The sequence below is a fragment of the Massilia sp. CCM 8734 genome (assembly GCF_011682155.1).
Classification (GTDB): domain Bacteria; phylum Pseudomonadota; class Gammaproteobacteria; order Burkholderiales; family Burkholderiaceae_D; genus Telluria_A; species Telluria_A rubra.
The window spans coordinates 1-47,046 of sequence record NZ_WHJI01000050.1; the positions used below are offsets into that span (position 1 = coordinate 1).

General features: G+C 62.4%; 54 protein-coding genes and 1 tRNA gene. 36 read left to right on the forward strand and 19 right to left on the reverse strand.

What is annotated here, in order from left to right:
• Positions 1-118: 118 nt before the first annotated feature.
• Positions 119-655 (reverse strand): hypothetical protein, encoded by a 537-nt coding sequence (locus tag F2P46_RS30795; RefSeq protein ID WP_166897597.1) that lies wholly within the window; start codon positions 653-655, stop codon positions 119-121.
• Positions 656-680: 25 nt separating this feature from the next.
• The gene (locus tag F2P46_RS30800; RefSeq protein WP_166897600.1) at positions 681-1,328 is read right to left on the reverse strand and encodes a triacylglycerol lipase; all 648 of its coding nucleotides are present in this window, start codon (positions 1,326-1,328) and stop codon (positions 681-683) included.
• 238 nt (positions 1,329-1,566) lie between these two features.
• Between F2P46_RS30800 and F2P46_RS30805 the strand changes: the two genes are divergently transcribed.
• The gene (locus F2P46_RS30805) at positions 1,567-2,586 is read left to right on the forward strand and encodes an AraC family transcriptional regulator (RefSeq protein ID WP_166897602.1); all 1,020 of its coding nucleotides are present in this window, start codon (positions 1,567-1,569) and stop codon (positions 2,584-2,586) included.
• Positions 2,587-2,600: 14 nt separating this feature from the next.
• On the opposite strand, the gene F2P46_RS30810 is transcribed toward F2P46_RS30805, so the two are convergent.
• From F2P46_RS30810 to F2P46_RS30830, 5 genes are all read right to left on the reverse strand, one after another.
• Positions 2,601-3,008 carry a hypothetical protein gene (locus F2P46_RS30810; RefSeq protein WP_208296838.1) on the reverse strand — a complete coding sequence of 136 codons (408 nt, stop codon included), beginning with the start codon at positions 3,006-3,008 and terminating at the stop codon, positions 2,601-2,603.
• Complete coding sequence (locus F2P46_RS30815) at positions 2,998-6,279, reverse strand: AAA family ATPase (protein WP_166897607.1); 3,282 nt, start codon at positions 6,277-6,279, stop codon at positions 2,998-3,000. The genes F2P46_RS30810 and F2P46_RS30815 overlap by 11 nt, the downstream gene beginning before the upstream one ends.
• Positions 6,280-6,389: 110 nt before the next feature.
• The gene (locus tag F2P46_RS30820; RefSeq protein ID WP_166897610.1) at positions 6,390-8,201 is read right to left on the reverse strand and encodes a PhoH family protein; all 1,812 of its coding nucleotides are present in this window, start codon (positions 8,199-8,201) and stop codon (positions 6,390-6,392) included.
• Between the two features lie 248 nt (positions 8,202-8,449).
• The gene (locus F2P46_RS30825) at positions 8,450-8,929 is read right to left on the reverse strand and encodes a peroxiredoxin (protein ID WP_166897613.1); all 480 of its coding nucleotides are present in this window, start codon (positions 8,927-8,929) and stop codon (positions 8,450-8,452) included.
• Between the two features lie 540 nt (positions 8,930-9,469).
• Positions 9,470-9,877: an Mth938-like domain-containing protein gene (locus F2P46_RS30830; RefSeq protein WP_166897615.1), complete on the reverse strand. Its 408-nt coding sequence runs from the start codon at positions 9,875-9,877 to the stop codon at positions 9,470-9,472.
• Positions 9,878-10,116: 239 nt separating this feature from the next.
• On the opposite strand from F2P46_RS30830, the gene F2P46_RS30835 reads away from it, so the two are divergent.
• Both F2P46_RS30835 and F2P46_RS30840 read left to right on the forward strand, forming a co-directional pair.
• A complete protein-coding gene (locus F2P46_RS30835; RefSeq protein WP_166897618.1) occupies positions 10,117-11,346 on the forward strand; it encodes a pyridoxal phosphate-dependent aminotransferase in 1,230 nt (409 codons plus the stop codon).
• A gap of 22 nt (positions 11,347-11,368) precedes the next feature.
• Positions 11,369-12,691, forward strand: a complete 1,323-nt coding sequence (locus tag F2P46_RS30840; RefSeq protein ID WP_166897621.1) for a homoserine dehydrogenase — start codon at positions 11,369-11,371, stop codon at positions 12,689-12,691.
• Here F2P46_RS30840 and F2P46_RS30845 read toward each other — a convergent pair.
• On the reverse strand, positions 12,688-14,166 hold the full coding sequence (locus F2P46_RS30845) for a sensor histidine kinase (RefSeq protein ID WP_166897624.1): 1,479 nt from the start codon (positions 14,164-14,166) through the stop codon (positions 12,688-12,690). The two genes, F2P46_RS30840 and F2P46_RS30845, sit on opposite strands and share 4 nt — an antisense overlap.
• Before the next feature lie 7 nt (positions 14,167-14,173).
• Positions 14,174-14,869 (reverse strand): response regulator, encoded by a 696-nt coding sequence (locus F2P46_RS30850; protein WP_166897627.1) that lies wholly within the window; start codon positions 14,867-14,869, stop codon positions 14,174-14,176.
• Between the two features lie 152 nt (positions 14,870-15,021).
• Here F2P46_RS30850 and F2P46_RS30855 point away from each other — a divergent pair, with 152 nt between their 5' ends.
• The 5 genes from F2P46_RS30855 (at position 15,022) to F2P46_RS30875 (ending at position 21,141) form a co-directional block, all read left to right on the forward strand.
• Positions 15,022-16,098 carry a porin gene (locus F2P46_RS30855; RefSeq protein ID WP_166897629.1) on the forward strand — a complete coding sequence of 359 codons (1,077 nt, stop codon included), beginning with the start codon at positions 15,022-15,024 and terminating at the stop codon, positions 16,096-16,098.
• Positions 16,099-16,168: 70 nt separating this feature from the next.
• Complete coding sequence (locus tag F2P46_RS30860; protein ID WP_166897632.1) at positions 16,169-17,113, forward strand: tripartite tricarboxylate transporter substrate binding protein; 945 nt, start codon at positions 16,169-16,171, stop codon at positions 17,111-17,113.
• Between the two features lie 26 nt (positions 17,114-17,139).
• Positions 17,140-18,231 (forward strand): ABC transporter substrate-binding protein, encoded by a 1,092-nt coding sequence (locus F2P46_RS30865; protein ID WP_166897635.1) that lies wholly within the window; start codon positions 17,140-17,142, stop codon positions 18,229-18,231.
• A 54-nt stretch (positions 18,232-18,285) separates the two neighbouring features.
• Positions 18,286-20,052, forward strand: a complete 1,767-nt coding sequence (locus tag F2P46_RS30870; protein WP_166897637.1) for an iron ABC transporter permease — start codon at positions 18,286-18,288, stop codon at positions 20,050-20,052.
• Between the two features lie 24 nt (positions 20,053-20,076).
• Positions 20,077-21,141 (forward strand): ABC transporter ATP-binding protein, encoded by a 1,065-nt coding sequence (locus F2P46_RS30875; RefSeq protein WP_166897640.1) that lies wholly within the window; start codon positions 20,077-20,079, stop codon positions 21,139-21,141.
• A 7-nt stretch (positions 21,142-21,148) separates the two neighbouring features.
• Here the strand turns inward: F2P46_RS30875 and F2P46_RS30880 are convergent, their stop codons facing one another.
• Both F2P46_RS30880 and F2P46_RS30885 read right to left on the reverse strand, forming a co-directional pair.
• Positions 21,149-21,943, reverse strand: a complete 795-nt coding sequence (locus F2P46_RS30880; RefSeq protein ID WP_166897643.1) for a DUF2145 domain-containing protein — start codon at positions 21,941-21,943, stop codon at positions 21,149-21,151.
• A 2-nt stretch (positions 21,944-21,945) separates the two neighbouring features.
• Complete coding sequence (locus F2P46_RS30885; RefSeq protein ID WP_166897646.1) at positions 21,946-22,359, reverse strand: hypothetical protein; 414 nt, start codon at positions 22,357-22,359, stop codon at positions 21,946-21,948.
• Between the two features lie 140 nt (positions 22,360-22,499).
• Between F2P46_RS30885 and F2P46_RS30890 the strand changes: the two genes are divergently transcribed.
• From F2P46_RS30890 to F2P46_RS30900, 3 genes are all read left to right on the forward strand, one after another.
• The gene (locus F2P46_RS30890; RefSeq protein ID WP_229509524.1) at positions 22,500-23,234 is read left to right on the forward strand and encodes a helix-turn-helix transcriptional regulator; all 735 of its coding nucleotides are present in this window, start codon (positions 22,500-22,502) and stop codon (positions 23,232-23,234) included.
• Between the two features lie 63 nt (positions 23,235-23,297).
• Entirely contained in the window at positions 23,298-25,184 is a 1,887-nt protein-coding gene (locus F2P46_RS30895) for an MFS transporter (RefSeq protein WP_166897649.1), read from the forward strand.
• Between the two features lie 128 nt (positions 25,185-25,312).
• Positions 25,313-27,529 (forward strand): ATP-binding protein, encoded by a 2,217-nt coding sequence (locus F2P46_RS30900; protein ID WP_166897653.1) that lies wholly within the window; start codon positions 25,313-25,315, stop codon positions 27,527-27,529.
• A gap of 38 nt (positions 27,530-27,567) precedes the next feature.
• On the opposite strand, the gene F2P46_RS30905 is transcribed toward F2P46_RS30900, so the two are convergent.
• Both F2P46_RS30905 and F2P46_RS30910 read right to left on the reverse strand, forming a co-directional pair.
• Positions 27,568-29,100: a response regulator gene (locus F2P46_RS30905; protein ID WP_166897657.1), complete on the reverse strand. Its 1,533-nt coding sequence runs from the start codon at positions 29,098-29,100 to the stop codon at positions 27,568-27,570.
• Between the two features lie 14 nt (positions 29,101-29,114).
• Entirely contained in the window at positions 29,115-30,617 is a 1,503-nt protein-coding gene (locus tag F2P46_RS30910) for an ATPase domain-containing protein (protein ID WP_166897659.1), read from the reverse strand.
• Between the two features lie 242 nt (positions 30,618-30,859).
• On the opposite strand from F2P46_RS30910, the gene F2P46_RS30915 reads away from it, so the two are divergent.
• A tRNA-Pro gene (locus F2P46_RS30915) sits at positions 30,860-30,936 on the forward strand.
• Positions 30,937-31,162: 226 nt separating this feature from the next.
• Here the strand turns inward: F2P46_RS30915 and F2P46_RS30920 are convergent.
• From F2P46_RS30920 to F2P46_RS30940, 6 genes are all read right to left on the reverse strand, one after another.
• Positions 31,163-31,993, reverse strand: coding sequence for a HEPN domain-containing protein (locus F2P46_RS30920; protein WP_166897662.1), 831 nt, complete (start codon positions 31,991-31,993; stop codon positions 31,163-31,165).
• 97 nt (positions 31,994-32,090) lie between these two features.
• The gene (locus F2P46_RS30925; protein WP_166897664.1) at positions 32,091-32,327 is read right to left on the reverse strand and encodes a DUF4224 domain-containing protein; all 237 of its coding nucleotides are present in this window, start codon (positions 32,325-32,327) and stop codon (positions 32,091-32,093) included.
• 78 nt (positions 32,328-32,405) lie between these two features.
• On the reverse strand, positions 32,406-33,008 hold the full coding sequence (locus tag F2P46_RS37165; RefSeq protein ID WP_208296839.1) for a hypothetical protein: 603 nt from the start codon (positions 33,006-33,008) through the stop codon (positions 32,406-32,408).
• A gap of 9 nt (positions 33,009-33,017) precedes the next feature.
• Positions 33,018-33,140 (reverse strand): hypothetical protein, encoded by a 123-nt coding sequence (locus F2P46_RS38345; protein WP_267875900.1) that lies wholly within the window; start codon positions 33,138-33,140, stop codon positions 33,018-33,020.
• 46 nt (positions 33,141-33,186) lie between these two features.
• Positions 33,187-33,768, reverse strand: coding sequence for an AlpA family transcriptional regulator (locus F2P46_RS30935; RefSeq protein WP_166897667.1), 582 nt, complete (start codon positions 33,766-33,768; stop codon positions 33,187-33,189).
• Positions 33,752-34,045 carry an Arc family DNA-binding protein gene (locus tag F2P46_RS30940; protein ID WP_166897670.1) on the reverse strand — a complete coding sequence of 98 codons (294 nt, stop codon included), beginning with the start codon at positions 34,043-34,045 and terminating at the stop codon, positions 33,752-33,754. The genes F2P46_RS30935 and F2P46_RS30940 overlap by 17 nt, the downstream gene beginning before the upstream one ends.
• A 469-nt stretch (positions 34,046-34,514) precedes the next feature.
• Here F2P46_RS30940 and F2P46_RS30945 point away from each other — a divergent pair, with 469 nt between their 5' ends.
• The 24 genes from F2P46_RS30945 to F2P46_RS31060 form a co-directional block, all read left to right on the forward strand.
• Entirely contained in the window at positions 34,515-34,994 is a 480-nt protein-coding gene (locus F2P46_RS30945; protein WP_166897672.1) for a hypothetical protein, read from the forward strand.
• Positions 34,991-35,236, forward strand: a complete 246-nt coding sequence (locus F2P46_RS30950; protein ID WP_166897675.1) for a hypothetical protein — start codon at positions 34,991-34,993, stop codon at positions 35,234-35,236. The genes F2P46_RS30945 and F2P46_RS30950 overlap by 4 nt, the downstream gene beginning before the upstream one ends.
• Entirely contained in the window at positions 35,233-35,625 is a 393-nt protein-coding gene (locus F2P46_RS30955; protein WP_166897678.1) for a hypothetical protein, read from the forward strand. Before F2P46_RS30950 ends, F2P46_RS30955 begins: the two co-directional genes overlap by 4 nt.
• Entirely contained in the window at positions 35,622-35,840 is a 219-nt protein-coding gene (locus F2P46_RS30960) for a hypothetical protein (protein ID WP_166897680.1), read from the forward strand. The genes F2P46_RS30955 and F2P46_RS30960 overlap by 4 nt, the downstream gene beginning before the upstream one ends.
• Entirely contained in the window at positions 35,837-36,166 is a 330-nt protein-coding gene (locus tag F2P46_RS30965) for a hypothetical protein (protein ID WP_166897683.1), read from the forward strand. The genes F2P46_RS30960 and F2P46_RS30965 overlap by 4 nt, the downstream gene beginning before the upstream one ends.
• Before the next feature lies 1 nt (position 36,167).
• A complete protein-coding gene (locus F2P46_RS30970; RefSeq protein WP_166897686.1) occupies positions 36,168-36,590 on the forward strand; it encodes an AlpA family transcriptional regulator in 423 nt (140 codons plus the stop codon).
• A gap of 153 nt (positions 36,591-36,743) precedes the next feature.
• Positions 36,744-37,610, forward strand: a complete 867-nt coding sequence (locus F2P46_RS30975) for a hypothetical protein (RefSeq protein ID WP_166897688.1) — start codon at positions 36,744-36,746, stop codon at positions 37,608-37,610.
• A 147-nt stretch (positions 37,611-37,757) separates the two neighbouring features.
• Positions 37,758-38,000, forward strand: a complete 243-nt coding sequence (locus F2P46_RS30980; protein ID WP_166897690.1) for an AlpA family transcriptional regulator — start codon at positions 37,758-37,760, stop codon at positions 37,998-38,000.
• Positions 38,001-38,009: 9 nt separating this feature from the next.
• Positions 38,010-38,732 carry a hypothetical protein gene (locus tag F2P46_RS30985; RefSeq protein ID WP_166897694.1) on the forward strand — a complete coding sequence of 241 codons (723 nt, stop codon included), beginning with the start codon at positions 38,010-38,012 and terminating at the stop codon, positions 38,730-38,732.
• Between the two features lie 11 nt (positions 38,733-38,743).
• Positions 38,744-39,115 (forward strand): hypothetical protein, encoded by a 372-nt coding sequence (locus F2P46_RS30990; RefSeq protein WP_166897696.1) that lies wholly within the window; start codon positions 38,744-38,746, stop codon positions 39,113-39,115.
• Entirely contained in the window at positions 39,108-39,413 is a 306-nt protein-coding gene (locus F2P46_RS30995) for a hypothetical protein (RefSeq protein ID WP_208296840.1), read from the forward strand. Before F2P46_RS30990 ends, F2P46_RS30995 begins: the two co-directional genes overlap by 8 nt.
• The gene (locus F2P46_RS31000) at positions 39,410-40,528 is read left to right on the forward strand and encodes a replication protein (RefSeq protein WP_267875901.1); all 1,119 of its coding nucleotides are present in this window, start codon (positions 39,410-39,412) and stop codon (positions 40,526-40,528) included. The genes F2P46_RS30995 and F2P46_RS31000 overlap by 4 nt, the downstream gene beginning before the upstream one ends.
• Entirely contained in the window at positions 40,525-41,901 is a 1,377-nt protein-coding gene (locus tag F2P46_RS31005; protein WP_166897704.1) for a replicative DNA helicase, read from the forward strand. The genes F2P46_RS31000 and F2P46_RS31005 overlap by 4 nt, the downstream gene beginning before the upstream one ends.
• A gap of 87 nt (positions 41,902-41,988) precedes the next feature.
• The gene (locus F2P46_RS31010; protein ID WP_166897707.1) at positions 41,989-42,855 is read left to right on the forward strand and encodes a hypothetical protein; all 867 of its coding nucleotides are present in this window, start codon (positions 41,989-41,991) and stop codon (positions 42,853-42,855) included.
• A complete protein-coding gene (locus F2P46_RS31015; protein ID WP_166897710.1) occupies positions 42,852-43,280 on the forward strand; it encodes a hypothetical protein in 429 nt (142 codons plus the stop codon). The genes F2P46_RS31010 and F2P46_RS31015 overlap by 4 nt, the downstream gene beginning before the upstream one ends.
• Positions 43,281-43,419: 139 nt before the next feature.
• Positions 43,420-43,863: a hypothetical protein gene (locus F2P46_RS31020; protein ID WP_166897713.1), complete on the forward strand. Its 444-nt coding sequence runs from the start codon at positions 43,420-43,422 to the stop codon at positions 43,861-43,863.
• 139 nt (positions 43,864-44,002) lie between these two features.
• The gene (locus tag F2P46_RS31025; RefSeq protein WP_166897716.1) at positions 44,003-44,224 is read left to right on the forward strand and encodes a DUF2158 domain-containing protein; all 222 of its coding nucleotides are present in this window, start codon (positions 44,003-44,005) and stop codon (positions 44,222-44,224) included.
• 145 nt (positions 44,225-44,369) lie between these two features.
• Entirely contained in the window at positions 44,370-44,510 is a 141-nt protein-coding gene (locus tag F2P46_RS38895; protein WP_368737977.1) for a DUF2158 domain-containing protein, read from the forward strand.
• Positions 44,511-44,567: 57 nt separating this feature from the next.
• Positions 44,568-44,726 carry a hypothetical protein gene (locus F2P46_RS31035; protein ID WP_166897723.1) on the forward strand — a complete coding sequence of 53 codons (159 nt, stop codon included), beginning with the start codon at positions 44,568-44,570 and terminating at the stop codon, positions 44,724-44,726.
• The gene (locus F2P46_RS31040) at positions 44,723-44,887 is read left to right on the forward strand and encodes a hypothetical protein (protein WP_166897725.1); all 165 of its coding nucleotides are present in this window, start codon (positions 44,723-44,725) and stop codon (positions 44,885-44,887) included. The genes F2P46_RS31035 and F2P46_RS31040 overlap by 4 nt, the downstream gene beginning before the upstream one ends.
• A gap of 153 nt (positions 44,888-45,040) precedes the next feature.
• Positions 45,041-45,367, forward strand: coding sequence for a hypothetical protein (locus tag F2P46_RS31045; protein WP_166897728.1), 327 nt, complete (start codon positions 45,041-45,043; stop codon positions 45,365-45,367).
• 2 nt (positions 45,368-45,369) lie between these two features.
• Positions 45,370-45,696 carry an HNH endonuclease signature motif containing protein gene (locus F2P46_RS31050; RefSeq protein WP_166897731.1) on the forward strand — a complete coding sequence of 109 codons (327 nt, stop codon included), beginning with the start codon at positions 45,370-45,372 and terminating at the stop codon, positions 45,694-45,696.
• A 154-nt stretch (positions 45,697-45,850) separates the two neighbouring features.
• The gene (locus F2P46_RS31055) at positions 45,851-46,321 is read left to right on the forward strand and encodes a phage terminase small subunit P27 family (RefSeq protein ID WP_166897733.1); all 471 of its coding nucleotides are present in this window, start codon (positions 45,851-45,853) and stop codon (positions 46,319-46,321) included.
• Positions 46,278-47,046 (forward strand): terminase large subunit (locus F2P46_RS31060; protein ID WP_229509525.1); only part of this gene is annotated, 769 nt, incomplete at its 3' end. The genes F2P46_RS31055 and F2P46_RS31060, both read left to right, overlap by 44 nt.

Here is a 47,046-nt window from a genome sequence, read left to right on the forward strand (position 1 = left end):
GCTCCATTCGATGCCCCGTTCAATCGGGTAGGGCATCCATTACCCGCGACCATCGAAAACACTGCCGACGAGGTTTCGTATCGTCCAGCCAGCAACGCACTGGCAGTTCATGAAACATTCAGGCTAGCGCGGTCAGCGCGGCGCGTGCCTGGGCGGGACCCGCCACATCGACCGTGGCGAGCCGGAACTGGCGCTCCGCCGGCACGCCCTGGTAGCGCTGGGCGATCTCTTCTTCAGTGACGGCAATGGTGGACAGCATGTGCCGCACCAGATCGCGCTGCAAGAGGGTCTTGTAGGCCAGCTCCGCTTCGGCCACGAGCTCGGGCGACTGGTCCAATTTCAGTTTGACCGCTTCCTGCGCCATCAGTTCCATCGTCACCAGTTCGCCCAGCATGGCGTTGCGGTCGAGCGCGGCGCGGGCGTCGGCGCGCGCGCCGCGCTCCTGCGCGCTTTCTTCGTCGAAGGGATTGGCGCGGCCGGCGTTGGCGTCGATGAGCGCGTCGAGCAAGGCTTTGCGGACCGGCTGTTCACCGACTTGCGCGACCGTGTCGGGTGCGGGCGCCGTTGCCGGGGACGCGGCGTGCGCTCCCGGCAAGGCCAGCAGCAGGACCAGGCAGTGGCGGCGCAGAACGGCCGATGTGCGATAAATATCCATGACTGATCCTTGTACTGGTTGGTCGTTACGGCAGTTGCGCGCGTACCTGGTTGTAGACGCTGGTGTCGGTCAGCAACGCAATGTGGCCGACACTGGCTGTCTGCACGTTGGTGCCGCACTGCGCGTTGCGGGCCGGCAGGATCACGCCATCGTTGGCCGACCACAGCGAGCGGTCGCAACCGGCGCCGGCGAGCTGGGTGATGAAGGACGAGCCGGGCCGCATGTCGAAACAGGCCGGGGAATAGCAACCGTAGGCGCTGGTGGTGCCCTTGTGCGGCGTGCCCAGGGTGATGAAACGGCGCATGCCGGCTTCGCCCCCCAGCTTGGCGCGCTGCCAGCGCACCACCAGCCCGCCGTTCGAGTGGGCGATCACGCTCACCGGCTGGTTGCCGTTGCTGGCGCGTACGCTGTTGATGAAGGAGTTGAGCGAGGACGCGCTGGTCCTGTCGCTGCTCATCAGGGAATTGTAGTTAAAGCCGTACAGCTTCGAGCGCGGATAGCCGCTGGCCGTAAAGCGCATGACCATGGCGTCGAAGTTGGACGACGAGCCGCTGTAGCCGTGCACGAAAATGAGCGGCTCCTGGGCCATGGCCGCGCCGGACAGTCCGAGTCCCGCTGCGAATAAACCGAGGGCGAGCGCCGACCTGGCGGCCTGGCTGAATGAATGTCGCATGAGTGTCTCCGTTTGATGTGGACGACCACTATAAGCGTGGCGGTCAGGCCAGCCATACGCTGGACAGGCCAATTCGCTCGCTTTCCGGGCCATGCGGCGTGCATGTGGCGGTGCTGGCAACAGATTAACAAAGTTGTTTTCGTGATAATGCATTTATAGTATGATGCGAGCAGGGCGGCAGAGCGCCAAGGCGTGCCGCAGCCGTTCCCGCGGGCCAGAAAGACGAGGTGCCATTTCCGTGACGAACGCCAAACCGACCGTGTCCGCAGCATGGGTAAAAGGGATCCTCGAGATGATTGGCGCGCTCGGCCTTGAGCCGCTGTCATTGCTGGAAGAAGCCGGCTTGCCGCTGGACGAGCTCGACGACCCCGACGGCCGTTTCGACAGCGCCGCCGTCTCGCGCTTGTGGTCGCTGGCGGCGCAGCAGTCCGGCCACCCGCATCTGGGCCTGGCGCTCGAAGGCGCCGCCAAGCCGGCCTGCTTCGGCGCGGCATTGCATGTGATGATGTCCAGCCCCAACCTCGACGCCGCCTTGCGCCGCATGGCGCAGTACCTGCCGATCATCAGCAGCGCGGCCACGCTCGAGCTGGCGTTCGACAGCCAGGGTGGCAGCCTGACGCTGGCGCTGGGCGAGGCCGTGCCCGGCGAACGCTACGATTTCGCACTGCTGATGTTGACCAACCTGTGCCGCTGGATGACCGGGCGCGAGCTGCGCCCGCAGTCGGTCGAACTGGCGCACGCGCGGCCCGCCAACCTGTTGCCATACCTGGCGGCGTTCGGCTGCCCCTGTCATTTCGGCGCCGCGCGCTATCGCCTGTGTTTTTCGCAGGCCGACCTGCGGCTGGCGCTCATGACCGGAAACCCCTTGCTGACCGAACTGCACGAGCGCTTCGCCGACGAGCGCCTGGCGCGCCTGGGCGACGCCCGCACCACCCGACGCGTGCGCGAACTGGTGCTGGCCTGCCTGGCCGAGGGAGAGCCGGCGCGCGGCGATGTGGCCAGGACGCTGTGCATGAGCGAGCGCACCTTGCACCGGCGCCTGCAGGACGAGGGAACTTCGTATGTGCAACTGGTCGACGCCGTGCGGCGCGAGCAGGCCGCGCATTACCTGGACCAGACCAGCTTGTGTTTTACCGAGATCAGTTACCGGCTCGGCTTCGCCAGCCAGGGCACCTTGTTCAGGGCGTGCAAGCGCTGGTTCAATGTGTCGCCGGGACGCTATCGGGAGCGTCACCGGGCGGCGCTGGAAAGCGGCTGACGCCAGGACCATGGTTACCGGGCGTCGAACGCGCGCGTCCACCATCCGTCGCGCTCGAACCGGATCAGCACGATCTTCGGGCCGAGGTTCGTCTCGACCAGCATGGCGGTCATAGTTGGCGAGCTTGAGCCTTCCGGCGGGATGACCACGTCGCGCACGGCGACAATCGTGTACTTGCTGACCGGTCCCGCATCAAAGTTTATCATCAGGAAAAACAGCTCCAGCACCTGCGGCGGCGAGGCGCCGGCGCCCAGCTTGACGTGCGGCGTCAGGCCGTTCATCCAGAGCGGGTTCTTCGCCAGCGCCGACACCAGGGCGGCGATCTTGTCGGCGGGCGGGTCGGGCGGGGCAGCCTGGGCAAATGCCTTCGCGGCCAGCAGGACCAGCGCGGTACACATGGCGAGAATCGGTTTATTCATCATGGTTTTCCAGATTGAGCAGCGAGATCGTCAGCTGCCCGGCGAGCAGCATCACGGTGTCGAGTCGGTTGGCGCTGAAAGCGCCGCGCGCGTCGCTGTTCTCGAGCAGCAGGATGGCGTGCGGCACGTGCCGCTTAAAAATCGGCACGGCCAGGACGGCGCACTGGCTGCGACCTTCAAAATACGGATCGCGCGCAAAACGGTCGTCCTGTGTGGCGTCGTCGAGCAGCAGCACGTCGCGGGTGCGCTCGACGTGGCGCAGCAGCGACATCGGCAGCGCCGGGGCGCGGGCGAGCGGGCAAATCAGCAGCTGGACGCCGGTCGCGCCGGCCAACGAACAAAGCAGCGCGCTGGCGCGCTCGCGCAAGCGCGCCAGCGTCGTTGCGGCGCTCAGCGCCTGCGAGGCCCGCAGCACGGCCAGCAGGTCGATGTTCTCCAGCGGGGCATTGGCGGCATCGGCCGCGCGCCGCGCCGGCGCGGCGGCGGTGCGCAGGAAGGCGTGCCGCTCGCGCAGCGCGCCGGCCTTGGCCGCTGCGCCCCAGGCCTCGTAATGGCGCAGCGCCTCGGTCAGCAGCGCCGCGCCCACGTATGGCAAGTCTTGCGCAAGGTAGCATAGAGCGGCGCGCTCGGTCATCGCGGCGCGCTGCCATGGCCGCCGGTGCGTGCGCATGGCCAGCAGCGCCTGGTCGAACAGCCTGGCCGCGACGCCCGGCTGGCCCGTGGCCCAGGCGCGTTCGGCGTCGATCCAGGTGAGCAGGTGGGCGAAATTGCGTGGCGCGTCCACGGCGCGCAGCGCCATCCAGTCGCGGCAGGCATCGAGCTCGCGCAGCGCATCGTCGTTGCCGTTCGCCTGGCGCGCCAGCGCCAGTGCCCGGAACAGGTAGCCCAGGGCGGCCGGATAGATGCCGGCAAACGAAGCCAGCAAGGGCATGGCGGCCGCCGAATGGCGTGCCAGCGCATCGTCGTCGCCGAACAGCAGGGCCGCGTGCGCGCGCACCAGGCAGGCCGTGGGCGTGTCCAGGTCGCCCGGGGGCGCCGGGAAATGGATGTCGATCGCGCCGCGCAGCACATCGAGCAAGTAGCGGTAGCTGCGGTGAACGCGGCTGGCGGTGACGTTGGCGCCGCGCCCGCCGCTCGCTTCGGCCTCGGACAGGATCACCGCGAGCATGTCCAGGGTCGGCGCGCAGTCGAGCTGCGCCACGATCTCGGTGTGATAGCTGTGGGTCGCGTATTGCAGGTCGCCGTTTTGAAGCAGCACGCGGCGCGCCTGGCGCGCGTGGGCGATGGCGTTCTCGAGCGGCTCGACCCAGTGCAGCGACGCCAGCGCGAACACGTGCTGCAGCCAGGCCGCCTCGTAGTCGTAGCCGCGCGCCTTGCCGATCGCCTGCGCCTTGATCAGCATCGCATGGCCGGTGCGGTAGTCGCCGCGCTGCTTGAACAGGATCGGCAGCGTGCCGAAGGTCTTGAGCAGCGCCGCGCATGGACCATGCTCGATCCACATCTGCTGGTAGCGCACCAGCAGCGGCACCAGGCGCTGGTCGTCGGCATGGTAGCTTGCGATGGTGGTCAGGTGCAGCAAGCGGCCGAGCGCCAGCAGTTGCGGGTCGGTCGGCCCGGCGCGCCGCAGGTCGGCGTCCAGCGCGCCGCTGTAGGCCCAGGCGGTGAGGGCGTCGAGCTGCGCTGCGCCGCTGTCGGGCAGCACGACGCCGGCGCGCGCCAGCAGGGCGATGCCCAGGCCGATCGCTTCGGGTAGCAGGCGGCGGCTGGTCAGGCTGTCGATCTGCACCGAGGCCGCTTCGATCAGGTCGGTCAGGCTGGTGGCCCCGCCGGAGATCTGCGCGTAGACCGCGTCGGCCTCGGTGTGGCGGCCAAGGCTGTACAGGGACGCGTGCCAGGCGCGCATCAGGGCAGGGGCGGCGCCATGCAGGCGCACGGCGGCGTTCAGGAAGCGCTCTTCGAGCGCGTAGTCGGCTTGGGTGCGGGCGTGGGCCGCAGCCTGGCGGAACAGGGTGGCGACCCGTTGGCGTTCGGCCGGGTCTGGCGGGCTGTCGGCCAATGCGAGATATTGTTCCGACGCGCTGGCTTCCTGCCCCGCGCGCGCCAGCAGGCGGCGGCCGATGGCCAGGTGCAGCGCCTGGCGTTCATCGGCCGGCGTGCCTTCGTAGACCGCCTGCTGCACGCGGTCGTGGCAGAAGCGCAGGCCGCGCCGGGACGCCAGCACCAGTCCATCGGCGAGCGCCGGCGCCAGTGCGGCCGCATCGCACCCTGCGGCCAGCGCCAGCACCTGCGCATCGACCGCGCCGCCAAGGCAGGCCAGCACGCGCAGCATCAGGCGCGGTGCGGGCGGCAAGCTGGCGATGCGCAGCGCCAGCAGGCTGGTGACGTCGCGCTCGGCGATGAAGGCGAGGATGGGCGCGCTGTCGCCGTCGGCGCGCAGCAGTCCGTGCCGGCGCAGCGCCTCGACCAGCTCGATCGTCTCGAAGGGATTGCCATGCGTGCGGTCGCCGATGATGCCGGCCAAGGCGGTGCTGTGCCCGGCCTCGAAGCCGGCGAGCCGGCTGACGAAGGCGCCCATGGCGGCCCGCGGCAGGTTGTTGATGTCGAGCGTGGCGCAGGCGCGCCAGCGCAGCAGCATCGCAGCGAGCCGATGGTGGGCGTCAACGTCGTCGCGGCGCACGGCGCCCACCAGGAACAGGCCATGCAGGGTGGCGTCGCGCAGCAAGGCGTCGAACGCGGCCAGCGCCGCCGGTCCCGCCCATTGCAGGTCGTCGATGACGATCACCAGCGGGCGCGAAGGCGACACCACGGCGCGCAGCAGGTCGAGAAAGGCGGTGCGCATGCGCGCCTGGTGACGCGCCGGGTCGCTCTCGGCGGCGTCAATGCGGCCGAGCAGGAGGGCGAATTCGGGCAGGGCGGCGGCGACCAGGCCGGCGTTCGTGTCCAGCGCCGCCAGGATGCGCTCGCGCTGCTGCGCCAGCGCCGCCGGCGCTTCGTTTAACAGCAGGCGGCCGAGCGCACCCATGGCTTGCACGATGGCCGACGGCGCATCGTGCCGGTACTGGTCGAATTTGCCGCTGACGAACCAGCCGCCGCAACCGGCCGCCATCGCGGCCAGTTGCGCCAGCAGGGCCGACTTGCCGCTGCCGGCGGCGCCGGTCACCAGCAAACCCCATTGCTTGCGCCGGCAGCCGGCGGCAAAGGCGGCGCGCAGCGCGTCCATTTCGGCTGCGCGGCCGACCAGCGGCGCGCATTCGCCATGCGGCAGTGTGTCCATTGCGTCCCTTACAAAGCATCCGGCAAAAGAAAACGGCCTCTGTCCAGATGACTGGAGAGAGACCGTTTCGACTGAACTAGTCAGTCATTAGCGAGATAGGATCAAGCGTGTTACAGCACTTCGCTCGCGTGGTCGGCCAGGCGCGAACGTTCGCCGCGCGCCAGCGTCACGTGGCCACTGTGCGACCAGCCCTTGAAGCGGTCGACCACGTAGGTCAGGCCGCTCGAGCCTTCGGTCAGGTAAGGCGTGTCGATCTGTGCGATGTTACCGAGGCACAGGATCTTGGTGCCGGGACCGGCGCGCGTGACCAGGGTCTTGATCTGCTTGGGCGTCAAATTCTGCGCTTCGTCGATGATCAGGAACTTGTTCACAAAAGTACGGCCGCGCATGAAGTTGAGCGACTTGATCTTGATGCGCGAGCGGATCAGGTCTTGCGTTGCCGCGCGACCCCACTCGCCGCCATCCGAATCGGACTTGTTGAGCACTTCGAGGTTGTCGTCGAAAGCGCCCATCCACGGACCCATCTTCTCTTCCTCGGTACCCGGCAGGAAGCCGATGTCTTCGCCGACCGGCACCGTGACGCGGGTGACGATGATTTCGTTATACAGCTTGGTCTCGAGCACCTGCGCCAGGCCCGCCGCCAGCGCCAGCAAGGTCTTGCCGGTACCGGCCTGGCCGAGCAGGGTGACGAAGTCGCATTCCGGATTCATCAGCAGGTTCAGCGCGAAGTTCTGCTCGCGGTTGCGCGCGGTGACGCCCCATACGTTGTTCTTGTTGTGGCTGAAGTCGCGCAGGGTCTGGATCACGGCGGTTTTGCCGTTGAGCTGCTTGACCTGGCCGTAGAACGGCGCTTCGCCATTTTTCGGTTCCAGGTAGACGAACTGGTTCACCAGCAGGGTCAGCATGGTCGGGCCGGTGACGCGGTAGAAGGTCGACGAAACGCCGTTCTTGTTTTCCTGCCAGGACTCCATGTCCTTGCCGTTCTTGTTCCAGAAGTCGTCCGGCAGTTGCACGATGCCCGAGTACAGCAGGTCGCTGTCTTCCAGCACGTGGTCGTTGAAGTAGTCTTCGGCGGGCAAGCCCAGCGCGCGCGCCTTGATGCGCATGTTGATGTCTTTCGACACCAGCACGATGGCGCGGCCCGGTTGCTCGGCTTCCAGGTTGCGCACCACGCCCAGGATCTGGTTGTCGGCTTTGCCGACCGGCAGGCCCTCAGGCAGGGTCGGGCCGTTTTGCAGGCGCGTCTGGAAGAACAGGCGCCCTTTGGCATCCTTGTTGCCCAGCTTGGCGAGCGGGATGCCGCTCTCGATCGCGCCATCGTCGATGTTGCCGACCAGCGCGTCGAGCGTGCGCGAGACCTGGCGTGCGTTGCGCGCCACTTCCGACATGCCTTTTTTATGGTCGTCGAGCTCTTCGAGCGTCATCATCGGCAGGTAGACGTCGTGCTCTTCGAAGCGGAACAGCGACGATGGGTCGTGCATCAGCACGTTGGTGTCGAGCACGAACATCTTGGTCTTGCCGGTCTGGTCGGCATTGCGGCTGGTGGAGGACTTGACGGGCAGTTCGACCGCCTTGTGCTTGGCCGGGTGCGGCGCTTCCAGGTCGACTGGCTGCTTTTCCTTGCCGCGACCTGCGGGTTTGGCGATCGGCGTCTCCATGACGGCGTGCGAGGTGAGCAGCGGCGCCGGTGCGGCCTGCGGCGACGCTGCCACCAGGGCAGCCTGTTTGGCCGGCGCCTTGGCGCGCGTGGTCTTGGCCGGCGCTTTGGCGACCGGCTCGGCTGCGATCTCGGCGACCGCGCTCAGTTTCGGCTTGGCCGGCGGCGCGGCCTGCACGGAGGCTGGCTTGCTGCGGTCGGCTTTCGGATAGTCTTCGGCCAGCAGCAGGGTGGCTGGCTTGGTGGGGATTTTTGGCAGTGGCATCAGGGTCTCAATCTAAAAAGGTGCAGGAGGATAGCCCGGAGGCGTCGGCGCAGGCGGCGCTTGTGGCGGCGGGCTCGATGCGGCTGTGCGAACTAAGGGGGTGGTGGTCGGGCCCGGCATAGTGGCCGGGCCGGCAGGCCGCCAGATTGGGATGATGCTGAAAACGGAAGGTGTGACTCAAAATGGCTGGTGCAATCGGTTCTGCTGCGGGTTGATCGACAGGGTCCCCTGGATTCTGGCTGTCCCTCTCAAGGTTGGCTCTTTACAAATTCCAGCACGTCCTCGGCGTGATTAGGGACTTTCACGCCTCTCCATTCTTTCATCAATTTACCATCAGCGTCAATTACAAACGTGCTGCGTTCGACGCCGCGCACTTGCTTTCCGTACATATTCTTCATTTTCATCACACCGAACTGGAGGCACATGGCTTCTTCCGGGTCGGAAATGAGTTCAAACGGCAGGCCGAGCTTCGATTTGAAGCCTTCGTGCGAGCGCAGCGAATCGCGGCTGATGCCGTAGATTTCGGCGCCGGCTTGCTGGAACTGCTCGTGCAGGTCGCGGAAAGCGATGCTTTCGGTGGTGCAGCCGGGCGTGTTATCTTTTGGATAAAAGTACAGTACGGTGTAGCGGGCAGGGCGGCCGGACAGCTGGAACGGCTTGTCGCCCGTCATGGCGGCGGAGAAGTCGGTGAATGGTACGGTCGGTGCTGCAGTTTGGCTATCAGCCACAGGTTCTCTCCTGAAGGTGAGTCAGCGCTGATTTTATACCCCGCAGCGCAACAGGGGAGGGGAAACGTGTTTGGGCGCACCCTATATGGAGGCGCAGTGCCGTATTGCAAGTAGCGCCGTTACTCTTGCGTCGCTCTATTGTTATCTGTCGCGTCGCCCGCGCCGTCGTTCCCGCGCAGGCGGGAACCCAAGTATGTCGCACCGTCGAAATGCATGCAAACTTGGGTTCCCGCCTGTGCGGGAACGGCGGTCTTAAAGCTAGCGGTCGTCGCCAGCGTGCGTTCGTTGTCGCGCTTCGCCCAGAATCAGCGCCAGGGTCACTTTGCGCCCCTCGCCCGGAGGGGAAACGTGTTTGGGCGCACCCTATATGGAGGCGCAGTGCCGTATTGCAAGTAGCGCCGTTACTCTTGCGTCGCTCTATCGTTATCTGTCGCGTCGCCCGCGCCGTCGTTCCCGCGCAGGCGGGAACCCAAGTATGTCGCACCGTCGAAATGCATGCAAACTTGGGTTCCCGCCTGCGCGGGAACGACGGTCTTAAAGCTAGCGGTCGTCGCCAGCGTGCGTTCGTTGTCGCGCTTCGCCCAGGATCAGCGCCAGGGTCACTTTGCGCCCCTCGCCCATCAGGATGTTGTAGGTGCGGCAGGCGGCCTTGTTATCCATGCACTCGCAGCCGATGCGCCGCTCCAGCAGGGAGGCGACCAGCTTGGGATGGACGAAACGCTGCTTGTCGCCGGTGCCGAGGATGACCACATCCGGATTGTCTTGTCCGATTTTTTCGAAATGCGCGGCCGTGAGGGCCTCGAAACCGGCCACGTCCCAGGCGCGCGCGGGCACCTCGGGCATCAGCAGCAGGCTGTAGTCATAGCGCTGGGCGTTGATTTCGACGCCGGTTTCGTCGTAACCGGTCACGGTCTGGTATTGTTGGGTGGTGCTGGAATGGAGCTTCATGGCGTGGGTACAGAAAGGGTGATGCAGGGCACTCGGGCGCTGCGCGTGGCTTTAGCATGCCACAAAGTCCAGTAAACCGCGAATTTTCGCGAGATCGACGTGCAAAAGACGCCAAACTACCACGATGTCGCGTGTTGTCGCCAATTTAGGTAGTAGCCAAAGGTTGCTTAAATTATCTCCTTTCGGCAAAATGGGTCTTTTTCGCACTGCAACAAAGCGCCACTGAACAGGGAAATATTTTGCGACCGATTCTGAAATCGAACAAGCTCGACGACGTCTGCTACGAAATCCGCGGCCCCGCGCTGGAGAAATCCAAGCAGATGGAGGAAGAAGGCCACAAAATTATCAAGCTCAACATCGGCAACCTGGCCGTGTTCGGCTTCGACCCGCCCGACGAGATCGTGCAGGACATGATCCTCAACATGCACGGCGCGGCCGGCTACACCGATTCGAAAGGCATGTTCGCGCCGCGCAAGGCCGTCATGCACTACACCCAGAGCAAGCACATCACTGGCGTGACGATCGAAGACATTTATCTGGGCAATGGCGCCTCGGAACTGATCGTCATGGCCATGAACGGCCTGCTCAACAACGGCGACGAAGTGCTGGTGCCGGCGCCGGACTATCCGCTGTGGACCGCGGCCGTGAGCCTGTCGGGCGGCAACCCCGTGCATTACATCTGCGACGAGCAGGCCGGCTGGTATCCCGATATCGACGACATGCGCCGCAAGATCACCAGCAATACCAAGGCGATCGTGGTGATCAACCCGAACAACCCGACCGGCGCGCTGTATCCGCGCGAAATCCTGCTCGAGATTATCGAACTGGCGCGCCAGCACCAGCTGATCATCCTGGCCGACGAAATCTACGACAAGGTCCTCTACGACGGCGAGCAGCACGACTCGATCGCCGCGCTGGCCGACGATGTGCTGTTCATTACCTTGAACGGCCTGTCGAAAAACTACCGTTCGTGCGGCTACCGCGCCGGCTGGATGGTGGTGTCGGGCGAAAAACGCCACGCCAAGGATTACATCGATGGCCTCAACATGCTGGCCTCGATGCGCCTGTGCGCCAACGCGCCGGGCCAGTTCGCCATCCAGACCGCGCTCGGCGGCTACCAGAGCATCAACGACCTGGTTGGCCCCGGCGGGCGCCTGCTGCGCCAGCGCGACATGGCGCACAAACTTTTAACCGATATTCCGGGCGTGACCTGCGTGAAGCCAAAAGCTGCGCTGTACATGTTCCCTCGCCTCGACCCCGTGATGTACCCGATCGCGGATGACCAGCAGTTTGCCTACGACCTGCTGGCCGAAGAAAAAGTCCTGGTGGTGCAGGGAACGGGCTTTAACTGGATCGCGCCGGATCACTTCCGCCTCGTGTTCCTGCCCAATTCCGACGACCTGACCGACGCTTGCGGCCGCATTGCGCGCTTCCTTGACGGCTACCGACGCCGCCATGGGCGCGGCTGATACCTCTTCCAGATAAAGAACTATGAAACCCATCAAAATCGGCCTGATCGGCCTTGGCGTAGTTGGCGCCGGCACCTTTAACGTCCTTAAACGCAACCAGGAAGAAATCCGGCGCCGCGCCGGGCGCGGCATCGAGATTGCGATGGTCGCGGTGCGCAACGTGGAACGCGCGCGCGCCATCGTCGGCGCCGACTGCGAGGTGGTGGGCGACCCTGAACTGGTGGTCAACCATCCCGACATCGACATCGTGGTCGAACTCATTGGCGGCTGCGACACGGCCAGGAAGCTGGTGCTGGGGGCGATTGCCAACGGCAAGCACGTGGTCACCGCCAACAAGGCGCTGCTGGCGCTGCACGGCAACGAGATTTTCGCGGCGGCCCAGGCCAAGGGCGTGATGGTGGCGTTCGAGGCGGCGGTGGCCGGCGGCATCCCGATCATCAAGGCGCTGCGCGAAGGCTTGACCGCGAACCGCATCGAATCGGTGGCCGGCATCATCAACGGCACCACCAACTTCATTTTGTCCGAGATGCGCGACAAGGGCCTCGATTTCGGCACCGTGCTGAAACAGGCGCAGGAACTGGGCTACGCCGAAGCCGATCCGACCTTCGACATCGAAGGCGTGGACGCCGCGCACAAGGCGACCATCATCGCGGCGATCGCGTTCGGCATCCCGGTGCAGTTCGACAAGGCGCACGTGGAAGGCATCAGCAGCCTGCAGGCGATCGATATCCGCTACGCCGAGCAGCTCGGTTACCGCATCAAGCTGCTGGGGATCACCAAGCGCGCCGTCGTCGATGGGGTGGAAGGAATCGAGTTGCGCGTGCATCCGACCCTCATTCCCGTCAAGCGCCTGATCGCCAACGTGGAAGGGGCGATGAACGCGGTGCTGGTGCAGGCCGACGCGGTCGGCGCCACCCTTTACTACGGCAAGGGCGCGGGCGCCGAGCCGACCGCGTCGTCGGTGATCGCCGACCTGGTCGACATCACCCGCCTGGCCACGGCCGATCCGGAATGCCGCGTGCCGCATCTGGCGTTCCAGCCGAACCAGCTGACCAACGTGGCGATTTTGCCGATGTCCGAGATCACCACCAGCTACTACCTGCGCGTGTACGTGAAGGACCAGCTGGGCGTGATGGCGGACCTGACGCGCATCCTGGCCGACGCCAGCATTTCGATCGACGCCGTGATGCAGAAAGAGCCGGGCGAAGGCGAGACGCGCACCGACATCATCATGCTGACGCACCAGACGCAGGAAAAGAACATCGATGCGGCGATCGGCAAGATCGAAGAACTCGGTACGGTGGTGGGCAAGGTCGTCAAGATCCGCCTCGAAAACCTGAGTTAAGCGCTCTCGCCCCGCGCCGGGGGCCGCCCTGGCGCGGCGGCCGAATCGAAGCGAATCGTGACCTTCAGGCCCGGCGCCGGGCTGGCGCCGGCAAGACGCACGTCGGCGCGGTGCAGGCTTGCCACCTCGCGCACGATCGCCAGGCCCAGGCCAGTGCCGCCGGGGTTGGTCTCTAGCGCTCCCGAGGAACGGTAGAACGGGGTAAACACCTTTTCATGCTCGTCGTCGGCGATGCCGCAGCCGCTGTCCTCCACATCGAGTTGCACCTTGACGCCGTCCACCCTGACCCGCAGCGCCACCTTGCCGCCGGCCGGGGTGTAGCGGATTGCGTTGTCGACCAGGTTGCTCACCATTTCATGAAGCATCAGTTCCTGGCCGTCGACCAGCGCGTCTTCGACCGCGTCGAGCGACAGGTCGATCTGCTTTTGCACGGCCGGCAGGGCCATTTCCAGCCCCACCTGGCGCACGATGGCGGTGAGCGACACCGGCGCCATGTTGGCCGCCTCGCTGCCATGCTCCACGCGCGCCAGCGAGAGCAGGCGGTTGGCCAGGTGCACGGTGGCGTCGGTGGTGGCGGCGATCGACTTGACGATCTCGCGCATCGCGGCCACGTCGTTTTCGCGCAGCGCCAGCTCGGCCTGGGTCTTGAGCACCGTGAGCGGGGTGCGCAATTGGTGCGAGGCGTCGGCGATGAAGCGGCGCTGGCTGGCGATCAGGTTGTGCATGCGCGACATGGTGCCGTTCATGGCCGCCACCAGCGGGCGCACCTCCTTGTGCACCAGCGCCTGGTCGACATCCGACAGGTCGTTCAGGGCGCGGTTTTCGACTTCGATTTTCAGGCGCATCAGGGGCCGCAGCACCAGCCGCACGGCAAACCACACCAGCGAGGCGACCGCCAGCACCATCACGGCCTGGCGCAACAGCGTGTCGAGCAGGATCTTGCGCGACAGGCCGCGCCGCGCGTCGAGCGTTTCGCCGACCTGGATCAGGGCGATGCCGCGCATCGAATCGTCGTACACCGGTTGCAGCAGGGCGGCGATGCGTACCTGCTCGCCGTTGTAGTCCGCGTGGTAAAAGCGCACCAGCGCCGGATAGGCTTCCGAGCGCGGTACGTTGGCCGGCACCGGCGGCAGGTCGTCGAAGCCGGAGACGGTCTCGCCGTCAATGCCGCTCACTTTGTAGTAGATGCGCCCGAGCGTATCGGTTTCGAACGAGTCGAGCGCCACGTAGGGCACATCGGCCACCACCTTGCCATCCTTGATGGCGACCCGTTCGGCCAGCGCGCGGGTTGACGCCAGCAGCGAGCGGTCGTAGGCCATGTCGGCCGCGTCGAGCGCGTTGTCGTACACCGAAACCGCGTTCAGGGCCACCAGCAGCACCAGCGGAATGAGGAGCCAGCGCAGCAGCTGGCTGCGCAGGCTGCCCAGGGGTGCGGCTTTGATCCTGCGGCGCAGGGTGGCGTACAACGGCGTCATCGCCAGGTCATGGCGGCGTGCCGCGCGGCTGCAGCAGGTAGCCGATGCCGCGCAGGGTGGTAATCGCGGCCGCGCCAACGTGATCGCGTTCGAGCTTCTTGCGCACGCGATGGATATACAGCTCGATGGCGTCGAGATTGGCGTCGTCCTCCAGGGCGAACACTTCATCGAACAGCTTTTCTTTCGAGACCGCGCGGCCAGGGCGGGTAATCAGCGCTTCGAGCACCGCGTGTTCGCGCGGGGTCAGCGCCAGCGCCGCGCCGCCATACGAGAACATGCGCGTGACGGTGTCGAAACCGAGGGCGCCGCACTGGTACACCAGCGCTTCGCCGCCCTGGCTGCGGCGCAGCAGCGCCTTGACGCGCGCTTCGAGTTCAGCCAGCTCGAACGGCTTGGCAAGGTAGTCGTCGGCGCCCAGGTTCAGGCCCTGGACCCGCTCTTCCAGGCCGCCGCGCGCGGTGAGGATCATCACCGGAGTCTTGGCGCGCGCGCCGCCACGGGCGCGCAGGCGGCGCAGCACGTCCAGGCCGTCCATCTTGGGCAGGGTCAGGTCGAGGATGACGAGCGCGTAGTCCTGCGTGTGCAGCAGGGCGTCGGCGTCGGCGCCGTTGGCGGCGCATTCGACGGTCAGGTGGGCGTCGCGCAGGGCCTTGGAAAGCCAGTGCGACAGTTCGATGTGGTCTTCAACCAGGAGTATTCGCATCGGGGCAGTGTAGCCCCAAGCGCGCAAAAAAGCTCGGACTGTGTGGCCTGGCCGGTACATGCGCGCACTGAAAGCCAATTGAAAGGATGGCGAACATATAGTGGGTCCGGTACCACATAAAACATAAAACATAAAAAACTCAGGAGACAAGAATGAAACCATCCGTGCTTACGCTCGCGCTGGCGGCCGCCCTGCCGGCCGCTTTGGCGACATCAAGCGCCGCCCAGGCCCAGTCCAGCGTGCAGATTTACGGTCTGATCGACGCTGGCGTCGACTACACCACCAATACCAACGCCGCCGGCGACAACGCCACCCGCGTCATCTCGGGCGGTAAAAACACCTCGCGCTGGGGCCTGCGCGGCGCCGAAGACCTGGGCGGCGGCCTGAAAGCCGTGTTCGGGCTGGAAGGCGGCATCCTGATGGATACCGGCGCCGCCGACGGCGCGCTGTTCAAGCGTCAGGCCTTCGTGGGCCTGGACGGCGGCTTCGGCCGGGTGGTGATCGGACGCTCGTTCACCACCACCTACGACTTCGTGATCCTGTTCGACCCGCTCGGCTACGCGCCGAACTATTCGTGGGCCACGTCGTCGAACGCCACCGGTCCGTCCAAATACGGCATGACGACCGCCTTCGACAACCTGGTCAAATACTCCGGCAAGAGCGGCGACTTCAAATACGGCGCCAGCATCGGCCTGGGCGAGCAGGCCGGCAGCAGCGCCGACAGCCGCAAGTATTCGGTGGCCGGCTCCTGGACGCGCGGCAGCTTCGCGGCGATGGCGGCGTACGAGCAGGTGAACGCCAATACGCTGCTTGGTGCCGGACGGCGCGACCAGGCCACGGCCTACCATGCGGCGCTCGACTACAAGACAGAGGCGTTCCGCCTGACCGGCGGCATGCGCGACTACACGCTGGAAGCGGCCAAGGTGGCAACCCCGGACGTGCGCGCCACCACCTGGTGGGGCGGCGCCAGCTACTTCGCCACGCCGGCGGTGACCCTGACCGGCGCGGTGTACTACGTCAACGTCAAGAACGTCGCCGCCAATACCGACGCCGACCCGATCATGTATGTGGCGCGCGGGATGGTCGCGCTGTCCAAGCGCACCGACCTGTATGTGGCTGCGGCCTACGCCAAGGCCGATAACGGCAAGCTGGTGGGACTGTCGCGCGACGACGCCGGTTTCGGCACGACGCAAAAGGGGCTCACGGCCGGTATCCAGCATCGCTTCTGATGCGCTGTGCATGACTGGCGGGGCTATCATGCTTGTCCGATCGCCGCGCCCGACTTGAGAGGCCACCGCCATGAAGACCCTGTTTTCCATCCTGATCGCCTGCGCCGCCGTGCATGCCGCCGGCGCCGAATGCATCGTGCCGTCCAAGCCGGGCGGCGCGATGGACCTGACCTGCAAGCTGGCGCGCGAAGGGCTCAGGGGCGATCCCAATGCCCCGGCGTTGCGCCTGTCGTACCTGCCGGGCGGGATCGGCGCGGTGGCCTGGCACACCATGGCGGCCCAGCGCGGCAGCGAGAAAGATACCCTGGTCGCGTTTTCGGGCGGCTCGCTCCTGAATCTGGCGCAGGGCAAGTTCGGCAAGGCCAGCGAAAACGACGTGCGCTGGGTGGCCGCCCTGGGCGCCGACTACGGGATGATCGCGGTGCGTTCCGATTCGGCTTTCCGCAACCTGGCCGACCTGCTGGGTGCCTTGCGGCGCGAGCCGGAAAAGGTGCTGATCGGTGTGTCCGGCACGATCGGCAGCCAGGACTGGATGAAGATGGCGCTGCTGGCCAAAGGCGCCGGGATCGACCCGAAGGTGCTGCGTTTCGTGGCGCTGGAAGGCGGCGGCGAGGCGTTTACCGCAATGCATGCCAACCATGTGCAGGTGGTTTCGGGCGACGCCTCGGAAGCGAGCCTGTACTCGGGCGCCGGCAAGGTGCGGGTGCTGGCGGTGCTGTCGGAGCAGCGCTTGCCGGGCGTGCTGGCGCAGGCGCCGACCGCGCGCGAGCAGGGCGTCGATGTGGTGTGGCCGATCATCCGCGGCGTGTGGATGGGGCCCAAGGTGGCCGACAGCGAGTACCGGCGCTGGGTAGGCAGTTTCGAGCGCATGACGGCCAGCCCCGATTTCGACAAGCTGCGCTCGGCGCACGGCTTGTATCCGTTCACGCTGACCGGGCAGGCACTGACCGATTACATTCACAAGGCTGTCGCCGACTACAACCGGCAGGCCAGGCAATTCAAATTGATTCGCTAAAAACACAACAACAATCTGGAGACAGCATGACTATCAAACGATCCCTTATCTGCGCAGGCGTTGCGCTCACCTTCGCCGGCAGCGCCCTGGCACAGGTCCCGGCGGGCTACCCGGCCGATTACCAGAAAATCATCGACGGCGCCAAGAAAGAGGCCAAGCTGGTGATCTACTCGGCCACCGACAGCAAGGCAGCGCAGCCGCTGATCAAGGACTTCAACGCGTTGTATCCCGGCGTGAAGGTCGAATACAGCGACATGAATTCGACCGAAGTGTACAACCGCTTCATTTCGGAAGCGGCGGCAGGCGGCAACACGGCCGACGTGGTCTGGTCGTCGGCGATGGACCTGCAGATGCGCCTTGCGTCCGAGGGCAATGCGCTCAAGTACCGGTCGCAGGAAGCGGGCAAGCTGCCGGCATGGGCGGTGTGGAACGACAGCGCTTACGGCACCACCTTCGAGCCGGCGGCCATCGTCTATAACAAGCGTATCCTGACCGGTAACGAAATACCGAGGACGCACGCCGCCTTTGCCGCCATCATCAAGACCGAAAAATTCCGCGACAAGGTCACCACTTACGACATCGAAAAATCGGGCGTGGGCTTCATGTTCATGACCCAGGATGCGCGCGAGAACCCGCAGTTCGGCGAGCTGCAAAACGCGTTCGGAGTGGCCAAGGTGCGCGTGCAGTCGTCCACCGGCACCATGCTGGAACGGATCTCGTCGGGCGAAAACCTGATTGGCTACAACGTGCTCGGCTCCTACGCGCTGGTGCGCGCCAAGAGCGATCCGTCGCTGGGCGTGGTGCTGCCGGCCGATTACACCCTGATCATGTCGCGCGTCCAGTTCATCAACAAGGCCGCCAGGAATCCGAACGCGGCCAAGCTGTGGATGGATTACCTGCTGTCGGTGCGCGGCCAGACCGTCATCGCCAACGAATCGAAGCTGTTTGCGATCCGCGCCGACGTCACCGGCGAAACCACCTCGGCGGAACTGATCAAGATCATCGGCGAAAAGAACGTCAAGCCGATTCCGGTGCACCCGTCGGTGCTCGAGTACCTGGCGCCGGCCAAGCGCATGGCCTTCCTGAAGCAGTGGAAAGAAACCGCAGGCAAAAAGTAAGCGCCGGCACGGTGGGCCAGCGCCCACCTCCCTCATCCCAAGATCGGACCTGACATGACCACCTTATCATTGCGGGCCACGCGGCTTAACTGGCCGCGCGGCCTGGTGGTGACGCTCGCCTGCGTCGCCATCTTCCTGCCGCTGTTTTTGATTTTTTACCAGAGCTTTTTGTCCGCGCCGTTCTTCATGCCGGAAAAAACCCTGGGCTTCGAAGCGTACGCCTTCATTTTCGACGACCCGGACTTTACCCAGGCCTTCAAGAATGGCGCGATCCTCGCCACGGGCCTGGCCGCCATCGCCGTGCCGCTGGGCGGCATGCTGGCCTTCTTGATGGTGCGCACCGACCTGCCGGGGCGCAGCTGGATCGCGCCGATGCTGCTGGTGCCGATTTTCGTCTCGCCCATGGTGATGGGCTTCGGCTACGTGGTGTCGATGGGGCCCGTGGGCTTCTATTCGGTGTGGGCCAAGCAACTGCTCGGCTTCATCCCCTGGAATATCTATTCGTTCACCAGCATCGTCATCATCGCCGGCCTGACCCACGTGCCGCACGTGTACCTGTACGCTTCCTCGGCGCTGAAAAGCCTGGGTTCGGACGTGGAGGAGGCGGCCCGCGTGGCCGGCGCCTCGCCGCTGCGGGTGATGATGAACGTGTCGCTGCCGATGATTATGCCGGCGCTGGCGTATGCCGGCGTGCTGGTGTTTTTCCTCGGCTTCGAAGTGTTCGGCCTGGTGCTGGTGCTGGGCGACCCGGAAGGCCACCTGGTGCTGGCCACCTACCTGTACAAGCTGACCAACAAGATGGGCACGCCCTCGTACCACCTGATGGCGGCGGTGGCGGTGTGCCTGGTGATGGTGACCATGCCGCTGGTGATGCTGCAACGCTGGCTGCTGAAATCGGCCAACAAGTATGTGTCGATCAAGGGCAAGGGCGCGCGCCAGAAGGCCATGCCGCTGGGGCGCTGGAAGTGGCTGGCGTTTGCGCTGCTGGCCGGCTGGCTGCTGGTGACGATCATCCTGCCGCTGTCGGGCATCGTGCTGCGCTCTTTTGTGCAGAACTGGGGCGAGGGCGTGGTGCTGTGGGATGTGCTGACCTTGCAGCACTTCCGCGACATCCTCGAGCAGCATTCGCTGGTGCGCGGGATTATCAACACGGTGCTGATCGGCGTGATCGGCGGGGCGCTGGCGGTGGTGTGCTACACGGCGATCGCGCTGGCGATGCACCGCAAGCCCGATGGCATTACGCGCATGCTCGATTACAGCGTGCTGGTGCCGCGCGCGGTACCGGGCCTGTTGGCCGGCCTGTCGTTCCTGTGGGTGTTCCTGTTCGTGCCAAGCTGGCTCGATGGCATGCTCAAGGCGACCGGGCTCGGTCCGGCGCTGTGGCTCAGCGAGCATGCGATTCCGCTGCTGCGCGAAGTGCGCTCGACCATCTTCGCCCTGTGGCTGGCGTATTCGGTGGTGTGGCTCGCGTACGGCATGCGCCTGATTTCGACCGCGCTGCTGCAAGTGGGGCCGGAACTGGAAGAGGCGGCGCGCGCGGTGGGCGCCACGCGCGGCCAGGTCACGCGCGACGTGACGCTGCCGCTGATCAAATTCGGCATGCTGGGCGCCTGGCTGATGGTGTTCCTGATCTTCGAGCGCGAATACTCGACCGGGGTGTACCTGCTCACGCCGGGCACCGAAGTCATCGGCGCGATGCTGGTATCGCTGTGGGCCGGTGGATCGACCGACCTGGTGGCGGCGCTCTCGTTCATCAATATCACGCTGGTGGCCATTGGCCTGGGCATTGCGCTGCGCTTCGGCGTCAAGCTGCATCAATAAACTCTATCCGGATCGGAAATTTTCATGAATGAATTGACTGTCAACGACCTGCACCTCGATTATGGCACCGGCGCGCACGCCAACCAGATCCTCAAGGGCGTATCGATGCACCTGCAGCGCGGCGAAGTGGTGGCCTTGCTGGGGCCTTCGGGCAGCGGCAAGACCACCTTGCTGCGCGCCGTGGCGGGGCTGGAAAGCCCGAAGAGCGGCACCATCGACATCGGCGAGCGGCGCGTGTTCGACGGTGCGCGCAAGTTCGAGATGGCGGCCGAGCACCGTAGCCTGGGACTGGTGTTCCAGTCGTACGCGCTGTGGCCGCACAAGACCGTGTTCGACAACGTGGCTTACGGGCTGACCCTGCGCAAGATGGGCAAGAGCGATATCGAAACCAAGGTCAAGGAAGTGCTGGGCCAGTTGGGCCTGGGCCACCTGGGCGAGCGTTATCCGCACCAGCTCTCCGGCGGCCAGCAGCAGCGGGTGGCGATTGCGCGCGCGCTGGTGTACAACCCGCCCGTGATTTTGCTCGACGAACCGCTCTCGAACCTGGACGCCAAGCTGCGCGAAGAGGCGCGCGCGTTCCTGCGCGAGCTGATCGTGCGGCTTGGCCTGTCGGCCCTGATGGTCACCCACGACCAGGGCGAGGCGATGGCGATTTCGGACCGCATCCTGTTGCTCAATAACGGCAAGATCGAGCAGCAGGGCTCACCACAGAGCATGTACGAGACGCCCGAGACCTTGTTCACCGCCGAATTCATGGGCAGTAACAACCGCCTGCAAGGCCAGGTGGTGGCCGCCAGCGATGGCGCGCTGACGGTGCTGGTCGATGGGGTGAGCATGCGGGGCACGGCGCGCGGCGCGCGCATCGGTGGCGAGGCCACGCCGCTGATCCGGGTGGAGGATGTGAAAATCAGCGCCCAGCAGGTCGATAACGCGCTCGAGTTGCCGCTGTTGACCTGCATGTACCTGGGAGATCGCTGGGAATGCCTGTTCAAGCGCGGGGACTTCAGCCTGCGCGCGTATTCCAAGTACCGGCTGGAGGCGGGCAGCTACTGGCTGCACATGCCGCCCGAGAAGCTGTGGGTGTTCTGACTCCGCCTTAGCGGATGCCGACCACGCTCTCGGTGACGGCGGGATCGCGCTTCTTCACGAAGCGCACCACCGATTCGACGGTGACGATGTCGATCTGGCCGGCGATGCGGCGCCCCAGCGGATGGTCGTCGAAGGCCACGTTGGCGCGGAACACGCGCGCGCCAAGGCGCTTGACCGAGGGCACCCAAATCGTGTTCGGCGCGTAGCCGGCCTGCTTGAGCCAGGACTGGGCGGCGCTGCGATCGCCGATGGCGGACTCGCTGGCGGCGTAGGTCTCGAGCACCCACTGGTTGGAGTTCTGGTACTTGGTCGAAAACGGGAAGGCCAGCATGTTGTAGTGCGCACCGTGCAGGCGCGTCGGCGCCTCGGAGGCCAGCATGGCGACGATGCGCTTCTGGCTTTGCGCGCCCGGGATCACGATCTGGCTCTCGTAGGCGAACAAGTCGTCGAGGAAGAAGTTGGCCAGGCCCTGGTCGAACACCTTGGAGCTGGCGGTGCCGCACTGGTTCAGCAGGTGCACCACGGTCCAGCGGCCCTTGGGATGGTCGCGCCAGGCGTAGGCCATGTGCGAGTAGCGCAGGTCGTATTTGGACAGATCCTGGCCGACGCGCGCGATCATTGCCACCTCGGCGCCGGAAGCATCGAGGGCGGCGCTGGTGTTTTCGGCCAGCTTGACCGCCTTGACGAACTTTGTAGCGTCCTGCTCCACTTCCTCGCAGGCGGTGCCGGCGTGCGCGAATGGCAGCGCCATGGCCAGCACCAGCAGCAGGAGCAAACGCAGACGCAGAGCGAGGCGGATCATGCTCAGCCCTTCTCGCCGTTTTGCGAGTGGTGCAGCAGGCTTTTGCCGATTTCGGTCGGGATGAAGGCAATCACCTTGCCGGCCGCGATCAGCACATGGCCGCTGGCGGTGGCGGTGACCGTGACGGTCTGCCCGACCAGGTTGGACAAGCCCCTGGCGCCGTCGCCACTTAATTTGACGGTGGCGGTGGACCCGTCGGCCACGTTCTTGAGCACCACCATGGTGCCGTCGGCCACGTTCTCCACGCTTTGCGCCACCACGCTGCCCCCCACGGCGACCACCAGCAGGCTTCCCATCACCACCGCGCCCGATGCATTGCTCGGCGTGGACGACAGGTTCGACCCCTGGGCCAGCGCGGTCGGATTGGCGCCGAACAGGGCGCAGGCGAGGGCGACGATCATCAGCTTGGTTTTCATGCGGTTCTTTCATCTGGTTGGCCGGGTTGGCAAGGACATCTTACGCAACAATTGTCTTTGCTAAATGAAATGATAGGCCGTATCGCTTTTATTGCGAATAAGTATTAGTATTTGCTACCAGAATTCATAGGGATACGGAAATGCCGCACGCAATTACACTTGTCGACACATTGAAGCGCTTGTTGAAGGGGCGCGGCATCACTTACGGCGACCTGGCCGGACGGATCGGCATGTCGGAGGCCAGCGTTAAGCGTATGTTTTCACAGAAGAATTTCACCTTGCAGCGGCTCGACGAGATACTCACCGCCACCGGTATCGAGTTCGACGAGCTCAGTGCGGCGCAGTCGGCGCCGACCCTGATTTCGCACCTGACCCTGGCGCAGGAGCGCGAGATCATCGGCGACCCACGCCTGCTGGTGGTGGCCGTGTCGGCCATGAACCACATCTGCTTCGACGATATTGTGCGTTTTTACGACATGAGCGAAGCGGAAGTGACCAAATACCTGCTGCGCCTGGACCGCATCGGCTTTCTGGAGCTGCTGCCGAATAACCGGGTCAAGCTGCTGATCGCACGCACCTTCGGCTGGATCGCGAATGGCCCGATCCAGGGCTACTTCCGGCACGAGGCGGCGGCCGACTACCTGAACTCACGCTTCGATGGCGAGGATGAAGTCATGCGGCTGGTGAACGTGATGCTGTCGAAGCAGTCCGGCGCGGCGCTGCTCGAACGCCTCAAGCAGGTAGCGGCCGAATTCTCGCAGCAGCACCAGCACGAAACGCGCCTGCCGTTCGACCAGCGCCACGCGATCAGCTTCATCGTGGCCGCGCGGCCGTGGGTGCCGCAAGCCTTCAAGGCCTTGCTGCGCCAGCCGTGATGGTACCCTGACGATGAACAGCCACCTTTTTTGCCATATCAAGACCCTGAGAGAACGATCAGCATGAGTCAAGCCAGCCAGTTTTCCCTCCTGACGCAGCGCCGCTTCGCGCCGTTTTTCTGGACCCAGTTCCTCGGCGCCTTCAACGACAACGTGTTCAAGACCGCCTTGCTGGTGATGTTGACGTACGAGGCGGCCAGTTGGACCACGCTCGATCCGGCCGTATTGAACAGCCTCATTCCCGGCCTGTTCATCTTGCCGTACGTCGTGTTTTCGGCGACCGCCGGGCAGATCGCCGAGAAGGTCGAGAAGGGGCGCCTGGCGCGTTTTGTGAAGATGTTCGAGATCGCCATCATGCTGGTGGCCGGCATCGGCTGGATGACGCACACCCTGTGGCTGCTGATCGCCTCGGTGGTCGGCATGGGCGTGCATTCGACCCTGTTCGGCCCCGTGAAGTATGCGTACATGCCGCAGCATTTGAAACCGGAAGAGCTGATCGGCGGGAACGGGGTGGTCGAAATGGGCACGTTTGTCGGCATCCTGCTCGGGCAGATCCTGGGCGCGGCGCTGGTCGTCAAGTCCAATGGGCTGCTCTTGGTGGCCGGCGCCACCATGTTCTTCGCGGTGCTTGGGCTTGCGGCCAGCTACCGCATTCCGCACTCGCCGGCGCCGATGCCGGACCTGAAAATCAATCCGAATCCGTTTGCCGAATCGGTGCGCAACATCGGCCACGCGCGCAAGAACCGCACCGTGTTCCTGTCGATGCTGGGTAACTCGTGGTTCTGGTTTTACGGCGCCATGATCCTGTCGCAATTCCCGCTGTACGCCAAGGAGTTCCTTAATGGCGACTACAGCGTGTTCGTGATGCTGCTCAGCGTGTTCTCGGTGGGGGTGGGCGTCGGTTCGCTGCTGTGCGAAAAGCTCTCCGGCCACAAGGTCGAAATCGGCCTGGTGCCGTTTGGCTCGATCGGCCTGTCGCTGTTCGGGATCGACCTGTATTTCGCCAGCATGGGCTATGTGCGCCCGGCGCTGCCGGTCGACATGCTCGGCATGCTGTCGCAGGCGGGCGTGACGCGCGTGCTGTTCGATATTGCGATGGTGGGCGTGTTCGGCGGCCTGTTCATCGTGCCGCTGTTCGCGCTGATCCAGACGCGCTGCGAGCCGGCCCACCTGTCGCGCACCATCGGCGGCATGAATATCCTGAACGCGCTGTTCATGATCGGCGCGGCCGGCATGGCGATTGTGATGATCAAACTGCATTTCACGATACCCCAGATGTTCCTCGCCACCGCGATTCTCAATGCCCTGGTGGCGCTGTACATCTTCTCGCTGGTGCCGGAATTTCTGGTGCGCTTCGTGGCCTGGATGCTGATCCACACCATCCACCGTGTCAAGACGGTGGACGTGGAGCGCATTCCCGAGGAAGGCCCGGCGGTATTGGTGTGCAACCACGTCAGCTATGTCGACGCGCTGGTGATCGGCGCGGCCAGCCCGCGCCCGATCCGCTTCGTGATGGACCATAAAATCTTCAAGATGCCGCTCATGGGCTGGCTGTTCCGCACCGCGCGCGCCATTCCCATCGCGCCGGCCAAGGAAGACCCGTTCCTGATGGAGAAGGCGTATGTCGACATCGCCCAGGCGCTGCACGAAGGCGACCTGGTATGCATCTTCCCGGAAGGGCGCCTGACCTCGACCGGCGAGATGGGCGAGTTCCGCGGCGGGATCGCCAAGATCGTCGAACGCAGCAAGGTGCCGGTCATTCCGATGGCGCTGCGCGGCCTGTGGGGCAGTTTGCTCACGCGCGACCCGGGCAACCTGTTCGAGCGCACTTTTGCGCGCGGACCGCGTTCGCGCCTGGCGCTGGCGGTCGGCGCGCCGGTGGCGCCGGAAGAGGCCACCCCGGATTACCTGCACCAGCAGGTGCTGGCGCTGCGCGGCGACTGGAAGTAAGGGCGGGTTTATCCGACGGTAAGAATTCGTGAGAAAGTGGTTATAATTGCAATCGTACGCCATTTTGCCACTTCTCCCGCTTTTCAAAGGCCGCAGCATTCCATGAACAGTCTTTTGACGCCGGTGCCATGAAAATCCGCGCTTATCTCGCGCTGATGGTCGCGGCGATCCTGATTCCGGTCATTCTGTTCTCGACGATTTCGCTCAACATGCTGCTCAAGGCCGAGCGCGAAGCGGCGCTCAAGGGCGTGCGCGAAACGGCGCGCATCTCGCTGGTGAGCATCGACCGCGAACTGACCAACACCCAGAGCGCGGTGCGCATGCTGGCCACCTCGCCGCACCTGGCGCGCGGCGACCTGGCCGGCTTCTACGAGCAGGCGCGCTTCGCCGACAAGGTGGGCGCCACCTGGACCGCGCTGCTCGACGAGCGCGGGCAGCAGCTGATCAATACCGCGGTGCCGTTCGGCACCCCCTTGCCGGAGCCGGACGCGGCCCAGCGCGTGGCCCAGGTGCTGGGCGCCGGCACGCCGCAAATTTCCAACCTGATTCGCGGCGTCGTCACGCAAGCCTTGCTGGTGGTGGTGGACGTGCCGGTCACGACGCCGGATGGCATGCGCTACGTGATCGCGCAGGGTTTCAAGATCGACCATTTCAACGGCGTGCTGACCCAGGTGAACGCGCCGCCGACCTGGCTGGCCGGCGTGTACGACCGCAATGGCATGACGATCGCCCAAACCTACGGCGGCGGCGCGAGCGGACGCGGCGAAACGCGCCCGGACCTGCGCGAAGCGATCCGCAGCAAGACCATCGGCGTGATCCGCAACGCCAGCGACGACAATATGAAGCTGTACACGGTGCTGGAACGCTCGGCGCTGTCCGGATGGACGGTGGCCGTGGGCGTGCCGGAAGCCGAAATCGAATCGGCGGCGCGGGGCGCGCTGATGGTGTCGATTATCGGACTGGCGGCGGCGGTGTGCTGCGCCACGGTGGCCGCCGTGTTCTTTGCGCGCCGGCTGTCGCGCTCGATCCGCCAGGTGGCGCGCTCGGCGCATGCGCTCGGCGGCAGCGGCGAGGTGGCCCGCAGCGACGTCTCGGGCGTGGCCGAGGTGGACGAGGTGCAGGCCGCGATCGCGGCGGCGGCGGCGGTGGTCGAGCAGGAAAAGCAGTCGCGCCTTGCGGCTGAAACCGAGCGCGAGATTTTGTTCGAGCGCGAACACGAGGCGCGCACCAAGGCCGAACAGCAGAACCGGGCCAAGGATGAATTCCTGGCGATGCTGGGGCACGAATTGCGCAACCCGCTGGCGGCGATCGTGAACGCGACGGGCGTGATGGCTCATCCGGGCATGCCGGCCGCCGCCAGCGAGCGCGCGCGCGAGATCATCACGCGCCAGAGCGGGCACCTGACCCGCATCGTGGACGACCTGCTCGACATGGGGCGGGTTCACTCCGGGAAAATCCTGCTGGAGCGGAGCGCGCTGCGCCTGGACCAGGTGATCGACAATTACATGACCACCCTGCGCGCCTCGCAACGCTCGGCGCGCCATGAGTTGCGCGTCGATAGCGCGCCGGTGTGGGTCGATGGCGACCCGACCCGGTTGGAGCAGATCGTTTCGAACCTGCTCGACAACGCACTCAAATACACCCCGGCCGGCGGCACGATTTCGGTGAGCGTGAAGGCCGAAGGCGAGGAAGCGGTGCTGTGCGTGTCCGATTCGGGCATCGGGATCGCGCCGGAGCTGATGCCGTATGTGTTCGACCTGTTCGTGCAGGGTGCGCGCCCGCTCGACCGCGCCCAGGGCGGCCTGGGCGTGGGGCTGGCGCTGGTGCGCCAACTGGCCCTGATGCATGGCGGGAGGGCGGACGTGCGCAGCGCCGGCATGGGCTTGGGCAGCAGTTTCGAGCTGCGCCTGCCGCGCGTGCAAGCGCCCCAATCCGAGGTGAGCGTGCCGGCGCCGGCGCCCTCGTCGCGCCAGCGCGTGCTGCTGATCGAAGATAACGAGGACGGGCGCGAGATGATGGCCATGATGCTCGAAGCGCAGCAGTACCGGGTCGACACGGCCATCGATGGCGTCGACGGCCTGCGTAAGGCTGCGCTGGCATGCCCCGATATTGCGCTGGTCGATATCGGCCTGCCCGGCATCGACGGCTACGAGGTGGCGCGGCGCATGCGCGCCGACCCGGCAACGAGCAAGGTGCGCCTGGTGGCGCTGACCGGCTATGGGCAGGACAGCGACCGCGAACGCGCCCTCGGCGCGGGGTTCGACGCGCACCTGGTCAAGCCGGTGGACATGGCGCGCCTGATGGAGGCGCTCGAGGCGCCGCGGCTGGCGAAAACGGCCGGCTAGGAGTCTGCGCGGCCGACGAGCTTCTGCCGCGCAGACTCCTACCCGATCAGGCGCAAGCCCTGCGCCTTGGCCAGGCGGCCGTCGGCCAGGCGCTTGATGTCGTCGAAGTTGACCGGTTTGATGAGGTGATGGTCGAAGCCCGCGTCCAGGGTGCGCTGGCGCGCGTCGCTCTGGCCCCAGCCGGTCAGGGCGATCATCAGCACCGACTGCGAGCCGGGTTTCAAGCGGATGCGGCGCGCCGCCTCGTAACCGTCCATGCTCGGCATGCCGAGGTCCATCACGATCATGTCGGGCATGCCCTGCTCCACCGCCTGCACCGCCTCAAAGCCGTCGTAGGCGGTGGCCACGTTACAGTTTTCCATTTCGAACAGCGCCTGCAGCGAGTCCGCCGCATCGCGGTTGTCGTCCACCACCAGCACCTTGGGACGCCGGTCGATCGAGCCGATGACGTCGGCCATGGACGTGGCCATGGCCGGACGCGCTTCGGTCACCACCGGCAGGGTGACGACAAACTCGCTGCCCTTGCCAAGTCCCTCGCTGGTGACGTGCACGCTGCCGCCATGCATTTCGGCGAACTGGCGCGACAGGCTCAAACCGATTCCGAGACCGCTGGCGATCTGGCCCGAGGGCGGCCGGCTTTGCTCGAACATGAAGAAGATGCGTCCGATGGCGGCCGCTTCGAGCCCGATGCCGGTATCCTTGACGTAGATGTTCAGGGCGCCGAATTCGACCTGCCCGCGCACAGTGATGCAGCCGTCGGCCGGCGTGAACTTGACCGCGTTCGAGACGATGTTGGCGACGATCTGCACCACGCGCGCGTAGTCGGCGTAGAGCACCACGTCGCCCGGCGGCATGGCCACGTCGATCTTGATGCGCTTGCTCGCCGCCGCGGCCGAGCACAGTTCGGTGACGTGTTCCATCACCTGCGCAAAGGTGGTGTAGTCGCGCTGCAGTTCGATCTTGCCGCTGTTGATGCGGGCCACATCGAGCAGGTCGTCGACCAGCCGGGTGAGATGGACGACCTGGCGCTCGATCACGTCGCTCACCTTCTTGACGGGCGCCTGGTCGGGATACAGGTGATTGAGTACGCTCATCGAGGTGCGGATGGGCGCGAGCGGGTTGCGCAGTTCGTGACCGAGGCTGGCCAGGAATTCATCCTTGCGGCGGTCGGTTTCGCGCACCTGGTACTGCTTTTCGCGGGCGCGCAACACCGATTGCAGCGACGTGATGAGGGTTAGGGTGCGCACCGGGCGCTCGAGCAGGGTGACGTTGCCGAGGGCGCTGATGGCCTGGCGCACGCTGAGCGAGTCGGGACCGCGGTGCGTGAGCAGCACGATCGGCAGGTCCGACCAGTTGGGCTGGCGCTGGACGAATTCGCCGAGCGCTTTCATGCCGCCGTTCGGTAGCGCTTCTTCGACCGTGAGCACGGCGCCGACGCCGATCAAGAGTTCTTCGGCGAGTTTCTGGACGTTTTCGGCGACCAGGTTGTCGACTTGCGCGAGGGTGAGCATTTTCGACGCCAGCACCGCGTCTTGCCCGGTCGGGGCGTAGATCAGGATACGCTTTTCCATAGGCTGCTTTTCGCTTATCCGTTTTCGTCGTCGAACAGCACGTGGGACTGGCTATCGTCGAAGGTGGGAACACCGGTCAGGATGCCGTGGAAGTTGGTCAGCACATCGCCCACTTCGATGCCCTTGCTGCTCATCGAGAACAAGCGGATGGTGCGCTCGTGCAGGCCGACGCGTTTCTTGAACACCGAAATGGCCTGGCGCACCTTGCCGCGCGCTTCGAAGTAGCGCAGCATGATGACGCTGTCGGCGATGTAGCTGGCGTCGACCGTGGTGCTCATGCTGCCGCCGATGAGGCCGGGCTGCACGCCGACCAGGATGGTGACCACGCCGCGCTGGCCCAGGTAGGTCAGCAGTTCGTGCATGTGGGTGGCGAGGAAGCGCTCGTCGGGCATGGCCTTCAGAAAACCATTGAGGCTGTCGATGACGATCACGCGCGCGCCGCCGGCTTCGGCGTCGGTCACCGCCTGCATGAATTCGCCGGGCGCCATTTCGGCCGGGTCGATCTGTTTGATGGTGAGCAGGCCGTGCTCGATCGCGCCCTCAAGATCGATACCGAGGCCGGTGGAGCGCAGCAGCAGGTTGTTGGCCGCTTCCTCGAACAGGAACATGGCCGCTTTCTGGCCGCGCTGCGTGGCCGCATATACATACTGGGCGCACAGCGACGACTTGCCGGTGCCCGGTGGGCCGGAGAGCAGGGTGCTGGTGCCTTCATCGAGGCCACCGCCGGTCAGGGTGTCGAGTTGGGCGATGCCGCTCGAAAGCCGTTTGCGTTCGGTGTGCACGCGCGTGTGGGCGGCGATCAGGCGCGGGAACACCACCAGGCCGCCGGTGACGATTTTATAGTCGTGTGAGCCGCCGCGAAAGGCGATGCCGCGGTATTTGACGATGCGCACGCGGCGTCGTTCGGAGCCGTAGTCCTGGTTGATCAGTTCGAGCGTGATGACGCCGTGCGCCACGCTGCGCACCTGCAGGTCGCCGGAGAGGGCGGTGCGGTCGTCGAGGAACAGGGTGGTGCAGCCTTTGCCGGACAGGTACTGCTTGAGCGCGAGCACCTGGCGGCGGTAGCGCAGCGGGCTTTCGGCCAGCAGTTGCAGTTCGGAGAGCGAATCGAGGACGACGCGGGTCGGCTTGTACTTTTCGATCGTGTCGAGGATGCGCTGGGTGGTCATGCCCATCTCGATTTCGGACGGGTGGAAAATGGTGAACTGGTGGTCGGGGTGGAGGATGTTCTCGTTGGGGATGATGTCCTCGACGTGGATGCCGTCCATCGACCAGCCGTGCGACTGCGCCACCGCTTTGAGTTCGACCCGCGTTTCGGCCAGGGTGATATAGATGACCGATTCGCCGCGGCGCACGCCTTCGTACAGGAACTGGAGGGCGAGCGTGGTCTTGCCTGTGCCGGGCTCGCCTTCGATCAGGAACAGGCGGTCGCTGGTGAGGCCGCCGCCGAGAATGGTGTCCAGTCCCGGGACGCCGGTTGAAAGAAAGCGGCTGGTGTCGCTGTTCTGAATTTCCATGGAGGGAATCTCCGTTTTTCTCATCGTAAATTTCGTAAATTGCAACACTGTTTGAGAAATAGTACATGAATGCGGATGGGGTCGTAGTTCTGTACGGAAGCAAACCGCTAGTAGGGTTGTAGACAGGTAAGGCGTATTTCTGGGAGGAGTTTGAGGCAGCGCAAGGTGCGTCCGGCCGCACGCGCGAGGTACGATTTTGTGTCACAAAAACGCAAGATGCTCTGATATAATTCGCAACTCGTCGGGGCGTAGCGCAGCCTGGTAGCGTACTTGCATGGGGTGCAAGGGGTCGAGTGTTCGAATCACTCCGTCCCGACCAATAAAATCAATGACTTAGCGGAAGCCGGCACATGCCGGCTTTTTGTTTTTCTGCTTCGTGCCTTACAGGTGCCTTAGATTTAAGGCGTGCCTTAACGGATCACTTTGTTATGTTCGTAGTAGCTCACACTTGACCTGAGATATGGTGTCCGATGGTCAGTGGAGTCAACCCGACGGTCGTACAAAATGTTGCTCTGGTACCTTTTAGGAGTAATTTGAATTTTCCTTCAGTCCTTCTTTCCAGACTGTTTGGCTGTGGCCCTCGCAGCTTTCTTGGCATCCCGCTCGGCTTTGACCTCCTCAGCCGCCTTCTGCCTCGCGAACTGGCGCACGCCCTCGGCGATCTTACCCGGTATATAGGCGTATTTGAGCACTTCGTCGATGATCTGGGGATGCAAGAAGAACGGCGAGCTACCTGATTCCCACCTTGATTGCATCTTCACGCGCTTGCGTCGTGACGGACCAAAGAACAGGTTGTTCCATATCAGCGCTTCGCGCGCTGGATGATCCTTCTTTTTGATGATATCTTCCAGGAAGCCTCCCATGATGCATGTTCCCTTTTCGTGATTCGCCTTCGCCTGATGAATGCGTTCAAGCTCGATGGCCAAAAAGTTCACCGTCTTTCCGCTCAGGTCGATGATGTCGTAGTCCAGTGGCTGACAATACCTTCTGAGCTCCCAAACCGCACGGTCGAATCGAATAACATCGAATGGCTGGGTCTCATAGGAGACCTCGTAGTAACGATACTCTGCTCCATACTCTTCGAGTTTCTTGATGAACTGGACAGTATCGACACTAAGATCGAGTTCGAACTTGCCGTGCTGCTTCATCCTCTCGATGCCGGGAAGTACGCTGTGGCCCATGTTTTGGGTCTTAACTCGATTGAGTACCAGGATGCCTTTGATGTACTTTTCCAGGCAGTGCAGGGAAGACCACAGAAACGGCTGAATAAGCCGCGCTCGGTAAGCCATCCTTGCAGCGACGTAATCTTTGTCTGCTGTCTCCCGGAAGCTTCTAATCGCGAAGTCGTTGAGCAGGATATGCATCGGGTAAGGCATACTTGTCCTTAGAAGTCGTAGGCGTTGATTGTAGCGAGCATTGAGCGCTTCAGCCATGTGGATGAGGCAGCGGCTGACAGCAGCCTACGGTTTACGCCTAGGTGTGGAATTCACGCCCTCCCAGTTTATCTGCGGCTCTGGTCGGCGCATCTTTTTTGGGGTGTTCGCCCCCCCCGAAGCTTTCCTCAACGTGTAATCGCAAGATCGCAAGGCTGGCGTCTGGTCGCTCTCGGCTCACAATGCCCATGAAGTTCAGCACCCGCTTCTGAGCCGCGCGTTGCGTTCGCCCAGTCAGCTCTACCACTTCGTCCTCCGTGAGGAACATGTTGGCCATCGTTGCACTCTCTTTGTGCCGTTCAAATCATTCGTGCGCACGCTCCATCTGCTTGCGGCTCATTGTTAGTTGGCTCGATCAGATCGGCCTGCCGACCGCCTTGCGGGCTTTGGACGGCTGCTGAAAGCTCTCCGCCCACTGTACCACCTCGCGCGCTTTGTACAGTGCTTGCGGCTTTGCTGTACCTGGCAACCGGATTGGTTTAGGGAAGCTTGGTTGCACAACTATGTCGGTGCGAACGGTGTTTGCGGATCGCTTAAGGTAGGTGGCGACGTCGCTGGTATCCCACAGATCTAGCGACCCTGGCACAACCAAGGCTACTCGTTTTCCCACCAAGTCCGCCACTGCTTTAGCGAGACGTGAAATGTCCTCGTCAGAAATTTTGGCCATAGTTCCCTCCAACTGCTCGGTGTTCGGATTATCGTGACTGTACTCTGCTGTAGGTAAAGTCGACGGCCCATGGGTCTGCACGGCATCCTCTCTGCATCGGTCGAGGTAGCTACCGACGTCGCGCACATCGGCCACCACGTATTTCCCTTCCTTACGAGTTGGTATGGGGAATGTCCCGGCGCTCATCTTGTTGCGCACCGTCCCAATCTCGGCCCCGATTTCGTGGCATACCTCATCCAGCCTCATCACGAGTCGCTCGTATTTCATCGCTAGGAAGATGTCGGCCTTCATCGAAGATGGCTACTTCGGCGCTTTCGCGCGTTTAGGCTGGATATTGGCGGCCAGCGCAACTTGCAGCGCCACGTCGTGCACGACTTCGTAGTCAGCGTGATCCGCAGCGCGCTGCGCCGCCAGTCGCGCCATTGCTGGCCTAGGGCTGTCCATGTCCACCAACGTCGCCTAGGGGGCCTCATTGGCCTCCAAGTCTTCTCCGCCGACGTGTCCCGGATAGCGGCGCCGCAATCCGGGAAGGAGTGGGGTCGAGGCGGCTCGCCACCGAAAGTGCTGCCTGTGCCCATGCTTGTAGTTCCTGGTTGAACGGTTCGCCGTTCGCCGATGCTCTGGCCAAGACGGCTGTTACGTAAGCCCGGATCGATTCGCAGTCGCGCCATGCTTTCACCTCACTGGTCAGTTCGGCCTCCCAGAATCTGTCGTCCTGCAGCTGGGCCTGAAGGGCTCTAGTCTTTGCCGAGCTCGACGGACTCGGCTTAATTGCACTCGCAGCTGACGCGGCGTTGTCGGCGGAATCTAGTCGGGAACGGGACGAGGCTGAAAGTTTTGAGATTTCAACACCGTGCGCTTCAAGCCATTGACGCACGTCGGCCACATGCCAGGCAGTTACGCCAGGCGAAAGTTTTATCGGTGCCGGAAACTCTAAGTCCTTTACCTTGCGCCAAAGTGTCGATGCACTAAACGGGATGATGTGCGGCACCAGTTGCTTCAGACGGACGAAACCCGTTTCCGGCAAACTGTAATCAGGCCTTGTTGACATTTTTTCGCGTCTGCTTCGTTTTGATCCCCGCCGCTATCGCCACGTCCGGCGCCACGACGATATGCACCTTCGCGCCCAAGCGCTCGAGCGCCGCAGGAACAAGTACGTCTGTCGGAATTCCAGCCAAGTTGGATTCCGCATCCAGCATCGCAGTAAGCATCACCACTATTTCTGCATTCGCACTTCGACTGCTGGCGGCTGCGCGCGCCTCGATCCGCACCCGAAGTTCGTCGGGCATTCGAAGCGGGAAACTGTTGGGCTGCTTGATGGGGCTCATAAACGGGAAGTATGTAATTCTTTTTGGCGTTTCGCAAAGAATCAATTTGACATCTACTTGCTGTAGATGTCAGAATGAATCATCATCTGCTGAGGCCGGCTACCATGCCAAAGAAACCGCAACAATGCACTACACCCCTTCGATTGCCACCAGACCTTAAGGAATGGGCAAAGTCCACAGCAAAAGCGCAAGTGCCGAGCCGTAGCCTCAACTCGTGGATCGTGGAAATGCTTGAGCGGCAGCGCGCAAGTGATTTAACGCAGGCATAACGAAAAAATCAGAAGCACACTAGATTGGCGAAGTGCCAAGGAGGAAACACGCTTACGTAAAACGACGCCCAGACGTGACAAGGGGCAGCCTGCCAGCTGCCCCTCTCGTCTTACCAACCGGCCTAGCGGAACTAGGGGTTGTGGCCATGGATGTTACTAGCATCCGGGGCCGCATGGATCAGTGCATCTTGGAGAAACACATGAACAAAGCAAATACTAAAGCAGCGGTACCGAACAGTCAACATTTTTCGGGCGCTGACTCTGCCTGCGTCGCGGCGCCGCTTCAGACGTTGATGAATTTGGACCGCTACCTCGGCGCCAGTGGCTATGACACGGCCCATCCTTGGCGCTTGGAAATTAGCGCTGCGGTCAAGAGCAGCAAGCGGAATGACGTGGCGAACCCACTGCGCGATGTAGCCATTGGTCGCGCTCGTGACGCTGTTGACATGGCAGCCATAGGTGCGAGCTTCATCAATGACAATATCCTGCCAGCGGTGTATGCGCTCGTGGAGCTCATCGAAATTCATGGGCTTGGGGACCAGGCCGACCGATACCGACGTCCACTTTTGCCCCTCGCGAAATTGACGCGTCAATTGGCCGAACAAGCTGCCGGCTGCCTTGAGTCCGAAGAGTGTGAAATGCAGGCAAAGCTGGTAGCGATAGAAGGAGGTAGCGTATGAGCTCCATGGTAAAGGCTATCGACGTTGCCATGATCCAGCAGCACGGACACGAACTCGGCATTTTGATGGACGCTATTCTGGATGCTCTCGATCCGATGGACTGCCCAGACCAGAAAACGCACAAGATTCACGACACGGTGAGCTACTTTGTGCGCTGCGCAGCCGGGCATGCCCGCGTTCTTGCTCAGTTTGGAGCACACGCCGACGAGCCAGGATCGTCACTGGAAGGAGGAGAGGCATGAATGCTCGCGTCCCCAATCCTCACTTTAACTTCGTTGAGCGCGCACCCTATGAGCTGGGCTACCTCTTGAACAAATTGCCGACCGATTTCTCGTCGCACTCGAAATTGACGGCCGACGAGCGCTTGGTCGCGGAGGCGGCGAGCATGCACGCTTCCAACGCAAATTCGGAATTGATGAACGGCCTGGAGGCGTTGGGCCAGGTCATTGCCCACGCCGCACTAAGCCCCGACAGAGGCGGCCTCAACAAGCATCAGATGATGAGCTTGGGCGCTCTGATCAAGCACATGGCGGTCGAGGCGCAATTTCTTCAGGAGCTTGACTTCCGGTTGAGCGAGGCGCTTGGCGCTGATTCCCCAAGCACATCGAACTCCTGCGGAGGTGCAGCATGAGCGAGCTGACAAAGGGGCCAGGCCAGCTGGCGGCAATGGGCGCGATTCATGCAGTCAATCTGACCCCTGATGAAAAGCTGATGCTGGCGACGTATCGCGCCCTTAATAAGGACCTCCAGGGCTTTTGTTTAGACGTCGCGGTATCAATGAAAGAGGCAAGCAGGCCGCGCTACGTCCGGCCGACACTGAAAGTCATTACCGGAGATGCGACATGAACAAAAATTTCCGGCAATCTGATTCGATGCAGCACCTCGATGCCGCATGTGATAAGACCTCTGCGGCGTTAGCGATCATTGACTGTGTTCGCGTTCTTTGTTCGCTTGAACGCGCACCGGAGGGGCGAGGCGACGGTCTGACGACCGGCCACGGCTTTGCCGCTGGCGATACTACGCGCGACGTAAGCATGGCTCTCGCGCTCTATCACGCAATGGGGCTGGTGCAAGATGTGGGAAATGCAGCAGAGGCAGCATTTCGACAACTCATGGAAAGAGAGCGCAAAATGGATCTGGATAAAAGTCAACCACAGCAGAGAGGTGTATGAAGTGACAAAAACTGAATTCATGTTGCTCGCAATCTATAATAAGCCGCGCCTCAATATTGAGGAGGTGTGTAACGCCCTGGGCATGAGCACGGCCACTGGATACACTCACAGGTCCCTCGGAAAGTTCCCTGTGAAGATGTCTGGTAGCCCACTCGGTGCGGATATCCGTGACGTGGGCGCTGCTCTTGACGAGCTGCGTGAGCAGGCGCGACTGAATCTTGCGGGCGTAATTTCCCTTGGTACTACTCGTCCCACAATTATCGACGAGCAGGCACTAAAACGTATGCTCGCAACAGTCCGATGTGCGGCGCTGGAAGAGGCTGCGAAGCTTCTGGAAGGTGCAGTTAGCCCGCTGACGAGCTTCGAATCTGCGAATCAAGTGCGGGCGCTTAAGACAATCGATCCCGCAAACAGAGCTCACTGATCGCAATCACATTGTCGTAAAATTTTCCGCCAGCCCTAAGCTGATCCCTGAACTTCCGTTCCCTGACGGGCTGCGGAGCCCTTAAAGGCCAGATCGACGCGGGGGGGCTTTGAATAATGAAGAGTCGACGACTATTTTTTAGAGGTAGCTAATATGGAATCGGAAGAAGAATTTTACAGAAAGTTTGACATTTTAATGCAAGAGTCAGGAGTCGAAGCGACTGCGGCGTTGCTCTGTGCGGAGATGCCTGTTGCGATTCCGGTACCTAAAGACTTTTCCCGCTTTGGCACAGAGACCGGCGGCTTAGCATCCCGTATGGCTAGTCGCTTCGAAGAAGATTTTGGCAAAGAGGCGGAATCTATACTCGCGTGTGCCTCACATATGTTCTCGTACGCGAAAATGCATGGGGCGTTCCTTATGCAGAAGCTCATAGATAATGATGTTTACATCGACAATGTTGAGAACCGTCAAAAGTGTATGCCCGACGAGTACGGCAAACGAAATGGGCGCACTGAGACGCTTGTGGAAGGTTACACACCTGGGCTCTTCAGGTCTGAAATTTATAATGCGTTAACTACGCGCTTTCAAGCGCCAATTCCCAATCGTTATGTGGCGATGGAATGCATGACAATCTTATGGTTCGCCGAAGCGAACGCGCTATTCGCTGCCAGTGATATACCAAAGGGAATTGACGTGCTGGCTGAAGCGGTGACATGTTGGCAGCGAAAATTTTCGAAAGTGATGCGGGAAGATCTTGACGACGACAAGGTAGAAATAACGGAGGACATAGCGGCGTTGGTCCGATCCGAGACTGCACGTAAGGCGAGTTACGCGGCTCATGCTGAAACCCGTTCTCTTAAGGAAGAGGTGAAAACGTATTGGCTTGGCAATATTTCCCCAGGCGTCGGTAATGACGATGCGGCAAGTCTGCTCATTGGACGCTTCCCATTGTCCTTTCGGGTGCTTAGCAAATACGTTTCGGAGTTTAAGCGCTCGTTACCTTCACCTAGACCAGCGTAACTCGATCAAGGTAAAGGCACGGCGTTCAAGGAGAGCGTGCGCTGTAGCAGCACAGTGTATGCGCTCCTAGCCGGAGGATTTCAACCGCGAGAATAGTACGGCACGATCACTCCATCGCCCCTCAACGGGGTTAAATGGAGTTAAATCATGGCACGTGTAATCCATCGGCTCCCCGCCCTTCAAGCGGTCTTCGACCTGGCCCAGTCAACCATCTATTTGCACGTATCGCAGGGCTTGCTGCCAAAGCCTGTAAGCCTTGGCCCACGCGCCGTAGGCTGGCCTGCTGACGAGATCGACAAGATCATCAATGCCCGGATCGCCGGGAAAGACGAGGCCGACATCAAGTCACTTGTCAGCAGCCTCATGGCAGCACGCCAACTCGCAGCGTAAGGAACCCAAATGAATACCACTCGCAACGCTGCCGTGCAAACGGCCGGCGCAGGGACTCTGCGCACCGTCATTTCGGAACCTAGCGTTCCAACGATGTCGAGCATCGAACTGGTCGAGCTCATCAACTCTGTTCGTGACCTTGGCCGCGCCGAACTGCGGCATGACAACTTCATGGTGAAGATCGAAAAGCATCCAGGTATCGACTCACCTAAATTTTTAGGTCAGTACAAGGACAGTACCGGCCGTAGTCTCAAGTGCTACTACCTCCCCAAGCGCGAAGCCGAACTTATGGTGATGAGCGAATCGCTCGAAGTCCAGACTAAGGTGTATGACCGCCTGGCCCGGCTGGAGGCCAGCGTCGCGGACCCTATGGCCAGCCTGTCGCCCGAACATCGCGCGCTGGTGGCACTGCTTTTCGAAAGCTCGGCCATCAAGGCGCAGCAGGCCGCGCACGCTGCTGAACTCGCGGCCCAGGCCGAGAGCATCAAGCGCATCGAGGCTAATCAGATCGCCGCAGTCGCAAGCGTGCAGTCGTTCACAGCGCTCGGCTATTCCCTTTTTAGGGACTTGGGCCTCAGCAAAATCGAGCTGGGCAAGCTCGGCCGGAAAGCGACGGCGCTCAGCAGGGCGCGCGGCATCACCATCGACCAGGTTGGCGACGGGCGATATGGCCGCGTCGGTTCCTATCACATCAGCGTGCTTGACGATGCGCTGGTAGAAATTTCGAAGTGAGAGAGCAAACGATGAATCTCCAGCAACTCTTACAGATGAAATTAGAGCAGCGCACCTACGGCCCGCTCAAGGTCGGCGACCTGTGCATTTGGCAGAACCTCACCGGCGACGCCGCGCACCTGAGCGGCACCGAGACGACAATTCTCGAAATCAACGAGACAGTGATGGTCCGGGCACCTTACTTGACCGACACTCGTCGCCATGACCGACGGTGCTGCGCTGAGCCACACGAGCTGCGCAAGAAGACTTTGATGCCGCGCGAGATCGACACCGTGGTTGCATGGGCAGATTGCCCATGGCAGCCCGGTGGCACGGCAACGCCTGACACGGATGAATCGCCCGTCGCACCTTCACCAGTCACGCCAAGGAGCAGCCATGCATAAGGAAATGAGAGTGGTCATGGACATCTGCGCAGCTTCACGTTCAGCCGGCCTGGTGGCGCGTCCCGACATTGCCAAGTGCGATGGCTCGATTGGTGACCTGACGCCCAAGTGCATCAGCTGCGTGCGCATCCTGGCGCCGGAGGGAGTAGGGCAGCAGTATGCCGACCCGACGATCACCGGCGACGAATGCAGCCAGTACGCGAGCCTGGAACGCTACGGCCACCTGTTTGTGGCTGCGCCAGCGCCTCACGACGAATGCGCAGCGGGCATGACGGCAGAGGGCGCAGCAACTGTATGACTGCGTCGCCGCAAACCGAGGATGGCTATCTGATGATCGCCAACGAATTAATGGAGGCCATCTTGGGCTTCGGATTTTCGTTGCGCGAGCAGTCGGTGCTGTTCACGATCATCCGCAAAACCTACGGTTTCCGTAAGAAGGAGGACGACATCTCGGCGTCGCAGATCGGCGACATGTGCAATGTCGCGCGCCAGCACGTCACGTCAACATTGAACTTGCTGGCGGTACGCAGGGTGATCACTAAACGCCCTGGTCGATTCGGTTCGATCATCGGCGTTCAAAAGGATCATCGGAAGTGGGTGACGATGCAGCACATGAGGTCGGCGGCAGCTAGTCCTGATTTGGGACAGGTCGATTATTTGGAAGACGGCGAAAACCGTGATTCAGTAGTCCCGAATCAGGACACCTGTCCCGAATTGGGACATGTCCCGAATCAGGACGTTGCTAGTCCCAATTCGGGACACTTGCTAGTCCCAATTCGGGACACACAAAAGACAACCTCAAAAGACAACCAACAAAAGAAAAGATCTTGCGCTCCGCAAGCGGAACGCGAATCCGAAAGCAGGACCTCAGCAGGCCGACAAGGCCGGGCCACGACAGGTTCGAGCGACGATTTGCAAAACCGCTTTGCACGGTTCTACGCAGCCTACCCCCGCAAGAAGTCGCGGAAAGCGGCCGAGAAGGCGTTTGCCAAGCTCAACCCCGACGAGCAGCTCCTGGCGGACATCCTGTCCAGCCTCGAGCGGGCCATGACATCGGGCGAGTGGACAGACCCGCAGTTCATCCCGTACCCGGCGAGCTGGCTGGGCGCCGAGGGCTGGCGTGACGAGATCCAGGTCGAATACTCGGCCTGCGAGCAGGCTGTCATCGGTTTTTTCAACGATGCGCTTGGCGAGCAGCTCGGCGTGGTGCCCATGGCCCCGTTTGTCGGCGCCCGCGCTGCGGCGATTCGGAGCTTCGTGACGTTTTCTCAAAAGCCAGGATTCACAGAGCGCTACTTCCCGTGGGTGCGCGACAACACGAGCCTGCCGCCTGGCGTCGGATTCGATTTTCTCATCAGCCGCAAGGGCTTTAGCAATGCCACAAGCGGCCAGCACGAACGGAAGGCAAAATGAACGACCACCACATCCAAGCGACCGCGCCACAGTCGATCGAATCCGAACAGGCAGTGCTCGGCGCCCTGCTGCGCAGCAATGACGCCATCGACCGCATCGGCGATTTGCAGGACAAGCATTTCTACCGTGAAGATCACAAGGCTATCTTCGGCGAGGTCAAAAAACTGATTTCGAAGGGGCAGCCTGCGGACGTGATGACCGTCTGGGCCGCGTTAGAAGGCCGTGGCGGGCCGATCACCGATGGGTTGGCTCCGTACCTCAACCAGATCGCACAAAGCGTTCCTAGCGCCGCTAATGTGGCTCAGTACGCCAAGACGGTCGTCGACCGCTCGGCACTACGCGGCGCATTGTGGGTGGCGGACCAGATCACGGACCTGGCGTACCACCCCAAGGGGCGGAGCGTTGACCAGGTGCTCGACCAGATGCAAACGATGGTTTCAACCCTGGCCGAACGGCGCGTACGCAATGAGCCGCGCATGATCAGTGCGGTGCTGCTCGACTTCATCGAGGGTGTGTCGCAGCGTGCCGAGGGCTTGGAAAGTGCGATGTCGACCGGCATCCCAGCGATGGACCAAATGATGAACGGCGGCCTGCGTCCCGGTCAGCTGATTATCGTCGCCGGACGCCCGTCGATGGGTAAGACGGCGCTGTCGGCCGACATCGGGCTGGCGCTTGCAGAGCAACAGAGCGTGCTGATGTTCTCTCTTGAAATGGGTAGCCAGGAGATCGCCGGCCGCGCGCTGTCCAATCGCGGACGTGTGGCGCTATCCAAGGTGATGGGGCGAATAGACGCGAACGATAAATTGGCCTGGGATGGTGTCACAGCCGGCTGCATGCGACTGGATGAACTGCGCTTTGCCATTGACGATACCGCCGCCATCACGCTGCTGGAGTTGCGGATGAAGGCCAAGGCATGGAAGCGCCGCCACGGGCTCGACGTGATTATCGTCGACTACATTGGCCTAATGACCGGTGGGGAGGGCGACAAGCGCAGCGACCAGATTGGCTCGTACTCGCGCGGCCTCAAGGCATTAGCCAAAGACCTGGGCGTCGCAGTGATCGCGCTGGCGCAGCTGAATCGGAAGTCGGAGGACCGACCTGATGCTCGGCCAATTCTTTCGGATCTACGCGACTCCGGCGAGATTGAACAGGATGCTGATGTCGTGATGTTTGTGCACCGGCCGGAGATGCGCAATCCGGAGAACAGCGATTTGCGCGGCTACGCTGAGGTGATGATTCGCAAACAGCGGAGCGGCGCGCTGGGCGACATTCCCATGCTTTTCGACGGGCCAACGTGCAGGTTCGCGCCATGGAGTGGCGCGCCGCCATCTGCGACAACGACATCGACACGCAGATCGAAGTTCGATGGATGAGGCCATGCACGTTTGCCAACACTGCGCCTTTAGGGAAAAAATGATCCAGTACATCAACAATGAAATTATCCAAAACCGGAGAGCAAAATGAGCCAAGTAAATCAGGTAGCGCACAAAAAGCACGACGGCGAAAAGCCAGCGGTTTCGCTCAAGGTCATGAAAGAGCGCGGCATGCCGGGCGTGTCGACCGTAAAAAGCTGGGGCGTTGATCCGCGCCTGGTGCAGTTCGAACCTGGGTTCAATCGCCCGATCAACCGCGAGCATGTCGAGTCGATCAAGGCTTCGCTGCGGGCCGGGCAGGAGCTCGACGATATCAAGGTCCGGATCGAAGACGGCAACATCATCGCGGTCGACGGACACCACCGGGTTGCCGCCGCAGTCGAATGGCTGGCCGAGCCCGGCGTCCGCGAGCCCGAGGGCGGTTTCCAACTGGGCGCGAAGCAGTTCCGTGGCGGCGATGCAGAGCGCGTCATCCACCTGATCACCAGCTCGCAGGGCCTGGGTCTGACGCCGTTGGAACGATCGGCCCAGTATCGCAAGCTTGTCGGCTGGGGGTGGACGTCATCCGCGATCGCGGACGCGGTCGGGCGCTCAGTGCAGAACGTTAGCGACGCCCTGGTGCTGGCCGACGCAAATAGCGACGTAAAGCTGGCCGTCACTGAGAAGCAGATCAGCGCGAGCAACGCGGCCAAGATCGTGCGCCAGAGCGGCGGGCGCGCCGGCGCCGTCATCGCTGAGCACGTCGAGGCCGCGCGTCTCCAGGGAAAGGCCAAGGCGACCGCGAAGCAAATAGCCGGGAACACGCCAAAAGACCTGGTCGCAGCGATCCGGCGCGAGATCGAAAGTGGCGGGACATTCCGCGCCGAGGAAGTCTGCCCGACGTTTGCGGACTTGATCACCTACCTGCGCGGAACTGCTGCTGGCCGCCCTCACGCTGAACAAGGAACAGAATGATCGAGTACATCAACAAACGAATGATCGAGTGGTCAACCTGGTGCAAACGCCGTGAAGATGGCGGCATGGGCTACCCATCGAAGTCGAATTATTGCAGCCTGGTCCAGATCCACGGCGCCAGCGGTGCTGGTCCGATCACCGAGGCTGCGGCCGCGCTGGAGATCGAGAGCATCATCATCTCTATCCGCAAGGCGAACCCGGCACAGTACGAGGTGGCCAAGTGGTTTTACCTGGCCGGCAATTTCACCATCAAGCGCATCGCACAGGAGTTGAAATGCGGCGAGTCGACCGTCTATAACCGCCTGCATGTATTGCACTTGACGGTGATGGATGGCCTGCACGATATCGAGATCGAGGCGCAGGACCGCGCCGAAGAGGCCAGGGCGGTGCAACGATTTAATCCACTTGCCAAATTGGAGGGTTAGGGTTATATTGTGCTACGCTTGCTCATCTGTACGTAGATGACATGGAAGAAAGCCAGCCTCCTCACGGATCGCTGGCTTTTGCATTTGGAGCCCTAGCATTTACGATACACTTGCCTTTCCTTAATGATGGAAGGCTGACATGAATGATTATGCTGAAATGAGGCATGCTCTGAGCGAAAACGCAAAGAAACTCGCACAGCGAGATCGAGATTTGCGTTCGCTCGGGCCAGAACTTGTTAGCAGGGTATCTGCACTGCTTAATGCCCCTGACTCATATATACAATTTGGGTATAGTGATGTTGCCACTCCGTTTTCCGAGAATGACATGAAAATCGAAGGTAGTGGGGCGACGTTTACGGTTCGTGCCTTCTTCCCTCTCGATAACGATGATCGTTTGGAGTTGCCGGTCGGCATTCAATCAAAGTTAGTAAATGGCTATTTCGATGTGAGGGTGTCGGGTTACAGCGAGGTTCGTATGATGTACCAACCTGATTTCGACATGGCTACCCTCGATGTTATTGCCGAACATGTGTGCGCGGCTCTTCGAGCAAAAGTGCACGGGATTCTTGTTAAGAATAAGTAGTTTATCGTCTCTTGTGTGAGTAATAGCACGTTGATTCCCGCACCGAAAGGTAGCGGGGCTTTATGTTATTCGACTTTATCCATAATTCTGTTGTCTTTTAGGCATATAGTTAATCTCCGTTTAAACATGAGAGAGCGATATGTCAGAGATCAAAAAAGGGATGGTTGTGCGGCTGAAGAGTGGCGGACCGAAGATGTCAGTCGTGCGAATCTCAGATTATAGTGAAGATGGCGGCCCTGAAGAAGGCGCGGTGTGCTCTTGGTTCGATGAGAAAAACAAGCACGAAGAGAAGCTCTTCGATGCAACGATCCTGGAAGAAGTTATTGAGCGCCCTGGTCCGCTGACCGTCACTCGCGCATAAATATCAGGTCTACTGCAAAGCGCCGCCTTCGGGCGGTTTTTTATTGGGCGAACGAATTATGAATCAACAAGCTTTCGGCGTCGACCAACTGGTTGTGTGTTACTCGCCGCCCAATTTGCGTTCCGTTATGCCTGGAAATAAGGTGATGCTGCGCTCTGGCGGGCCTGAGATGACAGTATGCGACACCAGCGTCCACGGCCAAGCAGTGTGCCAGTGGACGGGTGACGATGGACTGGTAACTAGGGCGTTCGATCTTGAATGCCTAACATGTTACGGAGCCCGCTGAGCGGGATGCGGCATCGCACTTTGCCAACAATGCGATTGCTTACACCGCAAGGCCACCATGACGCATACCACCAAGCCCGACAAGCGCAAGGTGCGCGCCTCCATGGACCAGCGCACACACGCTGAACACGAGCCGCCGCCCACGCCCGACGAGATACGCCGGCAACTGGGATGGGCGCTGATCCCGCACAACAACGAGCCGGAAGCCGAGCCATGACGAACACGACGACCATCAGCATCAAGGTGCATAAGGCATGGTGGCTGATGCCGTACCTGGGCGCGCTCGCACTGTTCCACACGCTCACCCGCACCGAACCGAACTGGGCGCAGATCAAGCGCCTGATCAACAAGGGCGTCACGGTCACGCCTGTGCGCTGACTTTTGTGCGCGCCATCGCACTCCAGCGGCGCGACTCGCAATAGCGGGTGCAGTCACCGATGAACCATGGCTACGGTCTCCCTCTGCATAGTATCGCAGGCAATCGCGTAGAGCAGGCGGTGGCACTTCCATCAACCACCGAAGGGATAGACCATGAGACTCGCAGCCGACCCGCAGCACCCCGATTACAACGCCACCATGCTGCCGGGCAATGTGTACCTGAACGGCGAATGGTTGGCCCACTGCATCTTTGCGGATGAGGATTCCGGCGAGGCCGTCTGCGCCGCGCTGAACAGTGACGGCAGCATCTACCTGGTTGACGACGAGTTTGCTACCGAGGTGAAGTGCGGGCACATTCGCATCGAGAGGCGGACCACACCCGGCGCTGCGGGCTTCGATGCATGGATGCGTGAGCGCACCGGGGCAGCACACGCCGCATACATGGCGCACCACAGCGCCGGCGGCCAGGCGTACGCATAGCGATGGCCTGGTCGAAGCTATCCCGCCAAGAGCGCGGCTACGGCGCAGCATGGGACCGAGTCCGCAAGGTAGTGATGCAGCGCGACGGCGGCCTGTGCCAGGTATGCCTCAAGGCGGGCCGCTACGGCGTCATCGCGTACGCAGTCGACCATGTGATCAGCAAGGCCAAGTGCGCGGCGCTGCGGTGGTCTGACGCACGCACAGACGATCCCAGTAATCTCCAGGCGATTTGCGAACCGTGCCACGAGGTGAAGACCGAAGCTGAGCAGGGGAAGACGAAGCGGCCGGTGGTGACAATCGGCCCAGACGGCTGGCCAGTCTCGGAATGATGCGCTGCGAGAAACATTCACACGGAACAACATTATTCATAGAAATGTTGCCATGGGGGCATCCCCAAACTCTGGGGAATTGAGCCACACAGGACCGCGCTCACCCTCGATACGCACACCCGCGAAATGAGACTTTTTTTCTGGAACCGAAATCATGGCCGGACGACGCCCCACGCCAACGTCATTAAAGTTGGTAAAAGGCAATCCCGGAAAGCGAGGGTTGCCGAAAAATGAGCCCAAGCCGAAGCGCGAGATCCCATCATGCCCAGCGCACCTCGGTGATAGCGGCAAAGTTGCGTGGGGCCGGCTTTCCGTTCTGCTGGATCGAATGGGAGTGCTCACCGAAGCGGACGGGTTCGCGCTGGAGCGCCTAGTCGACTGCTACACAGACATTTTGGAGTGCCGTTTGCTGATTGAGCGTGACGGCCGCACCTATACAACGACGACGATGCAGGGCGACACCCTCATCAAGGGGAACCCAGCCGTCAATCAACTCCGCGCTGCCGATGCGCAGTTCAAGTCTTACCTGGTGGAGTTCGGCCTGACCCCGGCTGCCCGCTCGAAAGTGCACGCGACACCAGATGAAGAAGACAAAACAGACCCGCTCGCCGAGTTCTTCGGATGATGCGGTAACGGAGTACGCGCAATCGGTTGTTGACGGTGTGCGCGTTGCCGGACCAGACGTACGCGCTCAGTGCGCGCGCCATCTTGCCGACTTGGCGGAGGGCGCCAAGCGCGGTTTGGTCTGGAATCTTGCGGAATCGAACAAGGCCCAGCGCTTTTACCGGAACGTGCTGAAACTGAATGGCGGCGACTTCGAAGGCGTGCCGTTCGAGCTGCTGCCGTGGCAAAAATTCGTAGTCGGTTCTCTGTTCGGATGGCATGGCGATGACGGCTATCGGCGCTTTCGAGTGGCGTACGTCGAGACCGCGAAGGGCTCCGGCAAATCGCCGCTTGCGGCTGGCATTGGAATGAAGGGGCTTGTCGCAGATGGGGAGCCGCGAGCCGAGATTTACAGCGCCGCGACGAAAAAAGACCAGGCGATGATTCTGTTTCGGGATGCGGTGGCCATGTGCGACCAGTCTCCGGAGCTCACAAAGCGGATCACCAAGAGCGGCACGGGTGAGAAAGCCTGGAATATGGCCTATCTCGCTCAGGGCGCGTTCTTCCGGCCGATCAGTAGCGACGATGGCCAGTCGGGCCCCCGGCCGCACATCGCACTAGTTGACGAGCTGCATGAGCACCGGACAAATACCGTTGTAGAGATGCTGCGCGCCGGCACCAAGTCAAGGCGCCAGGCGATGATCTTCATGATTACCAACGCCGGCAGCGGGCGCAACGGTCCGTGCT

Coding starts and splice junctions, on each gene's coding strand:
- F2P46_RS30795 (WP_166897597.1), bottom strand. CDS start 655: ATGGATATTTATCGCACATCGGCCGTTCTGCGCCGCCACTGCCTGGTC.
- F2P46_RS30800 (WP_166897600.1), bottom strand. CDS start 1,328: ATGCGACATTCATTCAGCCAGGCCGCCAGGTCGGCGCTCGCCCTCGGT.
- F2P46_RS30810 (WP_208296838.1), bottom strand. CDS start 3,008: ATGATGAATAAACCGATTCTCGCCATGTGTACCGCGCTGGTCCTGCTG.
- F2P46_RS30815 (WP_166897607.1), bottom strand. CDS start 6,279: ATGGACACACTGCCGCATGGCGAATGCGCGCCGCTGGTCGGCCGCGCA.
- F2P46_RS30820 (WP_166897610.1), bottom strand. CDS start 8,201: ATGCCACTGCCAAAAATCCCCACCAAGCCAGCCACCCTGCTGCTGGCC.
- F2P46_RS30830 (WP_166897615.1), bottom strand. CDS start 9,877: ATGAAGCTCCATTCCAGCACCACCCAACAATACCAGACCGTGACCGGT.
- F2P46_RS30840 (WP_166897621.1), top strand. CDS start 11,369: ATGAAACCCATCAAAATCGGCCTGATCGGCCTTGGCGTAGTTGGCGCC.
- F2P46_RS30845 (WP_166897624.1), bottom strand. CDS start 14,166: ATGACGCCGTTGTACGCCACCCTGCGCCGCAGGATCAAAGCCGCACCC.
- F2P46_RS30850 (WP_166897627.1), bottom strand. CDS start 14,869: ATGCGAATACTCCTGGTTGAAGACCACATCGAACTGTCGCACTGGCTT.
- F2P46_RS30855 (WP_166897629.1), top strand. CDS start 15,022: ATGAAACCATCCGTGCTTACGCTCGCGCTGGCGGCCGCCCTGCCGGCC.
- F2P46_RS30860 (WP_166897632.1), top strand. CDS start 16,169: ATGAAGACCCTGTTTTCCATCCTGATCGCCTGCGCCGCCGTGCATGCC.
- F2P46_RS30865 (WP_166897635.1), top strand. CDS start 17,140: ATGACTATCAAACGATCCCTTATCTGCGCAGGCGTTGCGCTCACCTTC.
- F2P46_RS30870 (WP_166897637.1), top strand. CDS start 18,286: ATGACCACCTTATCATTGCGGGCCACGCGGCTTAACTGGCCGCGCGGC.
- F2P46_RS30875 (WP_166897640.1), top strand. CDS start 20,077: ATGAATGAATTGACTGTCAACGACCTGCACCTCGATTATGGCACCGGC.
- F2P46_RS30880 (WP_166897643.1), bottom strand. CDS start 21,943: ATGATCCGCCTCGCTCTGCGTCTGCGTTTGCTCCTGCTGCTGGTGCTG.
- F2P46_RS30885 (WP_166897646.1), bottom strand. CDS start 22,359: ATGAAAACCAAGCTGATGATCGTCGCCCTCGCCTGCGCCCTGTTCGGC.
- F2P46_RS30890 (WP_229509524.1), top strand. CDS start 22,500: ATGCCGCACGCAATTACACTTGTCGACACATTGAAGCGCTTGTTGAAG.
- F2P46_RS30895 (WP_166897649.1), top strand. CDS start 23,298: ATGAGTCAAGCCAGCCAGTTTTCCCTCCTGACGCAGCGCCGCTTCGCG.
- F2P46_RS30900 (WP_166897653.1), top strand. CDS start 25,313: ATGAAAATCCGCGCTTATCTCGCGCTGATGGTCGCGGCGATCCTGATT.
- F2P46_RS30905 (WP_166897657.1), bottom strand. CDS start 29,100: ATGGAAAAGCGTATCCTGATCTACGCCCCGACCGGGCAAGACGCGGTG.
- F2P46_RS30910 (WP_166897659.1), bottom strand. CDS start 30,617: ATGGAAATTCAGAACAGCGACACCAGCCGCTTTCTTTCAACCGGCGTC.
- F2P46_RS30920 (WP_166897662.1), bottom strand. CDS start 31,993: ATGCCTTACCCGATGCATATCCTGCTCAACGACTTCGCGATTAGAAGC.
- F2P46_RS30925 (WP_166897664.1), bottom strand. CDS start 32,327: ATGGCCAACATGTTCCTCACGGAGGACGAAGTGGTAGAGCTGACTGGG.
- F2P46_RS37165 (WP_208296839.1), bottom strand. CDS start 33,008: ATGAAGGCCGACATCTTCCTAGCGATGAAATACGAGCGACTCGTGATG.
- F2P46_RS38345 (WP_267875900.1), bottom strand. CDS start 33,140: ATGGCGCGACTGGCGGCGCAGCGCGCTGCGGATCACGCTGACTACGAA.
- F2P46_RS30935 (WP_166897667.1), bottom strand. CDS start 33,768: ATGTCAACAAGGCCTGATTACAGTTTGCCGGAAACGGGTTTCGTCCGT.
- F2P46_RS30940 (WP_166897670.1), bottom strand. CDS start 34,045: ATGAGCCCCATCAAGCAGCCCAACAGTTTCCCGCTTCGAATGCCCGAC.
- F2P46_RS30945 (WP_166897672.1), top strand. CDS start 34,515: ATGAACAAAGCAAATACTAAAGCAGCGGTACCGAACAGTCAACATTTT.
- F2P46_RS30950 (WP_166897675.1), top strand. CDS start 34,991: ATGAGCTCCATGGTAAAGGCTATCGACGTTGCCATGATCCAGCAGCAC.
- F2P46_RS30955 (WP_166897678.1), top strand. CDS start 35,233: ATGAATGCTCGCGTCCCCAATCCTCACTTTAACTTCGTTGAGCGCGCA.
- F2P46_RS30960 (WP_166897680.1), top strand. CDS start 35,622: ATGAGCGAGCTGACAAAGGGGCCAGGCCAGCTGGCGGCAATGGGCGCG.
- F2P46_RS30965 (WP_166897683.1), top strand. CDS start 35,837: ATGAACAAAAATTTCCGGCAATCTGATTCGATGCAGCACCTCGATGCC.
- F2P46_RS30975 (WP_166897688.1), top strand. CDS start 36,744: ATGGAATCGGAAGAAGAATTTTACAGAAAGTTTGACATTTTAATGCAA.
- F2P46_RS30980 (WP_166897690.1), top strand. CDS start 37,758: ATGGCACGTGTAATCCATCGGCTCCCCGCCCTTCAAGCGGTCTTCGAC.
- F2P46_RS30985 (WP_166897694.1), top strand. CDS start 38,010: ATGAATACCACTCGCAACGCTGCCGTGCAAACGGCCGGCGCAGGGACT.
- F2P46_RS30990 (WP_166897696.1), top strand. CDS start 38,744: ATGAATCTCCAGCAACTCTTACAGATGAAATTAGAGCAGCGCACCTAC.
- F2P46_RS30995 (WP_208296840.1), top strand. CDS start 39,108: ATGCATAAGGAAATGAGAGTGGTCATGGACATCTGCGCAGCTTCACGT.
- F2P46_RS31000 (WP_267875901.1), top strand. CDS start 39,410: ATGACTGCGTCGCCGCAAACCGAGGATGGCTATCTGATGATCGCCAAC.
- F2P46_RS31005 (WP_166897704.1), top strand. CDS start 40,525: ATGAACGACCACCACATCCAAGCGACCGCGCCACAGTCGATCGAATCC.
- F2P46_RS31010 (WP_166897707.1), top strand. CDS start 41,989: ATGAGCCAAGTAAATCAGGTAGCGCACAAAAAGCACGACGGCGAAAAG.
- F2P46_RS31015 (WP_166897710.1), top strand. CDS start 42,852: ATGATCGAGTACATCAACAAACGAATGATCGAGTGGTCAACCTGGTGC.
- F2P46_RS31020 (WP_166897713.1), top strand. CDS start 43,420: ATGAATGATTATGCTGAAATGAGGCATGCTCTGAGCGAAAACGCAAAG.
- F2P46_RS31025 (WP_166897716.1), top strand. CDS start 44,003: ATGTCAGAGATCAAAAAAGGGATGGTTGTGCGGCTGAAGAGTGGCGGA.
- F2P46_RS38895 (WP_368737977.1), top strand. CDS start 44,370: ATGCTGCGCTCTGGCGGGCCTGAGATGACAGTATGCGACACCAGCGTC.
- F2P46_RS31035 (WP_166897723.1), top strand. CDS start 44,568: ATGACGCATACCACCAAGCCCGACAAGCGCAAGGTGCGCGCCTCCATG.
- F2P46_RS31040 (WP_166897725.1), top strand. CDS start 44,723: ATGACGAACACGACGACCATCAGCATCAAGGTGCATAAGGCATGGTGG.
- F2P46_RS31045 (WP_166897728.1), top strand. CDS start 45,041: ATGAGACTCGCAGCCGACCCGCAGCACCCCGATTACAACGCCACCATG.
- F2P46_RS31050 (WP_166897731.1), top strand. CDS start 45,370: ATGGCCTGGTCGAAGCTATCCCGCCAAGAGCGCGGCTACGGCGCAGCA.
- F2P46_RS31055 (WP_166897733.1), top strand. CDS start 45,851: ATGGCCGGACGACGCCCCACGCCAACGTCATTAAAGTTGGTAAAAGGC.